Annotated in this window: 52 protein-coding genes (2 of these 52 cut by a window edge); 21 read left to right on the top strand and 31 right to left on the bottom strand. The window is 72.5% G+C overall.

The genetic code is table 11. The annotated features are described in order from the left end of the window. Positions 1 to 1124: the 3' portion of an acyl-CoA dehydrogenase family protein gene (locus SPOPO_RS0116145; protein ID WP_033385079.1), read on the top strand. Its footprint begins 7 nt before the window's first position; 1124 of the gene's 1131 nt are visible here — the last part of the coding sequence; its start codon lies off the left edge, out of view; its stop codon occupies positions 1122 to 1124. Positions 1125 to 1210: 86 nt separating this feature from the next. Here SPOPO_RS0116145 and SPOPO_RS0116140 read toward each other — a convergent pair whose 3' ends face one another. Next, a complete protein-coding gene (locus SPOPO_RS0116140; protein WP_019875914.1) occupies positions 1211 to 2371 on the bottom strand; it encodes an acyl-CoA dehydrogenase family protein in 1161 nt (386 codons plus the stop codon). 80 nt (positions 2372 to 2451) lie between these two features. Here SPOPO_RS0116140 and SPOPO_RS0116135 point away from each other — a divergent pair, with 80 nt between their 5' ends. The 5 genes from SPOPO_RS0116135 to SPOPO_RS0116115 are packed head-to-tail and all read left to right on the top strand — an operon-like array spanning position 2452 to position 8087. Then, positions 2452 to 3615: an acyl-CoA dehydrogenase family protein gene (locus SPOPO_RS0116135; RefSeq protein WP_019875913.1), complete on the top strand. Its 1164-nt coding sequence runs from the start codon at positions 2452 to 2454 to the stop codon at positions 3613 to 3615. A 4-nt stretch (positions 3616 to 3619) separates the two neighbouring features. Next, entirely contained in the window at positions 3620 to 4648 is a 1029-nt protein-coding gene (locus tag SPOPO_RS29980) for an acyl-CoA dehydrogenase family protein (RefSeq protein WP_019875912.1), read from the top strand. Positions 4649 to 4707: 59 nt separating this feature from the next. Next, complete coding sequence (locus tag SPOPO_RS0116125; RefSeq protein ID WP_169577208.1) at positions 4708 to 5475, top strand: SDR family NAD(P)-dependent oxidoreductase; 768 nt, start codon at positions 4708 to 4710, stop codon at positions 5473 to 5475. Between the two features lies 1 nt (position 5476). Next, positions 5477 to 7330, top strand: a complete 1854-nt coding sequence (locus SPOPO_RS32955) for a linalool dehydratase/isomerase domain-containing protein (protein WP_019875910.1) — start codon at positions 5477 to 5479, stop codon at positions 7328 to 7330. 7 nt (positions 7331 to 7337) lie between these two features. Further along, the gene (locus SPOPO_RS0116115; RefSeq protein WP_019875909.1) at positions 7338 to 8087 is read left to right on the top strand and encodes a cytochrome c oxidase assembly protein; all 750 of its coding nucleotides are present in this window, start codon (positions 7338 to 7340) and stop codon (positions 8085 to 8087) included. A gap of 4 nt (positions 8088 to 8091) precedes the next feature. Here SPOPO_RS0116115 and SPOPO_RS0116110 read toward each other — a convergent pair whose 3' ends face one another. The 4 genes from SPOPO_RS0116110 to SPOPO_RS0116095 are packed head-to-tail and all read right to left on the bottom strand — an operon-like array spanning position 8092 to position 12091. Further along, the gene (locus tag SPOPO_RS0116110; RefSeq protein WP_019875908.1) at positions 8092 to 9267 is read right to left on the bottom strand and encodes an amidohydrolase family protein; all 1176 of its coding nucleotides are present in this window, start codon (positions 9265 to 9267) and stop codon (positions 8092 to 8094) included. Positions 9268 to 9316: 49 nt separating this feature from the next. Beyond that, the gene (locus SPOPO_RS29970) at positions 9317 to 9946 is read right to left on the bottom strand and encodes an HAD family hydrolase (protein WP_019875907.1); all 630 of its coding nucleotides are present in this window, start codon (positions 9944 to 9946) and stop codon (positions 9317 to 9319) included. Continuing rightward, positions 9943 to 11127 carry an amidohydrolase family protein gene (locus SPOPO_RS0116100; protein ID WP_019875906.1) on the bottom strand — a complete coding sequence of 395 codons (1185 nt, stop codon included), beginning with the start codon at positions 11125 to 11127 and terminating at the stop codon, positions 9943 to 9945. The genes SPOPO_RS29970 and SPOPO_RS0116100 overlap by 4 nt, the downstream gene beginning before the upstream one ends. Before the next feature lie 40 nt (positions 11128 to 11167). After that, positions 11168 to 12091 (bottom strand): ferredoxin--NADP reductase domain-containing protein, encoded by a 924-nt coding sequence (locus SPOPO_RS0116095; RefSeq protein WP_156869937.1) that lies wholly within the window; start codon positions 12089 to 12091, stop codon positions 11168 to 11170. 41 nt (positions 12092 to 12132) lie between these two features. On the opposite strand from SPOPO_RS0116095, the gene SPOPO_RS0116090 reads away from it, so the two are divergent. Beyond that, the gene (locus SPOPO_RS0116090) at positions 12133 to 13617 is read left to right on the top strand and encodes an aldehyde dehydrogenase family protein (RefSeq protein ID WP_019875904.1); all 1485 of its coding nucleotides are present in this window, start codon (positions 12133 to 12135) and stop codon (positions 13615 to 13617) included. An 85-nt stretch (positions 13618 to 13702) separates the two neighbouring features. Here the strand turns inward: SPOPO_RS0116090 and SPOPO_RS0116085 are convergent, their stop codons facing one another. Genes SPOPO_RS0116085 through SPOPO_RS29960 form a run of 7 tightly spaced genes read right to left on the bottom strand, consistent with a single transcriptional unit; the run spans position 13703 to position 21593 of the window. After that, positions 13703 to 14791, bottom strand: a complete 1089-nt coding sequence (locus SPOPO_RS0116085) for an acyl-CoA dehydrogenase family protein (protein ID WP_028984834.1) — start codon at positions 14789 to 14791, stop codon at positions 13703 to 13705. Further along, the gene (locus SPOPO_RS0116080; RefSeq protein WP_019875900.1) at positions 14788 to 16188 is read right to left on the bottom strand and encodes an NAD-dependent epimerase/dehydratase family protein; all 1401 of its coding nucleotides are present in this window, start codon (positions 16186 to 16188) and stop codon (positions 14788 to 14790) included. The genes SPOPO_RS0116085 and SPOPO_RS0116080 overlap by 4 nt, the downstream gene beginning before the upstream one ends. Further along, positions 16185 to 17342, bottom strand: coding sequence for an ABC transporter substrate-binding protein (locus SPOPO_RS0116075; RefSeq protein WP_019875899.1), 1158 nt, complete (start codon positions 17340 to 17342; stop codon positions 16185 to 16187). The genes SPOPO_RS0116080 and SPOPO_RS0116075 overlap by 4 nt, the downstream gene beginning before the upstream one ends. Then, a complete protein-coding gene (locus SPOPO_RS0116070; protein WP_019875898.1) occupies positions 17339 to 18223 on the bottom strand; it encodes an SDR family oxidoreductase in 885 nt (294 codons plus the stop codon). Before SPOPO_RS0116070 ends, SPOPO_RS0116075 begins: the two co-directional genes overlap by 4 nt. Next, a complete protein-coding gene (locus SPOPO_RS29965) occupies positions 18220 to 19506 on the bottom strand; it encodes a cytochrome P450 (RefSeq protein WP_019875897.1) in 1287 nt (428 codons plus the stop codon). Before SPOPO_RS29965 ends, SPOPO_RS0116070 begins: the two co-directional genes overlap by 4 nt. Beyond that, positions 19506 to 20486 carry a hypothetical protein gene (locus SPOPO_RS0116060; RefSeq protein ID WP_019875896.1) on the bottom strand — a complete coding sequence of 327 codons (981 nt, stop codon included), beginning with the start codon at positions 20484 to 20486 and terminating at the stop codon, positions 19506 to 19508. The genes SPOPO_RS29965 and SPOPO_RS0116060 overlap by 1 nt, the downstream gene beginning before the upstream one ends. Next, positions 20487 to 21593: an NAD(P)H-dependent amine dehydrogenase family protein gene (locus SPOPO_RS29960; RefSeq protein WP_019875895.1), complete on the bottom strand. Its 1107-nt coding sequence runs from the start codon at positions 21591 to 21593 to the stop codon at positions 20487 to 20489. It abuts the gene before it with no gap. A gap of 82 nt (positions 21594 to 21675) precedes the next feature. Between SPOPO_RS29960 and SPOPO_RS0116050 the strand changes: the two genes are divergently transcribed. Then, positions 21676 to 23169 (top strand): ABC transporter substrate-binding protein, encoded by a 1494-nt coding sequence (locus SPOPO_RS0116050; protein ID WP_245541720.1) that lies wholly within the window; start codon positions 21676 to 21678, stop codon positions 23167 to 23169. A gap of 41 nt (positions 23170 to 23210) precedes the next feature. Continuing rightward, on the top strand, positions 23211 to 24065 hold the full coding sequence (locus SPOPO_RS0116045; RefSeq protein ID WP_033385077.1) for a mycofactocin-coupled SDR family oxidoreductase: 855 nt from the start codon (positions 23211 to 23213) through the stop codon (positions 24063 to 24065). A 7-nt stretch (positions 24066 to 24072) separates the two neighbouring features. On the opposite strand, the gene SPOPO_RS32950 is transcribed toward SPOPO_RS0116045, so the two are convergent. After that, positions 24073 to 24681: a TetR/AcrR family transcriptional regulator gene (locus SPOPO_RS32950; protein WP_169577207.1), complete on the bottom strand. Its 609-nt coding sequence runs from the start codon at positions 24679 to 24681 to the stop codon at positions 24073 to 24075. An 89-nt stretch (positions 24682 to 24770) separates the two neighbouring features. On the opposite strand from SPOPO_RS32950, the gene SPOPO_RS32945 reads away from it, so the two are divergent. Next, positions 24771 to 25736, top strand: a complete 966-nt coding sequence (locus tag SPOPO_RS32945) for a hypothetical protein (protein WP_019875891.1) — start codon at positions 24771 to 24773, stop codon at positions 25734 to 25736. Positions 25737 to 25975: 239 nt separating this feature from the next. Here SPOPO_RS32945 and SPOPO_RS0116030 read toward each other — a convergent pair whose 3' ends face one another. Together SPOPO_RS0116030 and SPOPO_RS0116025 are read right to left on the bottom strand one after the other, a co-directional pair. After that, positions 25976 to 26707: a FadR/GntR family transcriptional regulator gene (locus SPOPO_RS0116030; protein ID WP_019875890.1), complete on the bottom strand. Its 732-nt coding sequence runs from the start codon at positions 26705 to 26707 to the stop codon at positions 25976 to 25978. Between the two features lie 10 nt (positions 26708 to 26717). Next, on the bottom strand, positions 26718 to 27494 hold the full coding sequence (locus SPOPO_RS0116025; RefSeq protein ID WP_019875889.1) for a FadR/GntR family transcriptional regulator: 777 nt from the start codon (positions 27492 to 27494) through the stop codon (positions 26718 to 26720). Positions 27495 to 27576: 82 nt separating this feature from the next. Between SPOPO_RS0116025 and SPOPO_RS0116020 the strand changes: the two genes are divergently transcribed. From SPOPO_RS0116020 to SPOPO_RS0116010, 3 genes are read left to right on the top strand one after another with little or no spacing between them, the layout of a single operon-like run. After that, entirely contained in the window at positions 27577 to 28008 is a 432-nt protein-coding gene (locus SPOPO_RS0116020; RefSeq protein ID WP_019875888.1) for a Zn-ribbon domain-containing OB-fold protein, read from the top strand. Further along, entirely contained in the window at positions 28005 to 29186 is a 1182-nt protein-coding gene (locus tag SPOPO_RS0116015) for a thiolase family protein (RefSeq protein WP_019875887.1), read from the top strand. The genes SPOPO_RS0116020 and SPOPO_RS0116015 overlap by 4 nt, the downstream gene beginning before the upstream one ends. Before the next feature lie 28 nt (positions 29187 to 29214). Then, positions 29215 to 29991 carry an enoyl-CoA hydratase/isomerase family protein gene (locus tag SPOPO_RS0116010; protein WP_019875886.1) on the top strand — a complete coding sequence of 259 codons (777 nt, stop codon included), beginning with the start codon at positions 29215 to 29217 and terminating at the stop codon, positions 29989 to 29991. A gap of 68 nt (positions 29992 to 30059) precedes the next feature. Here SPOPO_RS0116010 and SPOPO_RS0116005 read toward each other — a convergent pair whose 3' ends face one another. Together SPOPO_RS0116005 and SPOPO_RS0116000 are read right to left on the bottom strand one after the other, a co-directional pair. Beyond that, positions 30060 to 30947, bottom strand: coding sequence for a phosphotransferase family protein (locus SPOPO_RS0116005; protein ID WP_281168194.1), 888 nt, complete (start codon positions 30945 to 30947; stop codon positions 30060 to 30062). 118 nt (positions 30948 to 31065) lie between these two features. Beyond that, on the bottom strand, positions 31066 to 32688 hold the full coding sequence (locus SPOPO_RS0116000) for an AMP-binding protein (protein WP_019875883.1): 1623 nt from the start codon (positions 32686 to 32688) through the stop codon (positions 31066 to 31068). Between the two features lie 219 nt (positions 32689 to 32907). Between SPOPO_RS0116000 and SPOPO_RS0115995 the strand changes: the two genes are divergently transcribed. From SPOPO_RS0115995 to SPOPO_RS29945, 5 genes are read left to right on the top strand one after another with little or no spacing between them, the layout of a single operon-like run. Beyond that, positions 32908 to 35565, top strand: a complete 2658-nt coding sequence (locus tag SPOPO_RS0115995; RefSeq protein WP_019875882.1) for an NAD-dependent epimerase/dehydratase family protein — start codon at positions 32908 to 32910, stop codon at positions 35563 to 35565. Then, complete coding sequence (locus SPOPO_RS0115990) at positions 35562 to 36773, top strand: cytochrome P450 (protein ID WP_019875881.1); 1212 nt, start codon at positions 35562 to 35564, stop codon at positions 36771 to 36773. The genes SPOPO_RS0115995 and SPOPO_RS0115990 overlap by 4 nt, the downstream gene beginning before the upstream one ends. Continuing rightward, positions 36773 to 37804 (top strand): LLM class flavin-dependent oxidoreductase, encoded by a 1032-nt coding sequence (locus SPOPO_RS0115985; RefSeq protein ID WP_245541788.1) that lies wholly within the window; start codon positions 36773 to 36775, stop codon positions 37802 to 37804. Before SPOPO_RS0115990 ends, SPOPO_RS0115985 begins: the two co-directional genes overlap by 1 nt. Continuing rightward, positions 37801 to 38589, top strand: coding sequence for a FadR/GntR family transcriptional regulator (locus SPOPO_RS0115980; protein ID WP_019875879.1), 789 nt, complete (start codon positions 37801 to 37803; stop codon positions 38587 to 38589). The genes SPOPO_RS0115985 and SPOPO_RS0115980 overlap by 4 nt, the downstream gene beginning before the upstream one ends. Further along, complete coding sequence (locus SPOPO_RS29945; RefSeq protein WP_019875878.1) at positions 38576 to 39274, top strand: HAD family hydrolase; 699 nt, start codon at positions 38576 to 38578, stop codon at positions 39272 to 39274. The genes SPOPO_RS0115980 and SPOPO_RS29945 overlap by 14 nt, the downstream gene beginning before the upstream one ends. On the opposite strand, the gene SPOPO_RS0115970 is transcribed toward SPOPO_RS29945, so the two are convergent. From SPOPO_RS0115970 to SPOPO_RS0115960, 3 genes are read right to left on the bottom strand one after another with little or no spacing between them, the layout of a single operon-like run. Further along, the gene (locus tag SPOPO_RS0115970; protein WP_028984829.1) at positions 39237 to 40394 is read right to left on the bottom strand and encodes an acyl-CoA dehydrogenase family protein; all 1158 of its coding nucleotides are present in this window, start codon (positions 40392 to 40394) and stop codon (positions 39237 to 39239) included. The genes SPOPO_RS29945 and SPOPO_RS0115970 overlap by 38 nt on opposite strands. Before the next feature lie 13 nt (positions 40395 to 40407). Continuing rightward, a complete protein-coding gene (locus tag SPOPO_RS0115965) occupies positions 40408 to 41916 on the bottom strand; it encodes a class I adenylate-forming enzyme family protein (protein WP_019875876.1) in 1509 nt (502 codons plus the stop codon). After that, positions 41913 to 43172 carry an FAS1-like dehydratase domain-containing protein gene (locus SPOPO_RS0115960; RefSeq protein WP_028984828.1) on the bottom strand — a complete coding sequence of 420 codons (1260 nt, stop codon included), beginning with the start codon at positions 43170 to 43172 and terminating at the stop codon, positions 41913 to 41915. Before SPOPO_RS0115960 ends, SPOPO_RS0115965 begins: the two co-directional genes overlap by 4 nt. Positions 43173 to 43236: 64 nt before the next feature. On the opposite strand from SPOPO_RS0115960, the gene SPOPO_RS0115955 reads away from it, so the two are divergent. Together SPOPO_RS0115955 and SPOPO_RS0115950 are read left to right on the top strand one after the other, a co-directional pair. Then, positions 43237 to 44190, top strand: a complete 954-nt coding sequence (locus tag SPOPO_RS0115955) for an acyl-CoA dehydrogenase family protein (protein ID WP_019875874.1) — start codon at positions 43237 to 43239, stop codon at positions 44188 to 44190. 1 nt (position 44191) lies between these two features. Then, entirely contained in the window at positions 44192 to 45382 is a 1191-nt protein-coding gene (locus SPOPO_RS0115950) for an acyl-CoA dehydrogenase family protein (RefSeq protein ID WP_019875873.1), read from the top strand. Between the two features lie 50 nt (positions 45383 to 45432). On the opposite strand, the gene SPOPO_RS34860 is transcribed toward SPOPO_RS0115950, so the two are convergent. Both SPOPO_RS34860 and SPOPO_RS0115940 read right to left on the bottom strand, forming a co-directional pair. Beyond that, on the bottom strand, positions 45433 to 46011 hold the full coding sequence (locus tag SPOPO_RS34860; RefSeq protein ID WP_019875872.1) for a TetR/AcrR family transcriptional regulator: 579 nt from the start codon (positions 46009 to 46011) through the stop codon (positions 45433 to 45435). Continuing rightward, entirely contained in the window at positions 46008 to 47024 is a 1017-nt protein-coding gene (locus SPOPO_RS0115940) for a hypothetical protein (RefSeq protein ID WP_019875871.1), read from the bottom strand. The genes SPOPO_RS34860 and SPOPO_RS0115940 overlap by 4 nt, the downstream gene beginning before the upstream one ends. 79 nt (positions 47025 to 47103) lie before the next feature. Between SPOPO_RS0115940 and SPOPO_RS0115935 the strand changes: the two genes are divergently transcribed. Further along, positions 47104 to 47994 carry an LLM class F420-dependent oxidoreductase gene (locus SPOPO_RS0115935; RefSeq protein ID WP_019875870.1) on the top strand — a complete coding sequence of 297 codons (891 nt, stop codon included), beginning with the start codon at positions 47104 to 47106 and terminating at the stop codon, positions 47992 to 47994. On the opposite strand, the gene SPOPO_RS29935 is transcribed toward SPOPO_RS0115935, so the two are convergent. The 9 genes from SPOPO_RS29935 to SPOPO_RS0115895 form a co-directional block, all read right to left on the bottom strand. Next, on the bottom strand, positions 47970 to 49049 hold the full coding sequence (locus SPOPO_RS29935; protein ID WP_019875869.1) for an NAD(P)H-dependent amine dehydrogenase family protein: 1080 nt from the start codon (positions 49047 to 49049) through the stop codon (positions 47970 to 47972). The genes SPOPO_RS0115935 and SPOPO_RS29935 overlap by 25 nt on opposite strands. Then, the gene (locus tag SPOPO_RS0115925; protein WP_019875868.1) at positions 49046 to 50059 is read right to left on the bottom strand and encodes a hypothetical protein; all 1014 of its coding nucleotides are present in this window, start codon (positions 50057 to 50059) and stop codon (positions 49046 to 49048) included. Before SPOPO_RS0115925 ends, SPOPO_RS29935 begins: the two co-directional genes overlap by 4 nt. A 171-nt stretch (positions 50060 to 50230) precedes the next feature. Further along, entirely contained in the window at positions 50231 to 50932 is a 702-nt protein-coding gene (locus SPOPO_RS0115920; RefSeq protein WP_019875867.1) for an ABC transporter ATP-binding protein, read from the bottom strand. Next, the gene (locus SPOPO_RS32935; RefSeq protein WP_051098385.1) at positions 50929 to 51702 is read right to left on the bottom strand and encodes an ABC transporter ATP-binding protein; all 774 of its coding nucleotides are present in this window, start codon (positions 51700 to 51702) and stop codon (positions 50929 to 50931) included. Before SPOPO_RS32935 ends, SPOPO_RS0115920 begins: the two co-directional genes overlap by 4 nt. After that, positions 51699 to 53660, bottom strand: a complete 1962-nt coding sequence (locus SPOPO_RS32025; RefSeq protein ID WP_051098383.1) for a branched-chain amino acid ABC transporter permease — start codon at positions 53658 to 53660, stop codon at positions 51699 to 51701. Before SPOPO_RS32025 ends, SPOPO_RS32935 begins: the two co-directional genes overlap by 4 nt. Continuing rightward, positions 53657 to 54130, bottom strand: a complete 474-nt coding sequence (locus SPOPO_RS0115910; RefSeq protein WP_019875866.1) for a hypothetical protein — start codon at positions 54128 to 54130, stop codon at positions 53657 to 53659. The genes SPOPO_RS32025 and SPOPO_RS0115910 overlap by 4 nt, the downstream gene beginning before the upstream one ends. Then, complete coding sequence (locus tag SPOPO_RS0115905; protein ID WP_019875865.1) at positions 54127 to 54408, bottom strand: hypothetical protein; 282 nt, start codon at positions 54406 to 54408, stop codon at positions 54127 to 54129. Before SPOPO_RS0115905 ends, SPOPO_RS0115910 begins: the two co-directional genes overlap by 4 nt. Further along, positions 54387 to 55664: a hypothetical protein gene (locus tag SPOPO_RS0115900; RefSeq protein ID WP_156869931.1), complete on the bottom strand. Its 1278-nt coding sequence runs from the start codon at positions 55662 to 55664 to the stop codon at positions 54387 to 54389. The genes SPOPO_RS0115905 and SPOPO_RS0115900 overlap by 22 nt, the downstream gene beginning before the upstream one ends. Positions 55665 to 55666: 2 nt before the next feature. After that, positions 55667 to 56384 carry the 3' portion of an ABC transporter substrate-binding protein gene (locus tag SPOPO_RS0115895; protein ID WP_084671170.1) on the bottom strand. It continues 752 nt past the right edge of the window, so only the last 718 of its 1470 coding nucleotides appear in the window; its start codon lies beyond the right edge, outside the window; the stop codon is at positions 55667 to 55669.

The raw sequence follows: 56384 nt of genomic DNA, 5'->3' as shown, positions 1-56384 counted from the left end.
CTGTGGAGGGCGAGAACGAGGACCGCACCGCGCTGCGCGAGGCCGTGCGCGACGTGCTGGCCGACCACGCGAGCCCCGAGCAGGTGCGGGCGGCGCTGGACTCCGGCCCGTCCGAGGCGCTGTGGTCCGCGTTGGTGAAGGTCGGGCTGCCGACGCTGCACGTCGGCGAGGAACTCGGCGGTCAGGGTGGATCGCCCGGTGACCTCGCGGCCGCGCTCGAGGAGTGCGGTGTCGCCCTCGCGCCGTCGCCGTTGCTGTCGGTGGGTGTCGCGGTCTCGTTGCTCGCGGCCACCGGTGCCCCGTCGGTTCCGGCGCTGCTCGCCGACGCGGCCGCGGGATCGGTCGTCACGGTCGCGCTCGCGGAGGGCTCCGCGGGCTGGCTCGCAGCCCCCGAGACGAGCGCGGTCCCGGCCGGCGACGGGTGGGAGCTCACCGGCGTCAAGTGCTACGTGACCGACCCGGTGGGCGCGCGGCTGGTCGTCAGCGCGACGACCCCCGACGGGCCGGGGCTGTTCGTGGTGGAGCCCGGCGTCGCCACCGTCGAGGTCCACGGCGGCCTCGACCTGCTGCGTCCGGTCGGGACCGTGACCCTGTCCTCCGCGCCCGCGACCCTGTTGCTCGAGGGCGTCCCCGCCGCCGAGGCGTTGCTGACCTGGTCGCGGACCGCGGCCGTCCTCCTCGCCGCCGAGCAGGTCGGCCTCGCGCAGGCGTGCCTCGACCTCGCCGTCGAGTACGCGAAGGTCCGCGTCCAGTTCGGCAAGCCGATCGGGTCGTTCCAGGCGATCAAGCACCTGTGCGCGGACATGCTCCTCGCCGTCGAGGGCTCACGCAGCCTGCTGTGGAGCGCCACCGGGATCCTCGACGACGGCCGCGGTGCCGACCCGACCGACGACGAGGCCGAGCTCGTCTGCGCCACGACCGCGGGCCACTGCGCCGACGCCGCCGTCAAGGTCGCCCAGGACTGCCTCCAGGTCCACGGCGGCATCGGCTTCACCTGGGAGCACGTCTGCCACCTCTACCTCCGGCGCGCGAAGGCCGACGAGGTCCTCTTCGGCTCTCCGTCCTACTGGCGCGAACGCGCCGTCTCCGTCCTCGAACGCCAGGTCGCCGCCGCTGCCTCCTGACCCCTCGCCCCTGCCTCGTCGCCCGCCCCTGCACTGGAGATGACATCTTCAGTGCACGTGCACAAGAGATGTCATCTCCATGGCGGTCAGTCGCGGGGGAGGCCGAGGACCTTCTCGGCGAGGGTGTTGCGCTGGATCTGGGAGGTCCCGGCGCCGATGGTGGAGGCCCGGGTCATCAGGTAGCCGTAGGCCCAGGCGCCGCGGTCGGGGGCGTCGGGGCCGGTGCCGAGGAGGGCGTCGGGGCCGAGGATCCGCAGCGCGAGCTCGTGCAGGCGCTGCTCGGACTCGGCGCGGCCGAGCCGGTTCAGGCTCGAGAGCGGCCCGGGGGCGCGGCCGGCGAGCGCGTCGGCGAGGGCACGGGCGTTGTGCTGACCGGAGATGCGGACGTCGGCCTCGGCGCGGGCGATCTCCTGCCGGATCAGCGGGTCGGTGAGCGCACCGGTCCGGGCGGCGACGCCGACGATCCGCTCGAGCAGCGCGCGGCTCTTCATCTCCCCCGCGGCGAACGCGGTCGAGCGCTCGAAGCCGAGGCTGGTGCGCGCGACCTGCCACCCCTCCCCCTCGGCGCCGACGCGGTTGGCGACCGGGACGCGGACCTCGTCGAGGAACACCTCGGCGAAGTGCGCGGTCCCGGTGATGTCGCGCAACGGCCGGACCTGCAGGCCCGGGGAGTCCATCGGCAGCAGCAGGTAGGTGATGCCCGCCCCGTTCGGGCCGGCCGGGCCGGTGCGCACGAGCGCGAACATCCAGTCGGCCTGCTGGGCACCGGTCGTCCAGACCTTCTGCCCGGTGAGGACGTAGTCGTCCCCGTCGCGGACGGCCCTGGTCGTGAGCGCGGTGAGGTCGCTGCCGGCGCCCGGTTCGCTGAAGCCCTGGCACCACAGCTCGTCCGCGCGCAGCAGGGGACGGAGGAAGCGTTCGCGCTGGGCCTCGGTTCCGACCGCGACCAGCGTCGGCCCGACGATGAACCCGATCGGCGCGGGGTGCGACGGCGCGCCCGCCTTCGCGAGCTCGTCGTGGTGGACGAGCTGCATCCGGACGGTCAGGCCCATGCCGCCCGCTTCGACCGGCCACGACGGGGCGGCGAGCCCCGCGTCGTACAGCGCCGCCTGGAAGCGTCGGGCCCAGGCGAGCCGCTCGGCCTTGTCCTTCGGCCGGGGCGGCAGGTGCGAGGCCACCAGGTCGCGCAGGCGCGCGCGCAGCTCGGTCTCCGCCTCCGCGTCGTCTCGCCCCGCCAGGTCAACCATGGCGCTAGGGTACCCGAACAGATAAAATCATCTTCACAGTTGGCGATCCTCCGCCGACGCCGCACCCCGACCGGAGCGCCGTGGATCTCACCCTCAACGCCTCCGAGCGCGCCTTCCGCGACGAGGTCGCGACCTGGCTCGCCGAGAACGCGCCCCGCGAGCGCCGCCCACCGGCCGGTCCGGCGATGGTCGAGTTCGACGTCGCCTGGCAGCGCCGGCAGTTCGACGCGGGGTGGGCCGGCATCTCCTGGCCGGCCGAGTACGGCGGCCGCGGGCTCTCGCTCGTGCAGCAGGTGATCTGGTACTCCGAGTACGCCCGCGCGGGGGCGCCGACCGAGACCGGGGTCTGCTTCGTCGGCAACGCGCACGCCGGCCCGACGCTGATCGCCTGCGCCGACGAGGAACTGAAGCAGCGTCACCTGCCGCGGATCCTCTCCGGCGAGGAGATCTGGTGCCAGGGCTTCAGCGAGCCCGGCGCGGGCAGCGACCTCGCCGGCCTCTCGACGCGCGCGGTGATCGACGGCGACCACCTCGTCGTCAACGGCCAGAAGATCTGGACGTCCTACGCCCACCACGCCCAGCAGCAGGAACTGCTCGTGCGCACGTCCACCGGCGCGCGCCGCCAGGACGGGATCACCTGGGTCGTGTGCCCGATGGACACCCCCGGCATCGAGGTCCGCCCGATCCGCACGATCACCGGGCACGACGACTTCTGCGAGGTCTTCTACGACGACGTCCGCATCCCGCTGACCAACGTCGTCGGCGCCGTCGACGACGGGTGGCGCGTCGCGATGTCGACGCTCTCCTTCGAGCGCGGCACCGGCTTCCTCCCCGAGCAGGTCGAGCTGGTCGCCCGGGTGGACGAGCTCGTCGACCTCGCCCGGACCCGGACCGACCGCGCCGGCCGGGCGCTGATCGAGGACTCCGGTCTCGCCGAGCGTCTCGCCACCGCCCGCGCCGAGGCGCACGCGGTGCTGGCGATGACCCTCGCCGTCATCAGCCGCAACGCCCGCAGCTCGCAGCCGGGGCCGGAGGCGTCGATGGTCCGGCTGCTCTTCTCGCAACTGCAGCAGCGGGTCGCGGCACTCGCCGTCGACCTGCGCGGGCTCGAGGGCCTGGCCGAGGGCAGCCCGTGGGTCCACGACTACCTCTACCTGTTCGCGACGACGATCGCGGCCGGCACCAAGGACGTCCAGCGCGGCATCGTCGCCGAACGCGTCCTCGGTCTGCCCCGGGGGCGGTGAGCCGATGCCTCTCGACCTCGTCCCCGACGACGTGCAGCGCGCGATCGTCGACGCCGCCGTCGACCTGCTCGACCCGGCGGCAGCCGCCGCGGCCCTCCGCGCCCGCGCCGACGGCCCCGTTCGCGACGCCGGCGTCTGGGAGAAGGCCGCCGCCCAGGGCTGGTTCGGCCTCGCCGTTCCCGAGGAGGCGGGCGGTCTCGGCCTCGGCGCCGGGGAGCTCGCCCTGCTCCACCGCGAGCTCGGCCGCACCCTGACCGCGGGGCCCTATCTCGGGACCACGGTCGCCGCGACCCTGTTCCCGTCCGCCGAGCTGATCGGCGGCCTGCCCGTCGGCGTCCTCGTTGCCGACGGGGTTGCTGACGCACCGTCAGCACTTGGTCCCCGCGTCACCGGGACCTTCCGCACCGACGACCGCGAGGACGCCGCGGCCTGGCTCGTCCTCTCCCCCACCGGGGCGGCGCTCGTCGAGGCGGCCGTGACGGTCGAGCCGACGCCCGACTCGATGGACCCCGGCGCCCGCCCGGCCCGGGTCGCCGTCGACGCCGCGGCCCGGTACGCCGAGGGCCCGGCGGCCTGGACGCTCGCGACCGTCCTCGTCGCCGCCTACCTGGCCGGCCTCGCCCAGGCCTCGGTCGCGGCCAGCGTCGCTCACACCGCGGTCCGCGAGCAGTTCGGCCGCCCGATCGGGTCGTTCCAGATGGTCCAGCAACGCTGCGCCGACATGGCCACCCGCGCCGACGCCGCGACCCAGCTGGCCCTCCTCGCCGCGCTCGCCGCTGTGGAAAACCCCGACGAAAGGGTGACACCCCCTGGGGGTGCGGGGCAGCTGGCGGCGAGCGCGCTGCTGGTCGCGAGCGACGCGGCGGTGACGAACGCCCGCGACGACATCCAGAACCACGGCGGCATGGGCTTCACCTGGGAGGTCGACGCGCACCTGCGGCTCCGGCGGGCGCACGGACTGCGGGCCCGGCTGGGTGACGCCGCCGACGTGCGCGCCGCGGTCCTCGACGGACCCGCCGCTCGGGCCTGGTGAAACACCCGCCCAGCACCTACGATTGATCTGGAACCAGCCGGTACCAGATGGAGGTCCAGATGGCTCAGCCGATCGCTCTCGTGACGGGCGGCGCCAGCGGGATCGGCCTCGCGGCCACGCGCCGACTCGTCCAGCGCGGGTACCGGGTCGCGGTCATCGACGTCGCGAAGCAGAACCTCGACGCGGTCGTCGAGCAGTTCGGGACCGCCGTGATGCCCTGGAACACCGACGTCGGCGACCGGGCCGCCCTCGCCGAGACGGTCCGTCAGATCGAGGCGGTCGGGCCGATCGAGCACGTCCTGGGCAGCGCCGGCATCGCGCGCGTCGGTCCGACGCTCGAGGTTTCCCAGGCCGACGTCGAACTCATGGTGCGGGTGAACTTCTTCGGCGTCGTGAACCTCGTCGACACCGTGTTCCCGCTGATGCTCGCGCGCGGCCGTGGCGAGTTCGCGATCCTCGCCTCCGCGACCGGCCTCGTCCCGCCGAAGAAGATGGCCGCCTACGGCGCGACGAAGGCCGCCGTCATCAACTACCTCGTCAGCCTGCACCACGAGCACGGCCACCAGGGCGTGACGATCGGCATCGTCTGCCCGGCCGCGGTCGCGACACCCATGGCGAAGGACTTCTTCGCCGACCCCAAGAAGCGCAAGCGCTCGATGGCCACGACGCCGGAGAAGATCGTCGCCGGGATCGAGAAGGGCCTCGCACGCAAGAAGCTGATGATCGTGCCGGGCGCCGTCGCGAAGGGCGGCGCGATCGCGGAACGGATCAGCCCGGCCATCATGCGCAAGGTCCAGAACACCCGCCTCGCCGACCTCGTGGACTGACATGACGGCTGTCGCCGAACGTCCCCTGCCCCTGCTGGACCCGGAAGCCCCGGCGCGGGGACCGAACACGGCGCGGATCGTCCGCCGGGCGCTGCTGTCCTTCCTCGCCCTCGAAGGTCTCGCGCTGGCCCTGATCGCGCTCGGCAACGACCGCGTCGCCGCGATCGGCGCCGGCCTGGCCCTCCCCGGCGCAGGGCTGCTGATGGGCGAGCTCTGGTGGCTCGCCCCCGTCGCGGCCGGGTTGTTCCTCGCCGCGCTGTTCGGCTGGCTGCTCGTCGGAATCGTGCTCGGTCCCCCGTTGGTCTGGGCGACGGCCGCCCTGCTCGGCGCCGTCGCCGCGGACGGCCGTGCGGACGAGACGCGCTTCGCGGTCCCGGTCACCGTGGTCCTGCTGGTCGCCCTCGCCGCGGTGGCGGACCGGGCGAAGCAGAGCGTGGCCCGGCGCCGCGGGCGCGAACTCAACGAGGTCCTGACGAACCGTTCGTGGGCCGTCCCCACGCCGCCGGCCCCGGAGCCGTTCACCGACGCCGACCTCGACGCGCTGCGCCCGCTGACCGATCTCGCGCTGCAGCCGCTGGACAGCTTCGAGGGCTTCACGACCATCGACCAGTTCCGCGAAGCCGCCTGGCGGTACCAGCTCACGACCGCAGGGTGGGCACTCTCGCTCGCCCACGCCGGCCGGTACCCCGCGTTCGACGGGTGGCTCGGCGAGGCGCAGCGGAACCTCATCGTCAAGCACCTCGCGCCGAAGGTGTGGACGTACTGGCGGTACGAGAACCTCGTCGGCAACCTGCGCTGGGACCCCGATCCCATCCACCGCGAGAACGTCATGCTCAGCGGGTATCTCCTGCTGTCGATCGGGCTCTACGAGGCCGCGACCGGCGACCAGCGATTCCGCTCCCCCGGCGCGCTCACCTTCGACGACGGCCGGCACCGGTACGCCTACGACGCGGACACGATCGCCGAGCAGGTCGCGCGCCAGATGGCCGAGTCCTACGTCTGCGCGTACCCGTGCGAGCCGAACTGGACGTACCTGATCTGCAACGTCATCGCGCTCTCCGGTCTCACCGCCCACGATTCCGCGACCGGCACGCAGTACAGCGCGGACCTGCGCCCTCGCTTCCGCGAGACGCTCGAGCGCGAGTTCACGCTGCGGGACGGCTCACTCAAGGTCGTGCGGAGCAAACACCTCGGTGCCTTCCTCCCCGGCACCGCGCGGGCCTCGGACCTGTACGTGACGTTTCTGCTCCACGGCCTCTACCCCGACATCGCCGCGCGGCAGTGGGCGATCTACCGGCATCAGTTCGTCCGGATCGGGGACGACGGCCTCGTCCGCCTCACGACGACGCCGCTCGACAACCTCGACCCCGGCAACTACCGCCGCAACACCGCCGCCGCGCACTCGGTGCTGGCCGCCGCGGCCCGCGAGATGGGTGACGTCGACATCGCCGACGACGCGATCCGAACCATCGATCGCACCTGGCCGGCCGACGCCGCCGGGAACCGCGCGGGGCTGTCCAGCATGACGCGGAACATGACGGCGATGGGCCGCCTCGGCGTTCCCGGTGGGCTGCACGCCGCCCTGACCGGCCGCAGCCGGTACGACGGGCCGCGCCTGGCGGCGGTGTCGCGCTCGGACGTCGTGCTGCGGGCCGCGTACCCGACCCCGGACGGGGCGTCGTTCGTCCTCGACGTCGCGGGCCAGGCGACCGACACCGACCTCGCGTTCGACCGGCTGCGCCCCGGTGCGACGTACCGGCTCGCGGGCGAGTCCTTCGCCGCCGACGCGGACGGGCGCGCGCAGCACCGCGTGCGGCTGACCGGCCCGACCACCCTCGACCTGCGGGCCGGGTAGGGCCACCGTGGCCTGCTGCCTGCTCGTGGCGATGATGATCGCCCGGTTGCGGCGGCTGCTCGGGCTGGGCGACGGCGCGCGGTCGCGGGGGCCGAGTCTCGGCCTGCTGCTCGGCGTCGCCGTCGTGGAGCTCGGGACGGCGTGGGCGATCGCGCGGAGCCTGACCGCTCCCGTGACGGGGCATCAGCACGACGGCACCGGCTCGCACCTCGTGCTGATGACGCAACTCGTCGCGCTCGGCGTCCTGGTGCCTTTGGTGCTCGCGCTGACGCTGCCGGCGAACGATCCGCGGCCGCGTCCCGGCGCTCGGCGGCTGCTGTTCGCCGCCACCCTCGCCGCTCCCGCGGTGATGTGGTTCTGGCACCTGCCCGACGTCCACGGCGCGGTCGAGGAGACGACGTGGGAGATCGTGCGCGCGATCAGCGTCCTCGCGACCGGCTACCTGTTCTGGCGATGCGTTCTCGGGACCGGGCACCGCGTCGCTCCACCGGCCGCACGGCAGATCGCGCTCGTCCTCGCCGGACAGGCGAACGCGCTCCTCGGCCTCGCGCTGCTCCTCACGACCGACCCGATGCACGGCGGCACGGACGGACTCGGCGGGCTCTCCGTCGTCGCCGACCAGCGCCTCGCCGGCCTGCTGATGCTCGTCGTCGACCTCGGGGTGATGATCCCGCTGCTGGCCCGCCTCGACGCCGCCCGCCGCACGACTCCCGCTCCCCCGGTCCGGCTCCGGATGCCGCCCGCGGTCCAGCCCTGAGGCGCTAGACCCAGGGCCGCCAGCGCAGCAGCTCGCAGGCGTTGAGCTCGGCGATCCGGTGGGCCTCGTCGTCGGGGACGTCGGTCAGCGCCTCGGCGAGGTGCTTGCGCGAGTGTGGCCACAGGCTGTCGGAGTGCGGGTAGTCGCTCTCGTACAGCAGGCGGTCGACGCCGATGCGGTGGCGGAGGTCGATGCCGGCCTGGTCGGTGATGAAGCAGCCCCACATGTTCCGGGCGAACAGGGTGGAGGGCCGGGTCTCGACGTCGACGCCGGAGTACCAGCGGTGGCGCTCCCACACCGAGTCGATGCGCTCGAGCAGGTACGGGATCCAGCCCGTCCCGCCCTCCGCGAGGGCGACCTGAAGCCGGGGAAACTTGTGGAACGTGGGCGAGAGAAGAAGGTCGGCCGTCGCCGACATGCTGTTCAAGCCCATCTGCGACACCACGACCGGGGCCGGGGCGTCAGGGCTGACGAAGGGCGTCCGGCCCGAGGTGCCGAAGTGCATCATCAGCGGCATCCCGGCCTCCTCGGCGCGGGCGAAAACCGGGTCCCAGTGGTCGGTGTGGAAGGACGGCAGCCCGAGCGGCGAGCAGTTCTCCGGGAACGAGATGCAGCGCGCCCCGAGGTCGATCGCGCGCCGCAGTTCGGTCACGCACGCGTCGAGATCCCACAGCGGCAGCACGCAGACGGGGATGTACCGGTCCGGCGCGACGCCGCACCAGTACTCCAGCATCCAGTCGTTCCAGGCGCGGATGCAGTCGAGCGCCAGGGCGCGGTCCTCACCTTCGAGGAAACGCGTCCCGGCGAAGCGCGGGAAGCTCGGGAAGCACAGCTGGGCCCACACCCCGTCGGCGTCCATGTCCGCGAGCCGCGCGACCGGGTCGTAGCAACCCGGCCGCATGTCGTCGAACCGGGCCGGCTCGACGTCCCAGGTTCGCGGGTCCTTGCCCGCGACCGCGTTCAGCCCGATCGAGGGATAGGTCTTCCCGGCGTAGACCCACGTCTGCACCCGGCCGTGCGCCGTCGCGTTCAGTTGCAGCCGGACGGTGTCGACCTCCACCTCCTCCACGTGCGGGATCGCGTCCCCGTACTTCGCGGGGACGCGGGAGGTCCAGACGTCCGCGGTCTCGATCGCGTGGTCGTCGACGGAGACCAGCTTCATGAAGTCCTGCAGCGGCATGGGACCGCTCCTCGGTGAGCCGATCGGCCGTTCCTACCGTACCTCGGCGTCAGAGCGCGAGGGAGACGCCGAACCAGGCGGAGAGCTGACGGAGCGTCGCATCGACGTCGGTGTGAAGGATCGTGCGGATCCCGAGGGCCGAGGCCCCGGCGGTGTTCACCTCGAAGTCGTCGACGAGGACACACTGATCCGGTTCGACGCCGAGTTGCTTCGCGGTGAGCTCGAAGATGTCCGCGTCGGGCTTGCGCAACCCGACCTCGCCGGAGAGGACCACGACGTCGAAGCGCGCCAGCACCTCCGGCGGGTAGGCGTTGTCCCAGCTGTTGCTGACGAGTGCCGTCGGGATCCCCGCGGCGCGGAGCCGCTCGACGGCCGCGTTCATGCCCGGCTCGGGCTGGATCAGCTCGGCCATCCGGTCGAGGAACCGCTCGCCGTCGAGGCCGCCGAGCGACTCGGTCAGCTGGACGTGGAACTGCTCCAGGAACTCGGTACGGACGACCTCACCGCACTCGATGCGCTCGACGGGGTCGTCGACGTCGCGCAGCGCACGCAGGGTCGCACGGAAGTGCGGGTAGTCGACGCCGAACTCCCGGCAGACCTGCTGGGCGGCGCCGTACATCGAGGTCGTCAGGACACCGGCGTAGTCGCACAACAGCGCGACCGGCGCCGCCGGCGTCATGCCGACTCGGCCCAGGGCCGCCAGCCGAGGAGCTCACACGCGTTGAGCTCGACGATGCGGTGCGCCTCCTCGTCGGGGACGTCGATCAGCGCCTCGGCCAGGTGCTTGCGCGAGTGCGGCCACAGGCTGTCCGAGTGCGGGTAGTCGCTCTCGTAGGTGATGCGGTCGACGCCGATGCGGTGGCGGAAGTCGATGCCGGCCTGGTCGGAGATGAAGCAGCCCCAGACGTTGCGGGCGAACAGGGTTGAGGGCCGGGTCTCGACGTCCACACCGGAGTACCAGCGGTGGCGCTCCCAGACCGAGTCGATGCGCTCGAGCATGTAGGGGATCCAGCCCGTGCCGCCCTCGGCGAAGGCGACCTTGAGCGCCGGGAACTGGTGGAACGTCCGCGACAGCAGCAGATCCGCCATCGCCGACATGCTGTTCAGGCCCATCTGAGTGATCGTCACGGGCGTGGGCGCGTCCGGGCTGACGAACGGCGTCCGGCCCGAGGTGCCGAAGTGCATCATCAGCGGCATCCCGGCCTCCTCGGCGCGGGCGAAAACCGGGTCCCAGTGGTCGGTGTGGAACGACGGGAGGCCGAGCGGCGAGCAGTTCTCCGGGAACGAGATGCAGCGCGCCCCGAGGTCGATCGCGCGGCGGAGCTCGGTGACGCACGCGTCGACGTCCCACAGCGGCAGGACGCAGACCGGCACGTAGCGGTCCGGGGCGGCGCCGCACCAGTACTCCAGCATCCAGTCGTTCCAGGCGCGGATGCAGTCGAGCGCGAGGGCGCGGTCGTCGCCCTCGAGGAAGCGGGTGCCGGCGAACCGCGCGAAGCTCGGGAAGCAGAGCTGGGCCCAGACGCCGTCGGCGTCCATGTCCGCGAGCCGGGCGACCGGGTCGTAGCAGCCGGGGCGCATGTCGTCGTAGCGGGCGGGCTCGACGTCCCAGGTCCGCGGGTCCTTGCCCGCGACGGCGTTCAGCCCGATCTGCGGGTACTGCTTGCCCGCGTAGACCCACGTCTGCACGCGCCCGTGCGCCGTGGCGCCGAGCTGGAGGCGGGCCGCGTCGACCTCAACCTCCTCGACGTGCGGGATCGCGTCCCCGTACTTCGCCGGGACCCGCGAGGTCCAGACGTCGGCGGTCTCGATCGCGTGGTCGTCGACCGACACGAGCTTCATCCAGTCCTGCAGAGGCATGCGCAACAGTGTAAATGATTCGCGCAGTTTGTGCAGAGGATCAGTCGTCGTCCGCATCCGCGAGCAGGGCGTCGTAGTCGGCGAGCGGCCGCGTCCCCTCCACCGCGAACCGGGCGAGCAGCGTCTCCACCTCGGTGATCGGGTCCCAGGCCCCGAGCCCGGTGCCGAGTTCGGGGAGCCCGGTGGCCGGCGTGGTGGCGGCGATCACCGCCTCGACGACCGCGCCGGCGTCCTCCCGGTGCGAGCCGCCGACGACCGGGTCGCGGCCGACCCACCCGGCGCGGAGAACGTCGGCGGGCGGGGCGTCGGCGGCGCGCGGGTCGTGGGGACGCAGGACCAGCTGGGCGCGGTGGTCGCGGATGCGCAGGCGGCCGTCGGGGCCGCGCTCGGCGACGCGGATCGCGCGGGCCCGGTTGCGCCCGACAATGCCGACCAGCTCGACGCCGGCAAGCAGCTCGACGCGCGGGACCCCGGCGAGCAGGTCCGTCACGTCCGCTGCCGTGGGCTCGAGGGCGACGGCGGCGTCGACGACCGGGTCGATCGCCGGCGTGTACGTGTCCGCACTCCCCGCGCGGGCGGCGCGCAGGTAGGTGAGCGTCCCGACGCCGACCGCGTCCGCGCCGGGGATGCGCAGCGCCCGGTCGGCCGGGGCCCCGGTGGCGGCGACGACAGCGGTGCAGCGGTCGCGCACCTCGTCCCAGGAGAGGTCGGTTCCGACCGAGACGTTCCCGCGGAAGCGCACGCGCGGGTCGGCGAGGACGGCCGCGAGGCGGCGGGCGACGCCGCGGAGCACCTCCGCGCCGGAGGCCGGACCGTGGCGGAGCATCGCGTCGGGGCGCGGGGACCGCTCGAGCCATTCGACGGCGAGTGCGGAGTTCGCCCGGGCGAGCAGGGCCTCGACAACGGCCAGCCCCGCGGGGCCCGCACCGATCACCGCAACGAGTCGTTCTGCAGGTGCAGGCACGGGTTACAGTGTAAATGATTAGCGGACTTCGAGGAGGACCGATGGCGGCTGCGGCCCCGGACCTGCGCGTCTTCGACGGGCTCTACGTCGACGGGCGCTGGGTGCCCACCGCGGCGAGCGAACCGGTGCTGAACCCCGCGACGGAGGCCGCCATCGCGTCGGCTCCGGTCGGCGGTACGGTCGAGACCGACCTCGCCCTCGCCGCCGCCCGCCGCGCCTTCGACACCGGGCCGTGGCCCCAGCTGACGCCCCGTCAGCGAGGCGCGGCGCTGGAGCGGCTGCTCGGCGTCTTCACCGACTGGGCCGACGCGATCGCCGACGTCGTCATCGACGAGGTCGGCACCTCGGCCATGACCGCCCGGCGCGCGCAGGTGGACACCCCGCTGCGGCACCTCGAGTGGTTCGTCGAGCACCTGCACGGTTGGCGGCCGGAGACCCCGCTCCCCGCGACGACCATCACCGGCCGGCACGGCCGCGTCCTCGGATCCGGCGTGCTGCGCCGCGAGCCGATCGGGGTGGTCTCCGCGATCACGCCGTTCAACGCCCCGTTCTTCCTCAACGTCATGAAGCTCGCGCCGGCGCTGGCTGCCGGCTGCACGCTGGTGCTCAAACCCTCGCCGTACACGCCGCTGGAGGCGCTGCTGATCGCGCGGGCCGCCGAGGAGGCCGAGCTTCCGCCCGGTGTGCTCAACGTCGTCACCGGTGGGCTGGAGGTCGCGCAGCAGCTGACGACCGACCCCCGCGTCGACGCCGTGACGTTCACGGGATCGGATGCGGTCGGCGAGCAGATCCTCGTCCAGGCCGCGCCGACGATGAAGCGCGTGCTCCTGGAGCTCGGCGGCAAGTCCGCGATGATCGTGCTGCCGGAGGCCGACCTCGCGCAGGCCGTCGCCGGCGGCGTCGCGCAGGCCGCGACGTTCTCCGGGCAGGGCTGTGCGTTGTGGACGCGGCACCTCGTCCACCGCAGCCGCTTCGACGAGTACGTCGGCATGCTCGCCGGCGGGCTCGACAAGGTGACCGTCGGCGACCCCCGCGACCCGTCGACGGTGATGGGCCCGCTGATCCGCGAGTCCCAGCGCGCGCGGGTCGAGTCCTACGTCGAGCTCGCGCGCTCCGGCGGCGGCGAGGTCGTCGCCGGCGGCACGCGCCCCGAGGGCCTCGACCGCGGCTTCTACTACCGGCCGACGCTCGTCACCGGCCTCGACAACTCCAGCCCCGTCGCCCAGGACGAGATCTTCGGCCCGGTGCTCCTCGCGATCCCGTTCGACACCGACGACGAGGCCGTCGCGATCGCCAACGACTCGCAGTACGGCCTGTCCGGGGCGGTCTTCGGCGACCCCGCCCACGCCTACGACCTCGCCTGCCGCCTCCGGACCGGCAACGTCTCGATCAACGGCGGCACCGGCGGCATGAGCCCCTGGGCCCCCTTCGGCGGCTGGCGCCGCAGCGGCCTCGGCCGCGAACTCGGCGAGGGCGCCCTCGACGAGTTCACCGAGCAGAAGACGATCCAGTGGCACGCCGGCTGACCACCCTCGCCGCCCCTGTGAAAAAAGGGTGACACCCCTTACTGCGCAGTAAGGGGTGTCACCCTTTCTTCGCATCGAAGGCGGGTCAGCGGCGGGGGAGGCCGAGGACGCGGTCGGCGAGGAGGTCCTTGACGATCTCGGTGGTCCCGGCGGCGATGGTGGCGGCGCGGCCGTAGAGGTACTCGGACGACGCGTGGTTCGCGAGCAGGCCGGCGGGGCCGGAGAGGTCCTGGACCGTCTCAGTCATCCGCCGCCGGGCGAGGCTCCACGCGAGCTTCACCACCGACTGGGCCGGGCCGGGACGTTCGGCGAGCAGGGCCCGCTCCCCCAACAGCCCGGCGACGCGGGCCTCGGCGAGCCGGCGGCCGACGAGGTCGCGCTCGATCGGGTCGAGCGGACGGTTCAGCAGGCCCAGCGCGCGGCGCAAATCCGCCTCGACGGCCTGCGCGAGCGCGACCTGGCCCGAACGCTCGTGGGCGAGCGTCGTCATCGTGACGCGCCACCCGTCGTTCTCCGCACCGAGCAGCGCCGACGCCGGGACGCGGACGCCGTCGAAGAAGACCTCCGCGAACTCGGTCGCTCCGTTGGCCTGGCGCAACGGCCGGGCCGTGACGCCGGGGGTGTCCATCGGCACCAGCAGCGCCGAGATCCCTCTGTGCGCGGGCGCGTCCGGGTCGGTGCGGACCAGTAGCTGACAGTGCGTCGCCTCGACGCCCTGCGAGGTCCAGACCTTCTGACCGTCAATCACATATGCGTCGCCGTCGCGGCGGGCGCGGGTGCGCAGCGAGGCGAGGTCGCTCCCCGCCTCGGGCTCGCTGAAGCCTTGGCACCAGATCTCGGCGGCGTCGAGGATCGCCGGCAGGTGCGCGACCTGCTCCGGCGTCCCGAACGCCATCAGCGCGGGCGCGACGTTGTTGATCCCGAGGACGCCCGCGACCATCGGCGCCCCGGCCCGCGCGAGGACCGCCTCGACGGCGACCCGCTCCGCCGCCCCGAGACCGCGGCCACCGTGCTCGACCGGCCACCCCGGCGCCGCCCAGCCGTGCGCGTGCAGCCGTCGTTGCCACGCGACCCGCGAGGCCCACGACTCGTCGGGGTGCTCGCGCCGGTGTGCTGGGAGCTCCTGCGCCACCAACGCGGCGAACTCCTCCACGATGCTCGTTGCCGTGCTCACCGCCACGCCGTCGGCCCGGTCCGGACGGCGGAGACGAGCTCGCCCAGCGGAGCCGCCCACGGCTCACGGTCGACCGCGGACGCGAGCGGCGGCACCGCCCGCTCCAGCGCCTCGGCGACGGTCCGGACCTGCGGCAGCACCGCCGGTTCGTCCGTCGCCAGGGCGACGAGATCGACGAGCAGGTCGCTGAGCTGATGAACCCGGCCGACCGCCACCTGCGGGTCGTCCGCGCCCGGCCGCGGCCCGAGCAGCAACGCGGTCTCGCGCTGCGCCCACACCGCGACGTGCCGCCGGTCGTGACTCCGCCGCTGGACCCAGCCCCCGGCCGCGCGGGCCAGCAGGTCGTCGCGGAACGGCGAGGCGGGCAGGATGTCGGAGACCGTCCGCACCACCGCCGGCGCAAGACTCGCCACCGAGCCGAGGGCGCCACCCACCGGCGGCAGCACCGGAGCGTCGCGGCGGCGAACCGACTTCGTCCCCAGCACGTTGACGCCCGCGATCGCGCGCCGGGTGTCGCGCAGGGCGTCCTCCATCGACCAGGTCGTCCGGAACCCCCACTGCTCGCGCAGCGCGGTGGTGTCCGCGACCGGGAACTCCTGAAGCATGTCGAGCGCGACGCTGTCGACGTCGGACAGGCCGAGCCGGAACATTGCGTCCATGCTGCGGCCGAGCATCCCGGCGGGGAATCGCACCACACGCCGGCCGAGGATCTCGCCGACGCGTTCGAGGCTCGCGGTCCCGGAGTCGGCGAGGTTGACCAGCCCGGTCCGCTCCCCTGTCGTCACCGCGTACAGGAAGCGCATCACGTCGTCCTGGTGGACGAACTGGAACGGGTTCTCCTCGCCGCGGACGCCGACGAGCACCGGCGTCGCGAGGACGGCCACGGACATCGAGGACACGCTGCGGCCGATCACGATGTTCGGCCGCACCATCGCGAGCGGGACACCGCTGGCGAGCAACTCGTCCTCGACGACCATCTTGTGGTGGGCGTACTGCAGCTCCGGGTCGGGTCGGCGCTCGTCGTCCTCTCGGTACGGCCCGTGACCCGGCGTCACCCCGTAGGCGGTCACCGACGAGGAGAAGATCAGCTTCTCGGTCCCGTGCCGGCGCGCCGCGGCGATGACGTTGCGCGTGCCGTCCAGGTTGATCCGTTCGGCCGCCTCCCGGTCCTTCGCCACGCCCATGAACCACGCGAGGTGCACGACGCGGTCGGCCTTGGCGACCGCGGCGTCGACGGCGTTCGCGTCCCGGATGTCGCCGGGAACGAACTCGGCGCCCGCCGGGAAGTTGGCCGGCCGGCGACGGGCCATGCCGAGCACCTCGACCCCGCCGGCGACGAGGGCCTCGCACAACGGCGCTCCGAACGCGCCGGTCGCCCCGGTGACGAGGACTCTCATGACGGCTGGTTCCAGCCCGACACCGGCGCGGTCCCCTCCAGGACACTCCGCCCGTCAACCGACCGACGAAGGATCAGAAAATCGGGGCCCTTGAGCCCGCGATGATCCTCGGGCCCGAAGGTGATCGACGTCCCCGGCCCACCGGTGCACGCCGGCAGGCGGCGGATCGTCTCCAGACCGTCCCGCAGACCCCAGGGACTTGCCGTCCGCATCCGCCCCAGGCCCACCGCGAAGCAGTGCCCGATGTCGTACCCGCACGTCCCGCCGCTGTTCGCCGGCCGGTAGCCGTACCGCGCCTCGAACCGGTCGAGCACGGCGGCGTAGACCTGGTTCTCCTCGGAGTACTGGTCGACCCCGACCCAGCCCTCGATGCGCCGCGCCCGCTCCTCGCTGTACCCGGCGGACACGTACGCGGTGGTCTGGATCCGCGGCGGATCCCAGCCGATCTTCTCCAGCGCCGGGCGGACGGTCTGGTTGATGCCGCCGAGGCCGAGGTACACGAGCGCATCGGGATCGGCGGCGCGGCACTCCTCGAGCACCGTCGCGAGCTCCTCGACGTGGATCGACGGGTACACCGGCGGCTCGGCGACCACGGCGATGCCGTACTGCGCGATCGCCCGACGGAAGTGCTCGGCGTACTCCTCGCCAATCTGCGTCCGCTCGCGGAGCACGGCCACCCGACGGTGGGAGTGCTGCGCGAGCCACGACGCCATCACGTACGGCTCGTCGGCCAGGCCGCCGTTGGCGATCACGAACGCGAACGGCCCGCGCCAGTGGAGCGTGCCGCAGATCGAGATCGTCGGCAGCCGCAGCTCCTCGGTGAGGTCGAGCACCGCGAGCGAGTTGTCGGTCGTGAACGGCCCGAGAACGCCGAGGACGTCCTGCTCGGCGAGCTCGCGGTAGACGCGGCGCAGCGCGTGGGAGTTCGTCCACGGCTGGCCGTACACCTCGCGGACGACGAGCTCGACGGGCCGCTCGACGATGCCGCGCGCGTGCGCCTCGTCGAGGGCGAACTGGGCCATGTCCGGGAACGCGTCGGACAGACCCGGGTGCTCGGGCAGGTCGACGATCACGCCGAGCCGGTAGGGCTCGATCGGCCGGCCGTGGTACAGCCGCTGCGGGGGCGTGCCGGGCAGGGGCGGACGTTCGCTCACGAGCGGTCCTTCGCGTCGGACGGCGGCGGGAACTGGTCCCGCACCGGCAGGAAGTCGGGCATGCGAAGGCCGCGGCGGAGCCAGTTCCCGCCGTCGAGCACGAGCGTGTGCCCGGTCAGGTAGGCGGCGTACGGCGAGCACAAGAACGTCGCCGCCCAGCCGAGTTCGTGGGGCTGCCCGACCCGACCGGCCGGCACCGTCCGGGCCAGCGACGCCAGGCCCTCCGGCGTGTCCGCCCGCATCTGCGGCGGCACGTCCTCGTGCGGGAACAGGCCGGGCGCGAGGCCGTTGACGCGGATCCCGTCCGGTGCCCACTCGACCGCCAGAGACTGCGTCAGATTCACGACGCCGGCCTTGGCGGCAGCGGAGTGCGCGGTGCCGGGCCCGCCGGTCCAGGCGTAGGTCGCGGCGATGTTCAGGATCGCGCCGGGCCGCGCCGACGTCTGGCAGCGGCGCGCGAACTCCGTACTGGCGAAGAACGTCCCGTCGAGCACGATGTCGGTGACGGCCCGCCAGCCGCGCGGGCTGATGTCCTCCGCCGGCTGCGGGAAGTTGCCGGCCGCGTTGTTCACGAGCACGTCGACGGGTCCGAGCGCGGCCTCGACCTCGTCGAACGCGGCGGCGATCGCCTCGGGGTCGCGGACGTCGACGGCGAACGCGCCGGCTTTCGCCCCGACCGCCTCGATCGCCGCGACGCCCTTCGCATGGTGCTCGGGCTTGCGGGAGAGCACCGCGACCGCGGCACCGAGGCGCGCGAACTCGACCGCGATCGCCTTGCCCAGCCCGGTCCCACCGCCCGTGACCGCGACAACCTGCCCGGCGAACGTCCCCGCCGGGAGCATCGCGGTCCCCAGCGGCGGGGGCACCGGCAGGCCGCTCATGACGCCTCGAACAGAGCGGGCAACGTGCGCGGCGACCGGAACCCGAGGCCGAGCGCCTCGGGCACGGCGGCGTCGGGGTCGAGTCGCAGCCCCGGCAGCCGGCGCAGCAACGTCGTCAGCGCGACGCGCGACTCGGCCCGGGCCAGGTGCACGCCGAGGCAGTGGTGCGGCCCGGCCGCGAAGGCAAGGTGCTGCGCCGCCGGTCGCGTGATGTCGAAGCGGTCGGGGTCCGGCCACACCGCGGGGTCCCGGTTCGCGCCGCTCATGTTGCACTCGACGATCGCGCCCGCGGGGATCCGCACCCCCGCGACCTCGGTCTCCTGCGTGCTGATCCGGTTGACCGACGTCAGCGGCGGCTCCCACCGCAGCGCCTCCTCGATCGCGCGCTCGGCCACCGCCGTCGACCCGGCCGCGACGTCGGCGCGGACCATCTCCAGCTGGTCCGGGTGCGTGAGCAGACCGAGGAGCAGGCTGCCGGTCGACCGCGCCGTCGTCTCCGCGCCGGCGGGCAGCAGGATCCGGCAGAAGTTGACGATCTCCTGATTGGTCAGGCGCTGACCCTCGATCTCGGCCTCGATCAGCAGGCTGATCAGGTCGTCGCCCGGGGCCGTGCGGCGCTCGGAGATCGCCGCGTCCAGGTAGGTCTGCAGCGCCGCGGAGGCGGCGAGCGCGGTCCGCGGGTCGAAGAAGATCGTGATCGTGTCCGCCGCCCACGACGTGAACTTCGGGACGTCGGCGCGCGGGAGACCGAGCATCTCCGCGACGACGTAGACCGGGAACAGCAGCGTGAACTCGCCGATCAGGTCGGCGCGGCCCCGGGCGGCGAACCGGTCGATCAGCCCTTCGACGATCGGCACGACCGCGTCGCGCTCCCAGCGGTCGAGCACCGACTTGCGGAACGCCGACGCGATCGTGTTGCGGTACCTGCGGTGCTGCTCACCGTCCATGCCGAGCAACGTCTCGCCCCACACCTGCGCGATGGTCTCGTTGTGGATCGAGGACGAGAACACCTCGGTGTCCATGAACCCACGCTTGGTCTCGCCGTGGCCGATCAGCGCGAACACCGGCCGCTCGGAGAACACCGACATCGCCTTGCGGTAGTCCTCGAAACCCACGAGCGTCGACTGGCTGTGCGGCTGCACGGGGCAGCGCGCGCGGGCCTCCGCGATCGGCCGGTGGAACTCGGCCACCTGCGCCCGCGGCGAGGCCTCCTCCGCCTTCGCGAGGTGCTCGCTGTAGGCGCGGTCGTCCGCGTCGCGGATCCAGGTGCGCAGATCGCTCACTACGAACGTCCGTCGTTGAAGGCGTCGAGGAAGCCCGCGGAACAGACGACCTTGCGGGTCTCGCCGCGGCGGGTGGTCGTGCCGTCACACGGACGGTAGGTCGGATCCTTCGCGTAGTACGGCATGATCCCGTCCGGCGAGGCGACCCAGTCCCACTCCTCGCCGTCGATCAGGTACTCGACCTTCCGCGGGAACTCGTCGTCGCCGAAGGTGATCTTCGACGTGACGTCCGTGGTCAGCTTGAACGGCCCGTCCGAATTGAGCATCACGGCGAAGCCCCAGTCCTTGCCGCCGTGGCAGATCTGACCGACCTCGATGGTCCCGTCGTCGTACTCGGTCGTCATCGTGTGCCAGGCGATCTCGAGCTCGTTGAAGTACGGCGCGGTGCGCCAGATCGTGCCCGGCCGCAGGTGCTGCTGGTCGAAGCCGAAGAACCCCTCGACGGGCTCGCCGAGGATGTGACCGCTCGCGCGGATCATGTAGGAGCAGTAGAGGTTCCCGCCGTCGCGCATCGGGTCGTACATCGCCGCGCCGGCGTTGCCGACGATGAAGCCCTCCAGGTGGAGGATGTCGCCCTCGTCCCAGACGACCTGATCCTGCGCCGGTTCCTTCCTCACCTCGAGCAGGAACGGCTCCCCCGGCGAGCGGGCCATCCCGACGTGCATGCGGAAGTGGTCGTCGTCGGCGGTGAAGCGCACCGACCCGCCGCGGAAGGCGTCGGGCTGCCGCGGCGAGGTCTGCAGCGCCGTCCCGTCGCTGACGTTGAGCACGAGCCCGTAGGACAGTTCACTCGCGACCTTGCGCAACAGCGTGTGCAGCTTGCCCTCGGGGGTGCGGAACGACCCGTACAGGTAGAGCCCGTCCTGGATCAGCGGCCCGTACGTCCACGTCGGGAGCATCTCGCGGAAGTTGACCTCGATCGCGGACACCACCGTCTGGTGATTGAAGTCGCCGCGACGCTGCGGAACCAGGGTGACCATTCAGTGCGCTCCAGTCGTTCGGGTCTCGCCGCGGCGGATGCGTTCGCTCAGGCCCCAGCCGGCCGGCCGGTGCTCGCCACCGACGGTGGCGCCGCGGAGAATCGGGAGGTCGAGGACGGTCACGAGGCCGGGCGCCGCGGCAGCGACCGCGGGAACGGCGTTGACCATGTACATCGCCGTGCCCCACAACGCCGGACGCGGCTGGACACCGTCGGGGTCCTCCAGGTCGAGGTGCAGGTGGTAGCGCGGCGAGCCCTCGACGTGGACGCCGTACCCCTGCCGCACCATCCACTCCGGGGCGAGGTCGCGCCGCAGCCGGTTGACGTGCTCGATGCGGATCCGCTCGACGCCGCCGATCATCCCGCGCAGACCGAACCGGACCGCCGCGATCGTGCCCTTCGGGATCGGCATCGCGGGGACCTCGAAGTCCTCCGGCGCCGGCGCGGTCTCGGAGAACTCCTCGATGCCGTCGAGCTCCTGACCGAGCGCCTCGGCGATCAGCCGCAGCGGCGCCTCCCACGTCCCGCGGATGCCGCCGGGGGTGAAGAAGCGCGCGCCGTCGGTGGTCTCGCGGCCGAAGTTGAAGTAGTCGAGCTGATGCAGCGGCAGCGGGTCGTAGTCGCGGACCTCGTAGGACGTCAGCAGCTCGATGCGCTCGCAGATCGCGGACAACGTGATCGGCAACGTATGCGCCGCGAAGCCGGGGTCGATGCCGCCGTAGAACAGCGTCGATCCCCCGGCGGCGCAGGCCGCGGCGAGCGGGTCGCGCAGTTCCGGCGGCGCCGAGGCCGGGTGCGCGAGGCGCGCCGATCCGAGCGTGATGACGTCGACGCCGGCTGCGAGGAACTCCGGCAGCCCGTCGACGTTGCGCGAGGGTCCGCAGTGGATCAGCACGTCCGCGCGGGCGGCGAGGATCTCCGCGGTCGACGTGGTCGCGCGGACGCCGGTCGCGTCCCAACCGAGAAAGTCGCCGGCGTCGCGGCCGGCCTTCTCCGGGTTCCAGACCCGCAGGCCGACGAGCTCGAGGTCGGGCCGCTGGAGGACACCCCGCAGGACGAAGTGCCCGACGTCCCCGGTGCCCCACACCGCGACCCGATGCGTGTCCATGCCGCGTACCGTAGCCCAGAAGAGCGCAAATCATCTACAGTTTCTCTTCCGTTCGACGCCCGCGTGGCGCTACGGTCGCGCTGTGAGTCGTGAAGCCGGTTCACGCTCGTCGTCCGGGGTGCGGCGGCACCCCGTCCTCCCGGCCGTGCTGGCACTGGCGCTGCTCGCCGGGTGCGGTTCCCGGCTGTCCCAGGACGAACTGATCGCCCGGAACGCCGGCACCGCCACTGTCGTCGTCCCGGATGCGCCGGCCGCGGACCCGGGGGACGTCGTCGCCGCTCCGGTCCCCTCGCCCGGGGCCGTCCCGGCCGTCGATCCGGGTGGTGCCGCCCCCGCGAATTCGGCGGCCCCGACCGGCGGCCCGAGCGAGGGCGCGGCGCCAATCACCACGGCCGGGACCGGCGGGGCGAAGAAGTCCGACCGAACCGCGTCGGCGGCACCGAAGACCGACAACCAGCCGATCACCATCTGCTCGGTCTCCGAGATGGGCGGCCCGGCGGGCGCGGCGATCGCCCAGGGCGTGAACGGCCTGCAGGCCTGGGTGGGCGACGTGAACAGCCGCGGCGGGGTCCACGGGCACCGGATCCGGCTGATCGTCCGCGACTCCAACTCGGATCCCAACGTCGCGCTGGCGCACGTGCGCGCCTGCGTCGAGAACGACGGCGCCGTCGCGCTGGTCGGCGGGATGGCAACGCTCACCGCCGCGGGCTACCGGTCCTACCTGGAGAGCAAACGCGTGCCGTCGATCGGCGGCGACTGCGGGACGTACGTGTACAACTCCTCCCCGGTGTTCTTCAACCAGTGCGCGGCACCGGAGACCAGCGTCTGGGCCATCGCCCAGGAGGCGGCGAAGGCGGGGACGGCGAACAAGAAGTTCGCCTTCCTGTACTGCCAGGAGGCGTCCGCGTGCGCCAACGGCCGCAAGTGGATGGTCGACGACCGGTTCGTCGAGCGGAACGGCCTCGAGCTCGCCTACGCCAAGCAGTTCAGCCTGACGCAGCTCGACTTCACCAGCGAGTGCACGGCGATGAAGGCCGCCGGCGTGACCGTGGTGTCGGCGATCGTCGACCCGTCCGGTCTGCAGCGGATGGGCCAGTCCTGCACCCGACAGGGGTTCAACCCGGTCTGGGTGCAGCTGTACGCGAGCGTGTACTCGGACACCGCGACGAAGCCGGGGCTCGGGAACATCCGGCTGCAGATGCCGACCATGCCGTTCTGCTGCCTGACCGGCAAGGACGCGCAAAACACCGCCTTTCAGCGCTACCTGACGGCGTTCGAGCGCTTCGGCGGCCTGCGCGCGCCCGGGCCGGCCGTGCCGCTGGGCTGGACGTCGGGAGTGCTCTTCGAGCGGTTCCTCGACGAGGTCGCGAAGGTCTCGCCGTCCGTCACCTCGGCCGTCCTGCTTCGGGCCGCGGACGGGATTCGGAACGAGACCCTCGGTGGACTCGTGCCCGCCATCAATCTGACGGCGGGTGAGAAAACGCCGGACTCCGGCTGCTGGTTCGTCATGGAGGCCCGCAACGGTGGTCCGTTCGGAGCGCCCGACGGACTGGGACTGACCTGTCGGCCGCGGTAGGCGCTGGTCGGCAGAAGCGCAAATCATCTACAGTTCTGCCCATGACGAATCGCTTCGCGGGAACCGTGGTCCTGATCTCCGGCGTCGCGCGCGGGCAGGGGCGCAGTCACGCCGTCCGGCTCGCCGCCGAGGGCGCGGACATCATCGGCTTCGACATCTGCGCCGACATCGCGACCAACGAGTACCCCCTGGCGACGCTCGACGACCTCGAGGAGACGCGCAAGCTCATCGAGTCCCGCGACCGGCGCGCGGTGCTGGTGCCGGCGGACGCCCGCGACCGCAACGCGGTGCGCGACGTCGTCGCGCGAGGCGTCGCCGACCTCGGCGGTCTCACGCACGTCGTCGCCCAGGCCGGCATCTGCCCGCTCGGCAACGAGGACCCGCAGGCGTTCGTCGATGTGGTCGACACCAACCTCGGTGGCGTGCTCAACACCGTCGGCGCGGCGATCCCGCACCTGAAGGCCGGCAGCGCGATCGTGTGCACCGGCTCGCTGGCCGGGCTGATCTCCGGCGGCACCTCGCGCAACGCCGGCGGCGGGCTCGGCTACAGCTGGTCGAAGGTGACGATCGCGAGCTACGTCCACGACCTGGCGAAGGTGCTGGCGCCGAAGAGCATCCGCGTCAACGCGGTGCACCCGACCAACACCGACACCCCGATGCTGCAGAGCCCGCCGATGTACCGGGCGTTCCGCCCGGATCTGGAGAACCCCACCGCGGAGGACGCCCGCCTCTCGTTCCCCGCGCTGAACGCGATGCCGACGCCCTGGGTGGAGCCCGGCGACGTCAGCGACGCCGTGCTGTTCCTGCTCTCCGAGCAGGCGCGGTGGATCACCGGCGCCCAGCTCCCCGTCGACGCCGGCGCTTACGTGAAGGCGAGCTCGCGGCCGGCTCGCTGACTCTGCGTCAGGACCGGCGCAGCTCCCCGCGGACCAGCAGGCGCAAGGCGTTCGCCGCCCGCTCGTAGCGATCGGGGTCGACGCGGGCGCTCATGCGCATCTGACCGTAGACGATCGCCTGGAACATCAACGCCACGTCCGCTTGCGGGGCGGCCAGGTCGTCGTCGGCGTCGCACATCGAGGCGAACAGGGCGGGGATCCGGGCAGCCTGGTCGGCCAGGTCGGCGAGCTCGGGGTGATGGGCCAGCTCGTCGTCGAGCCCGCTGACCAGGCGGGCCAGCGTGGGGTCGGTGCGCATGAACTCGATGCCGACGTCGATGGTCGCCTCGAAGCGGTCGAGCACGCGGCGTTCGGGCAGTACGCGGCGTTCGAGCTCGGCCACGATCTCGTCGATCGCCGCGGTGACCGCTGCGGCGTAGAGCCCAGCCTTGTTGCCGAAGTGGTGGTACAGCGCGGGTTTCGTGACCCCGGCGGCCGCGACGACATCACCGACGTTGGTGGCCGCGTAACCGGACTCGGCGAAGCAGCGCCGGGCGACGCGCAGGATCTCAGCGCGGGCGGACGGGGCGTCGCCCGCGGGCCGGCCTGCCGTGCGGCGCGGAGTCGCTCTCGCCATCTGCACACCCTTGCCGTCGTCGGGACCGCTCTCTAATATACCCGCAGGTATATTACTGACCTGGCGATCCGTCATCGGAGGCGTTGTCCATGGGCCGGCAGAACTCCCCCGTCCGTCCGAGCGGCCGTTTCGGCTTCCAGCCCGTCGGCGGGATGGTGGAGCCCGACGGCCACAGCCAGTGGGGGCCGATCCTCGGCCTGCCGATGAACATGGCCTACGCGTACGGGACCCTGCGCGCCGAGGACGGCACGTACTGGTGGCCGATCCGCGGGGCGTACGAGTCCGTGAGTCGGCGGATGCACCTGTCGGAAGCGCGCGACGCGGTGGACTTCGTCTGGGCGCCGGAGGGCGAGGCGTGCGACGTCGGGCCGGTCGAGACCGAGAAGCGCGACGGCTGGACCGGGACCTGGCGCGCGGACGGCTCCCCCGTCCTCGCGACGAACGGGCCGGAGTTCCGCTGGACCGAGCCCGGGTTCCTCGACGTCCACGGTGAACTCGTCGGCCCCGCGATCCAGTTCTTCATGCCGGACGCCGCCGAGCCGCTCGTCTACACCTCACGACTGTTCCGCGGGACCGGGACGATCAAGGGCCAGCCGGTGCGCGGGCTGTTCTTCCACGACTCGATGCACATGCCGGCGGACCAGGACTTCATCCGCAGCGCGTACATCACCGACCTGCAGGCCGCGTGGGTCGCGTTCGCGACCGAGTTCGAGGACGGCACCGTCCACGCCGGGCATCTGGTCTGGGGCACCGAGGGTTTCGACATCCTCCTGATCCACCGGACCGACGGGGAGCCGATCGTGCTGCGCGACATCGACGTGGCGGTGCGCATCGTCGACGACTACCCGGTCGAGGTCCGTTACTCCGGCGGCGGCGAGACCTGGATCTGGACCGCCCACCCTCAGTGCTACCGCGACCCGATCCGCGCCGACCTCCCCGAGGGCCACCGCCGCATCCAGGGCTGGGTCGTCCGCGCGGGCGAGACCCGTCGCCCCGTCGCCACCGAGGCCCTCATGGAGACCTACAACGGCCGCCTCACCGACGTCCTGATGTAGCAGCACCCCCGCCCCCGCCCCCGCCCGTGGCGGCGACGGCGCCCGCTGCTCATGCATGAGCAGGAGGTCGAAAATCGGACACCCGACGCCCGAAAATCGACACCCCGCTCATGCATGAGTAGCGGACACGGCCGCATCCTGCTCATGCATGAGCGGGAGGTCGAAAATCGGACACCCGACGCCCGAAAATCGACACTCCGCTCATGCATGAGCGGAGTGTCAGGGCGGCCGGCGGGCCGCTACTCGAAGAGAGGCGCGGTGCGGGCCTTGCCGCCCTTGAGGAGGCGGGTCTCGATCTCCTCGACGTGGGCGCGCCAGACCTCCTCCGCGCCGTCGGCGTCACCGGCGCGGACCTTCTCCAGCAGCTCCTCGTGGGCCCGGTGGGCGCGGCCGTTGCGGCGGGGCTCGGCGGCGAGCTGGGCCTCGTACAGATGAGAGGTCGCGCCGGTGAGCAGGTCCATCGCGAGGGCGAGGGACGTCGAGCCCGAGAGGGCGGCCACCTCGGCGTGGAAGGTCAGCGCCGCACGGGCGCCAAGAACGCCGTCGGCCTTCTCCGCCTCGATCGCGGCTTCGAGGGCGGCGACGACGTCCACGCCGGCGCCGTTCGCCGCGCGCTCGGCGACCATACGGGCCAGCGGCGGCTCCAGCGCGACACGCGCGGCCTGGTAGTCCGCGACCGACGCCGAGCGCGACTGGAGAATCAGGCCGAAGTAGCGGGCGGCGGTGCCGATGTCGGGCTGGGTCACCTCGATGCCGCCGCGGGCGCCGCGGTGCACCTTGATCAGGCCCTCGGACTCCAGCACGACGAGCGCCGCACGCAGCGTCGCGCGCGAAGCGCCGAAGCGCTCGCGGAGTTCGGGCTCGGGCGGGAGGCGCTCGCCGACGGTCAGCTCGCCCGTGACGATCTGGCGGCGCAGCTGCGAGGCGAGCCGGTCCGCGCCGGTCGAGTGCAGAGGGACGATCTCAGTCATTGACGGTCCCTCAGAACAGGTCCACGACGCCGCGCGGATCGGTGTCGGAGCCCAGTGCGTGACTGACCGCCTCGACGTGCGTGCGCCACAGCGCCGTCGCGGCGGCGACGTCCTCGGCCTCGACGTGCTCGACGAACCGCACGTGCGCGCGGTGACCTTTCATCAGCGCGGCCCGGTCGGTCGCGGCCGGCGAGACCTGGGTCTCCTCCGCGACGCGGACGTCGGTGTGCCGCTGCACCACGTCACCGAGGACACCGAAGACGGCGTGCAGCGTCACGTTCCCCGAGAGCTCGACGACGAGGTCGTGGAAGGCGAAGCTCGCATGGCTGAACGCGGCCGGGTCGTCGAGGGAGTCGCGCTCGCGCTGCAGAGCCTCCTGCAGGGCCTTGCGGACCTCGGGGTCGCCACCACGGGCCGCGAGCATCCCCGCGGCCGGGGGCTCGACGACCGCGCGCGCCCGCTCGACGTCGAGCAGCGTCGTCCCGCGCATCTGCAGGTGGACGCCGGCATACCGGCCGGCGACCTTGATCGACGGCTGGCGGACGAACGCGTCGTGCCCGCCGCGGCCGACCTCGACCAGGTTCTCGGACTCCAGGATCCGGTAGGCCTCGCGCAGCGTGGGGCGGGAGACGCCGTAGGCCTGCATGAGCACGGTGCCCGGCGGAAGCTCGCCGGACTCGGCGAACGCGCCCGACGCAATGCGCCGGCGCAGGTCCTGGGCGACCAGCTCCGCTACCTTGGGGACACGCATCGGGTCGGCGCCGAGGTCAGGGAAGTCCTGACTCACCGCTCACCTCCCTGACGGCGCCCAGCGCGGCCGCGCCTCCAGCGTAGCGGCCAATCTCCGAAAATCATCTACCATCTTGGGCATGGCTTCCCCGCCGCCGGACGGCCCCGGCCATCCCCCGCTGCCGGAGCTGGAACTCGACAACCGAGCGTTCTGGACCGGCGGCGAGACCGGCGAGCTCCGCATCAGCCGGTGCGGCGGGTGCCGCCGGTGGCTGCACCCGCCGGTCCCGGTCTGCCGACACTGCCTGTCCACCGACGTCGTCCCCGCGGTCGCGGCCGGCACCGGCACGGTGTTCTCCTTCACGGTCAACCACCAGCCCTGGATGCCGGGGATGGCGGTGCCGTTCGTGGTGGCCGTCGTCGAGCTCGACGACGAGCCCGGCCTGCGCCTCGTGACCCGGCTGACCGGCGTCGAGCCCGCCGACGTGCGGGTCGGCCTGCCGGTGCGGGTCGTCTTCTCCCAGCACGAGGACGTGTGGCTCCCGCTCTTCACTCCGCAGGAGCCGGCATGACGACCAATGCCGTTCTCACCGGTGTCGGGCAGTCGGAGGTCGGCCGCCGGCTCGGCCGCTCGGGGATGTCGCTGACCAGCGAGGCCGTCCTCGCGGCCCTCGCCGACGCCGGGCTCGACCGCGCCGACATCGACGGCGTCAGCACCTGGCCCGGGGCCCACTCCCCCGCGCCGGGCTTCTCCGGCGCCGGTGTGTTCGACGTCGTCGACGCCTTCGGCCTGAACGTGCGCTGGTTCTCCGGCGGGTCCGAGACCGCGGGGCAGCTCGGGGCCGTGATGAACGCGGTCGCCGCCGTCGAGGCCGGGCTCGCGCGGCACGTCCTCGTCTTCCGGACCGTGTGGGAGTCGACGGCGACGACGCTGGCGCAGGGCCGGCGGGCGTCGGTCGTCGGTTCCGGTTCGGCCCGCGTCAGCGGCTGGACCTCCTACCTCGTCCCGTTCGGCGCGATGTCCGCCGCGACGTGGGCCGCCCTGTACGCGACCCGGCACATGCACGACTTCGGGACGACCCGCGAGCAACTCGGTTGGCTCGCCGTCATCCAGCGGCAGTACGCCGGCCTGAACCCGAAGGCCGTGTACACCGACCCGCTGACGCTCGAGGACTACCTCGCGGCCCGCCCGATCGCCGAACCCCTCGGGCTGTACGACTGCGACGTCCCCGTCGACGGATCGACCGCGTTCATCGTGTCCCGGGCTGACGCCACGTCAGGACTGAACGCGCCGGGCGTCCGCATCGAGGCGTTGAGCAGCGCACTCGGCGGCCGGCCGGACTGGTTCTCCTACGGCGACGGCGCCGAGATGATGGCCACCGAGGTCGGCCGCGACCTGTGGACCCGCACCGACCTGCAGCCCTCCGACGTCGACTGCGCCCAGCTCTACGACGGCTTCACGATCTTCACGCTGATGTGGCTGGAGGCTCTCGGCCTCGTACCGCGCGGTGAGGCCGGCCCGTTCGTCGAGGGCGGGACGCGCATCGACGTCGGCGGTGACCTACCGGTGAACACGTCAGGCGGGCAGCTCTCGGCCGGCCGCCTCCACGGCTTCGGCCACCTGCACGAGGCGTGCCTGCAGCTCCGCGGTGAGGCCGGCCACCGGCAGGTCTTCGCCGCCGAGGTCGCCGTCGTCGCCGCCGGTGGCGGTCCGCTCGCCGGCGCCCTGCTCCTCACCCGCGAACGCTGACGTCGAAGAAAGTCGAAGGACACTGCGCATGAGCTACGAGACGATCCTGTTCGACGTCGGCACCGACCACGTCGCGACGATCACGTTGAACCGGCCGGAGAAGCTGAACGCGTTCAACGAGGCGATGCTCGCGGACTTCGTCGCCGCATGGGAGCGCGTGCGCCTCGACGACGACATCCACACCGTCGTCCTGCGCGCGGCCGGCGACCGCGCGTTCTGCACCGGCGTCGACGTTCAGGAGGGCCTCGACTTCCCGGAGAACCCGTGGAGCCAGCGCGACCCCGGTACCGCGCTCGGGCCGAAGGCCAACCTGGTGTGGAAACCGGTGATCGCGGCCTGCCACGGGATGACCGCCGGCGGCGCCTTCTACTGGCTGAACGAGGCGGATCTCATCCTGTGCGCCGAGGACACGCAGTTCTTCGATCCGCACGTCTCGTACGGGCTGACCGCGGCGCTGGAGCCGATCGGCCTCGCCCGCCGGATCAACCTCGGCGACACCCTGCGCATCGCGCTGCTCGGCCTCGACGAGCGCATGTCCGCCGAGCGGGCGCTGCAGATCGGGCTCGTCACCGAGGTCGTCCCGCGCGAGCAGCTCTGGGAGCGGGCGCACGCCCTCGCCGCCGCGATCGCCGCCAAGCCCCCCGCCGCCGTCCAGGGCACCGTCCGCGCGGTGTGGGAGTCCCTCGACCTCGCCCGTTCCGTCGCCCAGGCCCACGGCCTCGCCTACACCCAGATCGGCAACCCGATCGCCACGGCCCAGGTCGATCGCGCGACCTTCACCAAGCCCACGTGGACCCTGCGCTGACCCCGCCTGTGGAAAAGAAAGGGTGACACCCCTTACTCGTCAGTAAGGGGTGTCACCCTTTCTTGTCGTCAGAGGCGGGCGACGGCGGCGGCGGTGTCGAGGTCCTCGACGGCGGCGGAGGAGCGGCGCCAGCTGGCCTTGACGTTCTCGGGGGCCTGGAGTCCGGGCCAGGCGACGGTCATCGCGGCGGCGTCCCAGGCCTCGCCGGCGAAGAGGCGGTAGCGGGAGAAGGCGCGGTCCAGGGAGTCGACGTCCCGGACGCCGTGGGAGCGCAGGCCCTCGAGGTACCGCTCGAGCAGGGCGCGCTCGTGGGTCGAACGCAGGTCCGCCTCCAGCCCGGTGACGCAGAAGTACGTGACCTCGCGCAGGCCCGGGCCCTGCCAGACGACCTGCCAGTCGAGCAGGCCGCCGCGGCCGTCGGGCATGCGGAACGTGTTGCCGAGGTGCGAGTCGCCGTGCAGCAGCGTCAGCGGGCCGACCTCGAACTCCCGGTACTGCGTCGACTTGGAGTTCAGAACGTCGACCAGACGGCGCACCGCGGGCGTGACGTTCTCGCCCTTCTTCAGCGCGCCCGCGCGGCCCTGCTTGTAGAACGTCTTGAGGACCCCGTAGCCGGGGCGCCGGGACCACGTGCGGGCCCAGGGCCACGCGGTGCCGAGGCGCGGGTCCGCCCAGTGCGTCGCGTGGAGCTTGGCGAAGCAGTCCATCATCGCCTCGGCGTGGGCGAGGTCGCAGTCCGACCCCAGCGCCATCGGAACGCACTGACGAGCCGTCAGGTCCTCCAGCACGAGCAGGTGCCGCGCGCCGTTGCCGGCCCAGGTCCAGTACGCCGCCGGCACCAGGTCCCCGAGCTGCGGCGCCACCTCGCGGTAGAAGTGCACCTCGTTGACCGCCATGTCGAGCGAGGCGACCATCGTGCGGTTCTTCGCCGAGAGCGGCGTGCTCTTGACGTACAGCGAGGCCGGCAGACCGGCGGCGACGCCGGCGTCGTTCCAGATGACGCCGAGCCGCCGCCGGTCCGTGGTGCCGGAGCTGCCGTCGAACGGGCGGCGGAACGCAGGGATTCGAGGTTCATCAGCGCTTGCTCAGGACGATGTCGGAGGCGTTCCGGTCCCAGGTCGTCGCGGTGACGCCCTCGTCGCGGAGCTGGTACTTGAGCACCTTGTTCGTCGGGTTGCGCGGGAGGTCGTCGCGGAACTCGATGTACCGCGGGACCGCGAAGTACGGCAGCTGGTCCAGCGACCAGCGGCACAGCTCAGCCGGGTCGAGGGTCTGACCCTCCCTCAGGACGACGGTGATCTTCAGCTCGTCCTCGGACAGGTCGCTCGGCACCGCGTGCGCGGCGACGTCCGCGACCGCCGGGTGCTTGCGGAACGTGCCCTCGACCTCCATCGAGGAGATGTTCTCCCCGCCGCGGCGTAGGTAGTCCTTCTTGCGGTCGACGAACCACAACCACCCGTTCTCGTCGAACCGACCCAGGTCGCCGGTGTGGAACCACATGTTCCGCATGACGGCCTGCGTCGCCTCGGGCCGGCGCCAGTACCCGGAGAACATGACGTAAGGCCGCAGCGGCCGCGCGACGATCTCCCCCACCTCACCGACGGGCAGTTCGTTGTCGTTGTCGTCGAAGATGCGGACGTCGAAGTCGTCGTTGTACGTGCCCGCCGAGCCCCACGGGTGCTTCACGCCCTCGGGCGTCCAGGTCAGGAACGTGGTCTCGGTCAGGCCGAACACCGAGCTGCCGACGTGCTGCGCGCCGAAACGCTCGTGCCAGATCTGCGCGGTCTCCGGGGTGTACGGCGCCCCGCCCGCGACGCGGATCTGCCCCTTGCAGGCCAGCAGTTCCGGGGTGTCGTCCATCTTGGCGATCAGCGGGATCATCATTCCGAGCAGCGTCACGACGGTCGCGCCGGTGCGGTGGATCTCGGGCCAGAAGTTCGACAGCGAGAACCGCGGGAAGATCGCCGCGGTGTTGCCGAGCATCGCGGAGGCGAGCACGGTCGTCGCCGCTGCGTTGAGGTGGAACAGCGGCAGCGGGGACCAGAGCACGTCGCTGGCGACGCGGTTGCGCATCGACCCACGCGCCACGTTGCAGACGTAGTTGTGGCTGAGCATGCAGCCTTTGGACGGCCCCGTCGTCCCGGAGGTGTAGATCAACAGCGCCAGGTCACCCGGGGCGGGACGAAGCGCCTCCGCTGCGGGCAGCGCATCCGCCTGCGTCAGCGCCTCGATCGGCTCGATCCGCACGGACGACCCCGCCGGGATCTCCCCGCCCCGTTGGACGAGCACGCGCAGCTCGGGCAGCTCGTCGGCGACGGCGAGGACGCGATCGGCGTGGTCCGGCTCCGCGACGACGACGCCGGCCCCGCTGTCGGCGAGCTGGTGGCGCAGGTACTCACCCTTGTAGGCGGTGTTGACCGGGACCCAGATCGCCCCGAGCGCGTTGGCCCCGAACCAGACCGCGACGGCGTCGACGGAGGTGTCGAGCACCGCGGCGACGGTGTCGCCGGGGCCGACGCCGAGCTCGCGGAGCCCGCGCGCGACGCGCAGCGACCGCTCCCAGACCTCGGTGAACGAGTGCGCCACCCCGGAGAGCTCCAGCCACGTGCGGTTCCCGAACCGCTGCGCGGCGTTCGCGACGACGTCCACCACGTTGGTCTGCGGCCCGACCGTCCAACCGCCCTCGATGCGTCCCATGCCACCGCCTTCTACGTGTGCCCGAGTACATCGCGAAACCCGGGTAGTGGAGATATCGCCCTGGTCACCGTTACTCCGTGAACCTAGTAAACCAGGTGAGATTTCTGGGTACACTCCTTCCTGTGACGCAGCTCGCTCTTCGCCGGATGAGATCCGGCGCCGCCCTGGTGGCCGACGCCCGGCTGGGCAGCAAGGCCCAGTGCAACGGGAGCTAGTGACGTGCGAATTCTGATCACCGGGGTCAGTGGCCTCGTCGGCCTCGCCACGGCCCGGCGCCTCGTCGGCGCGGGGCACGACGTGCTCGGCGTCAGCCGGTCCGCGCCGCTCGAGCTCCCCCGCGGGGCGCGGCACCGCTCGCTCGACGTCCGGGACGCGGACGGCCTGCGCGAGGCCGCCGCGGGCGTCGACGCGATCCTGCACTGCGCGTTCATGCTCGACGACCGGGCCGGGGCCGACGCGATGACGGCGGTCAACCTCACCGGGACCGCGAACGTCCTCGCGGCCGCGGAGGCCACGGGCGCGCGCCGCGTGGTGTTCCTGTCGTCCTCCACGGTGTACGGCGGGCACCCGGACCGCTACCGGCGCACGCTGCGCGAGGCCGACGGGCCGCACCCGCACCCCGATCACCCCTACGCGCACCAGAAGATCCGGTGCGAGCAACTGCTGGCGGAGGCGACCGAGCGCGGGCTGGAGACGCTCGCCGTGCGCTCCGGCGTCATCCTCGGACGCGGGACGGACAACCGGTTGCAGGAGGCCCTCGCCGCCCCGGCGCAGGTCGCGCCGCCGGGCGCCCTGCCGTGGCAGCTGATCCACCACGACGATCTCGCGCGGTTCCTCGTCGGCGCGCTCGAGCCGGGCGCGCCGACCGGGGTCGTCAACGTCGTCGCGCCGGACGGCGTCCCGCTGCGCGACCTCGCCGCGGCCCTCGGCCGCCCGGCCGTCCCGGTGCCCACGTCGGTGCTGCGGAAGGCGACGAAGCTCCCCGGGGTGCGGATCGCCGCCGGTGAGCTGGAGTTCGCCTTCGGCATGCCGCAGCTCGACACCACCCGCCTGACCGAGGAGTTCGGCTTCACCCCGGCGTGGTCGTCCGCGGAGACCGCGGAGGACACCCGCCTCGCCGTGATGGGCCGTTCGACCTTCCGCGGCCGGGTGCGTGCCCTGCCGGGCCGGACGGGCTACGACCACCAGGTCGTCCCCGACTCGGTCGGTCCCGCCGACGGTGCGCCGCTGGCCTGGGCCGCCGACAACGCGACGCGGGGTCAGTTCGACACCCCCGTCGACCCCCGCTTCCCGGTCTACTCGCAGACGAATCTCTCCGAGGCACTGCCGGGCCCGTGCACGCCGCTGACGATCGACGTCCAGGGCCGCGGTCTGCGCGGCACCACGACCGCCGTCGCGCGGTTGCTCGGCCTGCCCGAGCCGCTGCGGACCGAGGCGTGCGCGCGCCTGCAGGCCGTGCACGGCCACTGCTTTTACATCAACGCCAGCGGCACCTGGCAGCTCGCGGCGCAGATGCCCGGCACCTCCCCCGACGCGCTCGCCGACCAGTGGGTGGGCCGGCACGTCGCCGCGCTGCCCGGCGGCAAGGCCGCGATCCCAGGCACCTGGAAGGCACCCGCGGTCGGGGCGCTGCAGCGCGTTCGCTCCGTCGCCGGGGCCGGCGTCGCGATGCTGGCGCTCGCCGCGTCGGTTCAGCGCGACGTCGCCGAACTGCGCCGGCAGGTCGCGCGGCTGACCGCCCTCGCCGACCGGGCGGACGACCTGCCCCCGGAGCGGCTCGCGCTGGGCACGTTGCTCGCCACCGACGTCCTCGCCTGGGCGTGGACGGTGCAGGGGCAGCTCAACCTGGTCTCCGGCGCCGTCCTGGACCGCGCCGGGTCCGCGGACGGGCCGGGCGGCGCCGAGCTGCCCAGCGCCGCGACGCTGCGCGGCGTCACCGAGCTCGCGCGCACCGCGGCCCGGACGCCCGGACTACTCGATGTCCTCACCGACGTCTCTCCCGGCCGAGCCGAGCGCGTGCGGCAGCAGTTCCCGGCGTTCTGGGCCGAGGTCACGCGCGCGCTGCAGGCCTTCGGCCACCGCGGCCCGGGCGAGGCCGAGCTCTCCTCCCGCCGCTTCGGCGACGACGTCGACCGCCTGCTTGCGACCGTGGGCCGCGCGGCCCGCTCGGTGTCGGCAGAGGCGCCGCACACCACCCCAGGACGCCGTTCGCCGCTGCGCCGGTACGCGGACCACCTGCTGCACCTGCGCGAGGACAACCGCGATCTGACGGTCCGTGTGATGTCGGCGCTGCGCCGGCTCGCCCTCGCCCAGGGCGCGCGCATGACCGCCGCGGGCCGGCTCGCCGACCCGGAGGACGTGTTCTACCTGCTGCGCGACGAGCTCGCCGACCCGCCCGCCGACGCGATCGAACGCGTCCGGGCCCGGCGGGCCGAGCGCGACCGGCTGGCCGCGCTCGGGATGCCCGCGGTGTTCGCCGGCACCTGGGCCGCGCGGCCGGTCACCACGCCGCTGGGGGCCGGTGAGAGCCTCGCCGGCATCGGCATCGGGGGCGGCAAGGTCCGCGGCCGGGTCCGCGTCGTGGGCCCGGACACGGTCGAGGAGTTCGAGCCCGACGAGGTGCTCGTCGCCCACGTCACCGACATCGGCTACACCGCCCTGTTCGGCTACGCCGCCGCGGTCGTCACCGACCTCGGCGGGCTGATGTCGCACGCGGCGCTGGTCGCCCGCGAGTACGGCGTCCCCTGCGTCGTCGACACGCAGGAGGCCAGCGAACGACTGGTCACCGGTGCCCTGGTCGAGGTGGACGCCGATGCCGGCACGGTGACGATGCTCGAGTCGGCGACCGCGGCCGACGGAACGGAGGTCACGGCATGACGGAGTCCTCGACGGCAGCCGCCCGCGGGTGCCCGGTGGTCCACGACGAGACCAAGCCGGAGCCCGCGCCCTTCCCCGGTCTGTTCGCGCGCTTCGACGGCTACCGCGACCACAACTCCTCGGTGCTGTGGTCCACCGACGCCCAGGGCTACTGGATCTTCACCGACCACACGACGATCCTCGAAGGGCTGCGGCAGACCGACCTGTGGTCGTCGAAGGTGATCACGGTGACCGACCCCGAGCCGCGGATGCTCTGGATCCCCGTCATGCTCGACGCCCCGGAGCACGTGCGCTGGCGCAACCTGCTTGCCGCCTGGTTCACCCCGCGCCGGGTGAAGTCGATGGCCGACGAGCACCGCCGGCTGGCCGTTGACGTGGTCGCCGGGATCGCCGACCGCGGCCGGTGTGACGTGGTGTCAGACTTCGCTCGCGTCTACCCGTCGACGATCTTCCTCTCGCTGATGGGGATGCCGCAGTCGATGCTCGGGCAGTTCTACGAGTGGGAGCACGACCTGCTCCACCTGACCCCCGCCGAGGACCCCGGCAACGAGCGCCGCAACGCGGCCGGGGGCCGGATCCAGAAGTACTTCCGCGAGCTCCTCGCCGAGCGGCGGGCCGAGGCCGACGCCGAGGCGGCCGACATCGTCCGTGCGGCGCTGTCGTGGGAGTTCGACGGCCGGCCCGTCGACGACGCGGACCTGCTGAACTGTCTGCTGCTGCTGTTCATGGCTGGGCTCGACACCGTCGCGAACGAGCTCGCGTTCGCCCTGCACCACCTCGCCACGCACCCGGCGGACCGGGAGCGCTGCGTCGCGAACCCCGAACTCTGGCCGGTACTGGTCGAGGAGGTGCTGCGGGTCTACCCGTCCGTGCAGACCGCGCGCAAGGCGACCCGGGACGCCGAGTTCGCCGGTGTGCAGGTGCGCAAGGGCGACATGGCGCTGTTCCCCCTCGCCGCTGCCGGTCGCGACCCGAAGGTGTTCGCCGACTCGCTCCGCGTCGACCTCGACCGCCCCGCCTCCGAGGGTCGGCACCTGACGTTCGGCTCCGGCCCGCACCACTGCCTCGGCGCGCACCTCGCGCGGCAGGAGATGGTGCTCGCGCTTCAGGAGTGGCACCGCCGCATCCCGACCTACCGACTGCACGAGACGCCGCTGCTCGAGGGCGCGCAGGTGTGGGGCCTGACCGGGCTGGAGCTCCAGTGGTGATGCAGCCGATGCGCGAGTGGGGCCTGCCCTGGCCTGGTTCCGAGACGGCCGCCGCGGCCGAGGCGGCCGGCGCGGCCGCGTTCTGCGCCGGGGAGTTCGCCGACCACGACTCCTACGTCGCCTCCGCCCTGATGGCCGCGAGCACGTCGAGGGCGAGGTTCGGCCCGGGCATCGCGTACGCGTTCACCCGCTCCCCGTTCTCGCACGCCTCGGCGGTGCGCCACCTCGCGAACGTCGCCCCTGGCCGCGTCTTCCTCGGCCTCGGCAGCGGAACGCCGCGCATGAACGGCGACTGGTTCTCGGTCGAGGCGTCCCGGCCGGCGGCGCGGATGGCCGACCTGGTGCAGGCGATCCGCGCGTACCTGACCGCCGAGAACGGCGAGAAGATCCAGCACTCCGGCGAGTTCTACTCGATCGACGCGGCGATTCAGGCGCCGGTGCTGGGCAGGCTCGACGTGCCGATCGTGCTCGGTGCGTTCAACCCCGTCATGCTGCGCACGTGCGGCCGCGTCGCCGACGGCGTCCTCGGTCACGGGCTGTTTACCGACCGCTGGTGGGCCGAGACCGTCAATCCCGCGCTGGCCGCGGGTGCGGCCGACGCCGGCCGCGACCCGGCGACCCTGCTGCGCTGGGGCTGGGTGATCACCGCCGTCGACGACGCCGACCCCGAGCGGGCCGTGCTCGACGCGCGTCGGCAGGTGGCGTTCTACCTGACCGTGAGAACCTACGACCGGCTGGTCGAGCTGCACGGCTGGCAGGAACAGGTGGGGGCGATCCGGGCCGCGTTCCGGAGCGGCGACACGGAGGGGATGGCGCGAGCGGTGGACGACGAGATGCTCGCCGCGATCACCGTGTGCGGCAGTACCGCCCAGGCCCGCGAGGCCCTTGCCGCCCGCACGCATCTCCCCGAGCTCGGCTTCCTCGCGCCGCCGTCGTTCCTCGTCGGCCGTCGTCGCAAGGCCGGCTACGAGGCCGCCGCGATCGAGCTCGGCCGCACGCACTGCGCACCGGCCGACGGAACGGGAGGGTGACCATGTCGACGAACTCGTTGGCCCCGCTGATGACCGCGGGCACCGGACGGTTGCTGCGGTCGCCCAAGACGGCGGAGCTGGTCGCCGCGACGCTGCGCCGCATGATCGTCACCGGCCAGTTGGGCGAGGGCGACTTCCTGCCCCACGAGGCCGAGCTGATGGCGCACTTCGGGGTCTCGCGGCCGACGCTGCGCGAGGCCGTGCGGGTGCTGGAGTCCGAGCGCCTGGTCGAGGTGCGCCGCGGCAGCCGGACCGGCGCGAAGGTCTGCGTCCCCGGCCCGGAGATCGTGGCCCGCCCCGCCGGGCTGCTGCTCGAGCTGGCCGGCGCCACCGTCGCCGACGTCTACGCGGCGCGGATGGAGATCGAGCCCGCGGCCGCGCGGCTGCTCGCCGAGCGCGGCGGCGCGGCCGCCGCGACCGAGCTCGAGGCCTTGATTCCCGACTCCCCCGCCTACCGCGACGATCCCGCCGCGCTGGCCCGCGCCACCGCAATCTTCCACCGCCGGATGGTCGAGCTCTCCGGCAACACGACGCTCGGCATCGTCGCCGGGATGCTCGACGAGATCACCGAGCGCGCGACGCGAGCCGCGGTGATCGAGGAGACCGAGGGCCTGTCCGAGACGGCGTTCCGCAAGCTCGTGCGCTCCTACGCGAAGCTCGTCGAGCTCGTCCGCGACGGCGACGGCCCCGGCGCCGAGGCCCACTGGCGGCGGCACATGCGCGGCGCGGGCGAGGCCCTGCTCGCCGGCCGCGCCGACACCCCGGTGCTCGATGTCCTCGACTGATCCCGCGCCACTGTCCGGGAAGGTCCCGCCGGTCGTCGTCTTCGACGTCGGAGGCGTGCTGGCCGTCGACCCGATCGGTCCGCTCGACGCGTACTGCGCGAGCGTCGGCATCGCGTCGTCGATGGAGCCCTACTTCCGCGGGGACGCCGACTTCGCCGCCCTCGAGGTGGGCGAGCTCGGTCTGCGTGAGTGGTTCGGCGGGTTCCTGCGCCGGGTCGAGGCCGAGCACGGCGTCCGGCTCGACGTCCAGGCCGTCGCCGAGGCGCTGCGGGAGGCCCGGGCGCTGCGGCCGGAGATGATCGAGCTGGTCGCCGAACTGATGCAGCATCACCGCATCGCGGTGCTGACCAACAACACCGCCGCCAACGACGACTTCCTCGTCGACATGTTCCAGCGCGGCGCCCCGGGCGGGCTCCCGGCGGGAGCCGTCGACCTGATCTGCAACAGTGCCGCGCTGAAGCTGCGCAAGCCCGACCCGGGCATATACGCCGAGCTGCTGCGCCGCCTGGACTGCCCGGCCGCCGACGTGGTGTTCGTGGACGACTTCGCCGAGAACCTGCCGCCGGCGCAGGAGCTGGGGATCCGGACGATCCACTTCTCCGACCCGGCGCAGTGCCGCCGGGAGCTCGCCGCGCTGGGGGCGCGCGTCAGCGCGGATCCCCCAGCCCGAGCGAACGCCCGATGATCTCCTTCATGATCTCGGTCGACCCGCCGTAGATCGTCTGCGCCCGCGCGTCCGCGTAGGCCTTGGAGACCGGGTACTCGAGCATGAACCCGTAGCCGCCGTGCAGCTGCAGGCAGCGGTCGATGACCTTGTTCTGCAGCTCGGTGGTCCAGTACTTGGCGCGCGCGGCCTCGACCTCGGAGAGCTTCCCGGCGACGAGCTCGGACACGCAGCGGTCGAGGTAGACCTGCGCGATGCCGACCTCGGTGTCGAGCTCGGCGAGGACGAAGCGGCTGTTCTGGAACGTGCCGATCGGACGACCGAACGCGGTGCGGGTCTTCACGTACTCCAGCGTCTGGTCGAGGATCTCGCGCGCACTCGCGACCGCGTGCACCGCGATCGAGAGCCGCTCCTCGGGCAGGTTCGCCATCAGCACCGCGAAGGCGCCGTTGACCTCACCGACAACGTTCGCCGCGGGGACGCGGACCTCGTCGAAGTTGAGCTCGGCGGTGTCCTGCGCGCGCAGCCCGAGCTTCTCCAGCTTGCGGCCGCGGGTGAATCCCGGCATGTCGCGCTCGACGGCGAGCAGCGACATGCCCCGGTGCGCGGGGGCGTCCGGGTCGGTGCGGGCGACGACCAGCACGAGGTCAGCGTGGATGCCGGAGGAGATGAAGATCTTGTTGCCCGTCAAAATCCAGTCGTCGCCGTCCCGGACGGCGCGGGTCTGGATGCCCTGCAGGTCGCTGCCGGTGTTGGGCTCGCTCATCGCGACGGCGACGATCAGCTCGCCCCGCGCCGCGGCCGGGAGCCAACGGGCCTTCTGCTCGTCGGTGGTCTGGCGGACGAGGTAGGGCGCGATGATGTCCGACTGCAGCGAGATCGCCGGGCCGCTCGCGCCGGCGCGCACGGCCTCTTCGTTCGCGACGACGTTGAAGCGGAAGTCGTCCACTCCCCCGCCGCCGAACTCCTCGGGCAGGTTGAAGCCGAGCACGCCCTGCTTCGCGGCCTGGACGTAGACCCCCCGGTCGACGATGCCGTTGGCCTCCCACTCGGCGTGATGAGGCGTCACGTGCCGGGCCAGGAACTCACGGCAGGTCTGACGGAACTGCTCGTGCTCAGGCTCGAACAGGGTGCGTGGCAGCACGGGAATCTCCTCAGGCGGGGGCGGGCGCGCCCGCGACCAGCGCCGCCTCCACCATCGCGGTGAGGGCGGTGCGGTCGACCTTCATCGACGCGCTGCGCGGGAGCGCGGGCAGGATCACGACGGCGGTCGGGACCTCGTAGGCGGTCAGGTGGGCGCGGCAGAACTCGCGCAGGTCCTCGGGGTCGGGTGCCTCGACGTCCAGCTCGAGCTCGACGGCCGCGACCGGCACCTGGCCGAGCCGGGAGTCGGGCAGCCCGAGGACCGAGGCCTCGCGGACCGCATGGTGCTTCGTGAGCGCGGCCGCGACCACGACCGGCGAGATCTTGAACCCACCGCGGATGATGACGTCGTCCGCGCGGCCGACGATCCAGACGAAGCCGTCGTCGTCGATGCGCGCCAGGTCGTTGGTGCGGACCCAGTCGGTGCGCCCGGCCTGCGGGGTGCGGACCTCGAGCTGCCCGACCTCGCCGGTGGCGGTGGGGGCGCCGTCGGACGTGACCGTGCGGAGGCTGACGCCGGGGAACGCGCGCCCGACGCTGCCCTTCTTCGCGGTGGCGTACTGGCGGTGGTCGGCGATCGACCAGCCGGCGACCGCACCGGAGAACTCGGTGGCGCCGTAGACCGAGAGGATCGGGATGCCGAACCGCGCGGTGAACTCCTCCGACAGGGCGGGGTCGAGCGGCGCGGTGCCGGAGTTCAGCGCGCGGAGGCTGGAGAGCTGTTCACGCGGGACGTCGGCGTCGAGCACGGCGCGGATCGCCGCGGGCGGCAGACCCGTCACCGGCGGCCGGTGCTTCGCCACCGCCGCCACCCAGGCGTCGACCGTGAAGCGCGGAAGCAGGACGAACGGCCGCGCCTCGCACAGGCCCTGGAGCACGCCCCAGAGGCCGCTGATGTGCACCAGGGGCAGTGCCACCAGGCCGGGGCGGCCGGAGAGCAGCGGCTGGTCGGCGGCGGTGCCGCGGGTGTGCGCGAGCGCGCTGGCGAGCGAGACCTCGAGCTGACGGAACGTCAGGGCGATGCGCTTCGGGCTGCCCGTCGTGCCGCTGGTGAAGATCTCGACCGCGACGTCGCCGGGCTTCGCGTCGATGCCCGCGCCGGGTTGGGCCGGCGCAGTGTCGGGGTCGGCGGCGTCGGAAAGCGGGAGGAGCGGCACCCCGGCCAGCGGAGCGGTGAACTCGGGGTCGGCCAGCAGGGCCGGCGGGGCGAGGACGAGGTCAGGCTTCGCGGCGACCGCCGCAGCGGCGACGCGCGGCGCCGGCTGCATGGGGTTGAGCGTGAGAATCGGTCGGCCCGAGCCGAGCGTCGCCAGCAGCGCCGCGACCGAGGCGGGCCGGTTGCCGAGGACAACGGCGACGCGGACGTGCTCGCCGGCGGTCGCCGCCTCGATCCGCGCCTCGAGCTGGGCCGCGTGGCGCGAGACCTCGCCCCACGTCCACCACCGGCCCTCGTACTCGACGAGCGGGGCGTCGGCGGGGGCGTCACGCAGCCGGCGCAGCGCCTCGACGAGAGCTGTCATGCGCTCGTCGAGTTCCGGGCGACGATGCGTGCGGCCCGGCGGCGGAGGTCGTCGTCGGCCTTCGGGAGCACGACCGGCCCGTTCGCGCGCGACGGCAGGACCACCCGGGCCGTGCCCGTCACGGTGTCCTCGCCGCGCTGGTTGGTGCATCTCACGTCGAGGCGGACCTCGCCGGTGGCGGGGTCGGTGGCGGTCACCGTACCCCGGCAGGTCTGCACGTCGCCGTGGAAGTTGAAGCTGCGGACGCGGATGTCGAGCTCGGCGGCGAAGCCGTCGTCGCCGACCCAGTCGGTGAGCAGGTGCGCGAGCCAGGCGGTGCGCATCTGGCCGTAGTCGTAGGGGGCCGGGATGCCGATCTCCTTGGCCCAGTCCTCGTCCCAGTGCAGGCGCTGCACGACGTTCGGGACGCCGTAGCGGTCCTTGCTGAAGAACGCGGGCATGCGCTGGCGCAGCTGGTGCGCGTACCGCAGCGGACCGCCGCCGTAGCCGACCCAGCCGAACGCCTGGTGGAAGCAGATGATGTCGACGACGGTGAGCGGACCCTTGGTCAGCGGCAGCAGTTCTTCACCTACCGTCACGTCCTCGACGAAGCGGGGGTTCGCGCCCCGGCGTTCCTCGGCGGCGTACGCGGCCTCGACCTCGGCGAGCGACTCGTCGTCCCAGCGCTGGCGCTCCCAGTCCGAGAGCTTGCCGGACTTCTTCGAGCCACCGCGCTCGGCGCTGATGTAGGTCTCGTCGCGCGTCGCGAGCGGTCCGCCGTCGGCGTCGACGTAGAGGGTGCGGTAGGTCTCCAGCACCGAGCGGCCGCCGGAGAAGCTCGACTGCTTCTCGACGACGTCCTCGGTCCACGTCGCGCAGAAGACGGGCGCGTCCGGGCGGACCGGCGCGTACCAGGTCCACTTGACGCCGGAGAAGTACTTGCCGACGCCCCGGAACAGACCGCGGAACAGTTCCTTGGTCTCGGGGTCCGTCGGCTTCGGCGTCTCGTCGATGCCGGTGCTGATCAGGTAGGTGGGCGGCGCGATCAGCCCGCGCCAGCGCGTGTGCCGCCCGTAGTCGGGGTCGTGGAACAGCGGGTTGTCGTCGCCGATGCCGAACGCGAAATGACTGATCGACGAGGCGTCGGGAATCTTGTTCCACGGCACGTCACGCTGATAGGCCGGGATGCCGATCTGCCGCCGGGCCCGCTCCACGTCCTCGTCAGTGATCCGCGCGGAGACAGCAGCATCGGGTTCGGTCACGGCAGACGAATCCATACCCTTAAAGTAGGCTCACTTGTCTTACTACGTCAACTAACTCGACGGCCTCCCGGGAGGGTGCATGGCGGGCGACGAACGGACCGAGGAGGGCCAGGCCCTGGCCGAGATGGTTCGGTCCTGGCTGACCCGGGCCGACCCGGTCCCGGCCATGCGCGCCCGCCTGGACGCGGGGACGTCGGCGTTCGAGCGCGCCGACCTCCGTCCCGCCGCCGAGGCGGGCCTGCTCGGCCTGCTGCTGACCGACGCCGGGGGCACGCTCGCCGATCTCGCCGTCGTGGTCGAGGAGGCCGGCCGCGGCCTGTCCCCGTTGCCGCTCGCCGAGCTCGCGATCGCGGCGCGGTTGCTCGAGGACTTCGGCGACGACCGGGCCGCCGCGGTCGCGGACGGGTCGCTGGTCGTGGTCCCGGTGGTGTCCGCCGAGCCGGTGTGCGGGCTGCCCGAGGCGGACGCGGTCGTGCTGGTCGGGTCCGAGCCGGCGGTCCGGCCGGCCACCGAGCTCGACATCGTCCGGCGCTCGCTGCTCGACCTGAGCCGGTCGTGGGGGTCGGTGTCGTTCCCCGGTCCGCCCACCGGCCCGTCGACCGGGCCGGTCGTCGACGCGCTCGCGCTGCTGCGGGTCGTCGACGCCGTCGGGGCCGCGGACCGACTGCTGGAGATGACGGTGCGTTACGTCAGCGAGCGGGAGCAGTTCGGCCGTCCCGTCGGGAGCTTCCAGGCCGTGAAGCACCAGGCGGCGGACATGGGGTTGCAGGTCGCGGCGGCGCAGGCGATCACCCGCGAGGCCGCGGTGGCGTTCTCCTGGACGTCGCCGGCGGAGCACGTCCGTGCGGTGGCGGCGGCGTGCGCGTACGCCGGGGCGGCCGCGGCACGGGTCGCGTCGACGGCGCTGCAGCTGCACGGCGGCATGGGCTTCACCTGGGAGCACGACGTGCACCTGCTGCTGCGGCGCGCGAAGACCGACGAGCTGCTCGACGGCACCCCCGGCGCCCACGCCCGGCGACTGGTGGAGGTCTGACGTGGCTGACTCCTCGAACGCGGGCCTGGAGCAGTTCCGTGCCCGGGTGCGCGAGGTCATCGCGAAGCACGCGCCGGACGTCCCGCCGCGGGCGGGGATCCGCAGCGCCGAGGACGAACGCGAACTGGCCGAGCTGCGGGCCTGGAACCGCGCGCTGTTCGACCACGGCCTGATCGGCGCGGACTGGCCGGCCGGGTACGGCGGGCGCGACGACCACGAGCCGATGCAGGACGTCGTGGTCGTCGAGGAGATCGCACGGGCGCGCCTGCCGCGTCCGTTCAGCGGGGCGACGCTCGCCTCCCGGGCGTTGCTCGACCACGGGTCGGAGGAGCAGCGCGCGCGGTACCTGCCGGGGATCCGGTCGGCGACCGAGCTGTGGTGCCAGCTGTTCAGCGAACCGGGCGCAGGGAGCGACCTCGCGTCGCTGCGGACCAAGGCCGTCCCCCAGCCCGACGGCAGCTGGCGCGTCACCGGGCAGAAGGTCTGGACCACCGACGGGCACTGGGCCGACTTCGGGTACCTGCTCGCCCGGACCGACCCCGACGCCCCGAAGCACAAGGGGATCTCGGCGTTCGTGCTCGACATGCGCGCGCCGGGTGTGACGGTCCGTCCGCTTCGCGAGCTGACCGGGACCGCCGACTTCAACGAGGTGTTCCTCGACGACGTCCCCGTCCCCGCCGACGCGATGATCGGGGCACCCGGCCAGGGCTGGCTGATCGCGAACTCGACCCTCGCGCACGAGCGCGCCGCCGTCGGTGCCGCGGTCGTCGGGCTGCAGCAGGGCGTCGAGGCGCTGACGGCGCTGGCCCGCACCGTGATCCGCGACGGTCGCCCCGCGATCGAGGACGGCGCGGTGGTCGAGACCCTCGGCACCCTCGCCGCCGAGGTCGAGGCCCTCGCGGCCCTTGTCCGCGGCGGCCTCGCCCGCTGGGTCGCCGGCACCAGCCGGATCACCGACGCCCCCTACGCGAAGCTGATGTTCAGCGAGCTCAACCTGCGGATCGCGGAGTTCGGGCTCGAGCTCCTCGGCCCCACCGGCCCCGCCCTCGCCGACGACCCCGCCGCCGTCGAGGCCGGCCGCTGGCAGGACGAGTGGCTCTACGCCCGCGCCTACACCATCGCCGGTGGGAGCAGCGAAATTCTGCGCACCCTGATCGCCGAACGAGGCCTCGGCCTCCCCCGCTCCCCCTGACCCCAGCAGCAACAGTGGGGGTGACACCCTTGATGGCGCCAGAAAGGGTGTCACCCCTTACTGCGCAGTAAGGGGTGACACCCTTTCTTCACATCCGGCAGGGCAAGGGCGGCGAGGGCGCGTTTGAGCTCTCGGGCGGTGGCGCGGAGCCGGGCGGCGGGGAGGGTCTCGTCGCCGAGGCCGAGGAGGCCCTCGACGATCGCGCGGACCGCGAGAACCTGGGCCGGGGTGGCGCGGGCGAGCAGGGTCGACCAGAACTCGCTCAGGGTGTCCTGGACGCCGGAGAGCTCGGCGAGCTCGGGGTGCCGGCGGACGTCCTGCTCGATCACCGCGAAGAACCGGGCGACGCGGGGGTGCTCGCGGCGCAGGACGCAGACGGCGTCGAGGATCGAACCGAGGCGGCCGTCCATCGTCTCGGCCGTCTCGGCGGCGGCGCGGAAGCGGCCGACGACCTCGGCGTAGGCGGTCTCGGCGACGGCGATGTACAGCCCGGCCTTGTTCTCGAAGTGGTGGTAGAGCGCCGGGGCGGTCACGCCCGCGTCGGTGAGGATCGCGCGGACGCTCGCCCCGGCGTACCCGGCGGCGCTGAAGTGGTCGGCGCCGGCACGCAACAGCGCGTCGCGGCTCACCTGCGCCCACGGGTGTCGAGACCCTGGGCGCGGATCCGCTCGGGGAAGAACTCGATCCAGCAGAAGCCACTGTCGAGCGGACGTTCGTCCCCGACGCGGCGGACGATCACCGACTGGGACTGGTACCCCGCCCAGCGCGCCTCGGCGAAGCTGGTGAACCGTCCGCCGTCGGCGCCAACCATCGAGTACTTCACGCCGTCGATGTCGTACTCGGCGTCGACGATGAAGCCGTCGGAGTCGAGCTCGAACTCCACGCCGACGCGGTCGGTCTTCGCGACCAGCTCCCCGTCCGCGAACGTGGCTGCACCCGACCAGCCCTGACGGCCCTTCACCAGGACGCCGTACTCGATGGTCCCGTCGCCGAGCTTGTTGGCGAACACGCCCCAGGCGAGCTCGAGGTCGGTGAAGTACCGGTACTCCTTCCACTCCTGGCCGGCGGCGAAGTACCCGTGGTCGAGGCCGATGAAGCCCTCGCACGCCTTGCCGTCGATGACGCCGGTGACCCAGTAGATCTGCGTCGTGTAGAACAGCGGCTCGTCGCGCGCGGGCATGTAGTGCTGGAAGCCCGGACCCTGCAGCGGCCCGGAGAGCTCGAACAGCTCGCCCTCGTTCCAGACCAGGTGCTCGTCGTCCAGCTCGATCGACATCGGGTGGCTGGTGATCCCGAACTGCGGCGCGAGCTTGTGCATCAGGTGGTTCGTCCAGCGGCGGCGGTCCGGCTCGATCAGCCGCAGCGCCTCACCGCGCGAGGCGTTGAGCGCCTGCGGGTGCAGCGCGATGTGTCCGCTCTCGTTCGACATCATCCAGAGTCCACCGGTCATGGGCCCGCAGAACTTGCGCTCGAGCATCCAGGTCTTGCCGTCGGAGTCACGCAGACCGCCGTACAGGTACTGGCTCTGCAGCGTCAGGCCGTGGCGCAGGTCGCCGGGGTGCAGGTCGCGGAGTTTGGGGTCGTAGGTGTCGACCACCGCCTGGAACGAGAAGTCGCCGTAGCGGGGGTGGGAGCCGGACATCGCGCCTCCAGGGAACACGGGACGTGTTATAACGATCGTTATATTGCTCCGGACGTCCTCCAGGATCAAGGCTTCGCGGATGAGATTCACCGTCGACTACCCCGTCTCCGCCCCGGGCTACGACCCCGCGATCCTCCGTCCGGAGGGAATGGCGACGATCGCGCGCACCGCCGACGAGCTCGGCTACGGGGCGCTCGCCTTCACGGACCACCCCGCCCCGTCGCAGAAGTGGATGGACGCCGGCGGGCACGAGTCGCTCGACATCTTCAGCGCCCTCGGTTTCTGCGCCGCGCACACGACGCGCATCAAACTGATGACGTACCTGCTCGTGCTCCCCTACCGGAACCCGTTCCTCACCGCGAAAGGGCTGATCACGCTCGACCTGCTCTCGGAGGGCCGCGTGATCGCCGGGGTCGGGACGGGCTACCTCCGCTCGGAGTTCCGGGCCCTCGGGGCGGACTTCGCGGCGCGGAACGCGCTCTTCGACGAGGCGCTGGCGGTGATCCGCGGCGTCTTCCGGCAGTCGCCGTTCAGTTTCGCGGGCGAGCACGTGCAGGCGGCCGACGTCGCCGCCCTCCCCCGGCCCGTGCAGCCGGGCGGGCCGCCGCTGATCGTCGGCGGCGCGAGCCGCGTCGCCCGCGAGCGCGCGGCCCGGCTCGACGGCTGGACGCCACTGATCACCACACCCGAGGAGGCGGCGTCGATCCGCTCACCCCAGATCTCGACGGTCGAGGAGCTCGGCGCCCAGATCGCCGAGGTGCGCGAGGCCGCGGGCCGGGACCTGTTCCTCCAGACCCACACCCCGCAGACGGCCTACCTCAGCGGCGGCTTCTCGGTCGAGGAGCACCGCGACCACCTCGGCCGCCTCGCCGAGGCGGGGGTCGGCCACTTCGTGGTTCGCCCGACGGGCGCGAGCGTCGAGGCCGTGGTCGACGAACTCCACACCTACGCGGACACGTTCTTCGGCTGACGCGGCATCTGACTCGGCGTCGGAAGGTCGATGTTCGTCCGCAGACCCGGCCCCGCGGCCACTACGAGCGGAATCGCGTGCACCGCCCGCATCGCGGTGCCGAGGACGCCCTGGCCCGTGGGGTCGAGCCCGTCGCCGCCGAGGGACATGGTCACGTCCACCTCGGGGGTGCCGTCGATCCGGATCCGGGTGGTGCGTCGACCGGGGTCGACCGGCTGGGTCCACTCCGGCCCGACGTCGTCGAGCAGCCGGTACGTGTGCTCGACGACCAGACGCGGCTTGCCGTCGACGATGCCCTGCACCTCGAAGTGCAGCGCGGCGATGTCGTCCGGGCCGTAACGTCCGGCGGCGACCTCGAACTCCCGGCCCGCGGCCGCGACGTGCCGCACCTCCCGGACGTCGTCGAGCTCCAGGCCCAGACCGTCGGCGAGCAGTCGCATCGTCCCGGCCCAGCCCCGCACGATGTGACCAGGCCGGTAGGTCTCCCCGTCGGTGCGGATGTCGTTGCCGAGACCGGAGCGCCACGTGGTCCGGTAACTCGCGACGTTCATCGCCTCCGAGACGCGCACCGACCGCACGTCCCGGCACAGGCTCGCGAACTGCAGCACGAGGACGTCCGCCGTGAAACCCGGCTCGATCCCGGTGCAGAGGAACGACGCGCCTCCGGCGGCGCACGCCTCGTCCAACCGGGCTCGGACCTCCGGCCCCGCCCCGTAGGGATGGACGAGCATCGGCATCGTCGTCGCAACCACATTGACGCCGCGGCTCAGCAGGGCGCAGAGGTCGTCGATCACCTGCGGGCCACGGTCCCGGTCGTGGTCCATGTACAGGACGCAGTCGGGACGGGCCGCGAGCACGACGCCGGGGTCGGTGGTCGCGAGCACGCCCGTCGGACCGGTGCCGACAGGACGCTTCGCCAGCTCGGCCGCGTCCCGGCCGACGTTCTCCGGACGGCCGACCTTGAGGGCGACCAGCTCCAGCGTCGGGTCGTCGAGAATCGCGCCGAGGGCGAGGGACCCGACGTTGCCGGTCCCCCACTGCGCGACGCGGATCATCGCCGGCGGTCGAGCCCGTTGAGCGGCATCGTCTCGATCCAGGCGGTCGAGGAGACCGGCGTCCGGGTGTCCCCGACGCGACGGACCGACCCGGCCTGCCCGTGGTACGCATCTCCGCGAGCCTTGGCCATCGAGCGCATCTGCCCGCGCTCGACGGCGGTGAACTCCCACTCGGTGTCCTCGACGAAGTAACGCGCGACCTTCACGTAGCCGTCGGCGTCGAGGTGAACCTCCGCGTCGGCGCGGTTGGACTCGACGATCGGCCCGTCCTGGTCGGAGACGACGCCGAAGCCCCAGTGCTCCTTGCCGATGCAGAGCCCGCCGGTCTCGTACGAGCCGTCGTCGTAGAAGTTCACGAACGCGACCCACGCCTGCTCGACGGCGTTGAAGATCGGTCCGTTGTTGTACACCTGCCCGATCGGGCCGTAGAAGCTGTCCATCGACATGTAGCCGCGAACGGACCGACCCTGCACCGTGCCGGTCGCCTCGAACGACTGCGCCGCATAGAAGTTGCCGCCGCGCTCGTCGATGTTCGGGGTGTACCACTGGTAGCCGAGGCGCAGCCGGCGGCCCTCGATGCTGAGCAGGTCGCCCTCGGTCCAGCTGAACCCGTCGTCGCGGATCTCGATCCGGAACGGCCGGCTGTACGGGGTCTCGGCGGCCGCGATGACGAACGACTTCTCGTCCTCGGCCAGGTTCCACTTCACGCCGACGCCGCGGTGCGAGGCGAGGAACGCCTCGGGCGCGATCTCCATGTTCTCCTCGCCCACGTTGGACGAGAGCTGGAGACCGCCGGACAACTCGGTGACGACCTTGCGGATCGGGGCGACGAAGTTCCCCTCGGTGTCGTTCAGGCAGGCGAAGAAGTACGTTCCCATCGGCGAGAGCCCGAAGTACTCCCGGTCGAGGTACGCGTCCCGGGCCGCGAACTCGTACGTGCATGCCAGCGCGCGGAAGTTGAAGTTCCCCCGCCGCTTCGACGGCCACCGCCACGTCTGCTGCGCGCCCACCTGTGCTCCTGTCCTCGGCCGAGTCTGCAAATTATCTCCACAGTTGGTCGAGGGCAAGGGGCCGTAGGCAGATCCCGAAGCTCCGTGGAGATGTCATCTCTTATGCAGGTGCACAAGAGATGTCATCTCCAGTGCAGGGGGATGCACTAGAGATGTCATCTCCAGTGCAGGTCAGGCCGGGGCGCCGAGGTAGCTGGAGGCGAGGGCGTCGGCGTCGAGCTCGTCGGGTTCGCCGCAGAAGACGATGCGGCCGCGGTCGAGCATGTAGACGTGGTCGGCGATGGCGAGGGCCTTGGTGACGTACTGCTCGACGAGCAGGAGGCTGGTGGAGCCGTCGGCGACGAGGCGGTCGAGGAAGGCGAAGATCTCGTCGACGACGATCGGGGCGAGGCCCATCGAGACCTCGTCCAGCAGCACCACCGACGCGCGGGACACGTACGCGCGGGCGAGGGCGAGCATCTGCTGCTCGCCACCGGACATCGTCCCGGCGATCTGCGCCAGCCGCTCCCCCAGCCGTGGGAAGGCGTCGACGGCACGGTCGAGGGCCTCGCGCTCCTCGCCCGGCCGCGCGAACATCCGCAGGTTCTCGCGGACGGTCAGCGACGGGAACACACTGCGCCCCTCGGTCACGTGGCACAGCCCGGCCTGGGTGAGCTCGGCGCTGCTGAAACCGGTGACGTCACGGTCGTCGACGAGTAGCCGGCCCGAGCGCGGCGCGAGCAGACCGGACGCGACGCGCAGCAACGTCGTCTTGCCGGCGCCGTTCGGTCCGAGCAGCGCGACGACCAGACCCGACGGGACGACCAGCGACGCCTCCCGCAGCGCGACGGTCTCGCCGTACCCGGCGGTGACGGAGTGGAGCTCGAACCTCATGGCGTGCCCGCCGTCTCGACCTCGCCGAGGTACGCGCGACGCACGATCTCACTGGCCTGCGTCTCGGCCGGGGTGCCGGCGAAGATCATCTGACCGAAGTCGAGGACGTGGATGTGGTCGCAGATCGACATCACCAGCGGCATGTCGTGCTCGACGATGAGGATCCCGACTCCGCGCTCCTCGACCGCCTGGCGCAGGATCTGCCCGAACCGCTCGGTCTCGGACTCGTCGAGGCCGGAGGATGGTTCGTCGAGCAGCAGCAGGCGGAACTCCCCCGCCAGGACCCGGGCGAGCTCCAGCAGCCGGCGCTGCCCCGTGGACAGCAGCGCCGCGCGGGTGTCGGCGAGACCGGAGATCCCGCACGCCGCGAGCGCCTCCTCGGTCCGGCGCCGGACCTCTCGCTGCTGCCCGGCCCCGGCGAGGAACTGGCGCACCGGGTTGCGTCCGATCAGCCGCACCTCGGCACCCAGCGCCACGTTCTCACGCACCGTCAGGTTCGCGCAGACCTGTACCTGCTGGAACGTCCGCCCCAGGCCGGCCCGCGCGCGGGCGGCAGCCGACTCGCGGGTGACGTCGCGACCGAAGAGGTGCACCGTCCCGGAGACGGGGCGCAGCAATCCGTTGACGGCGTTGAACGTCGTCGTCTTGCCCGCGCCGTTCGGCCCGATCAGCCCGGTGACCCGGCCGAGCGGCGCGCGGAACGTCGCGTCGGCGACGGCGACGTTCCCGCCGTAGGCGATGCGCAGCCGATCGACCTCCAGTCCGCTCACGACCGCCGCCCTCCGACCAGCTCGCGCTCCTGGGACGACCGGGCCGCGCTCGGCCACGGCGGGGTCCAGTTGCCCCGGGCGGCGGCGGGCCCGTGCGAAACCCGCGGCGCCCGCTCGGCGGCCTCGCGCCGGAGCCAGGCCGACAGGCGGTCCCGGTTCGCGATCGTCAGACCCGCGACGACGGCCAGCACACCGAACACCAGCGTCTGCGCCTCGGCGTCGAACGAGGTGGCGTACCCGGGCACGATCGAGAAGAACACCGCGGCCAGGACCGTCGTGAGGATCAGGCGGGTGCCGGCGATCGCGCAGATGCCGAGCACCGCGACCAGCAGCAGCGACTGGATCGGGTTGAAGCTCGTCGCCGAGACCGTGTACTGACTGCTCATCAGCGCGCCACCGACACCGGCGAAGAACGCCGAGACGCAGAACAGCAGCAGCCGGGTGACGTTGACGTCGAGCCCGAGCGTCCCGAGCATCGTGGGGCTCTCCGCCAGGCCGCGGAGCAGGCGGCCGAACCGACTGCGGTTGACCGCGACCAGCGCGGCGACGGTGAGCACGGCGACCGTGAGCGCGACGTAGTAGTGCCACTTCTCGCTGGTCTGCGCCTCGATCGGCCCGACCTGCATGCGCTCGGCGGAGGCGGAGAGGTCCTGCCCGAACATCCAGGACGTCGGGTACACGACGTACCGCATGAAGACGCCGAAGCCGAAGGTCACCAGCGCGAGGTAGATGCCGGAGAAGCGGATCGCCGGGATCGCGATGATCGCGCCGATCGGCACCGTGAACAGGCCGGCGAGCAGCAGCGCGAGCACCCACGGGACGCCGTTGCCGGTGAGGTGGGCCATCGTCGTCGCGCCGAGGGCCGCGAAGGTGATCTGGCACAGCGACATCTGGCCCGACGTCCAGATCAGCAGCGCGAGCGAGCCGAAGAGGCAGACCGAGCTCATCGCGTCGATCCACACCGGCAGCCGGGAGCCGACCAGCGCCGGCACCAGCAGCAGGAACACCAGGCCCGCGATCCCGAGACCGGCGGACATTCGCGGGTTCAGCGGCCGCGCGGCCGAGGCGAGCGGCTGCGGCAGCGTGCGCGTCCCCGGCAGCATCCGCACCGGCACGACGAGCAGCACCGCCATGAGGATCAGGAACGGCACCGCCGGCGGGATCTGGTTCAGCGGGAACGAGGTGAGGAACCGCGTCGCCAGCGCGGCCGCGACGCCGACGACGAGACCACCGACGTAGGTCATCGGCAGGCTCTTGAACAGCCCGATCGCGCAGCCGCCGAACGCCTGCACGACGAGCAGTGTCAGCAGCGTCGCGTCGAGCCCGAGCACCGGCGCGAGGAGGATGCCGGAGAGCGCCGCGAAGCCGGACCCGATCATCCACGCGACGCGACGGACCCGCGCCGGCGTCTGTCCGGTGAGCCCGACCAGCGACGGGTTGTCGACCACCGCGCGCATCGCGACCCCGAGACGGCTGGTGCGCAGGAACAGAAACAGTCCCACCGCACCGGCGAGCGCGATGCCCGCGGTGATCATCTGGCCGTAACTGATGACGACGCCCGACACGGCCGGCCCGTCCTCGGGGAGGAACTGGTCCGCCTGCCGGATCGTCGCACCGTAGATCTGGTTCAGCACACCGGTGACGGCGAGGAACAGACCCACCGTCACGATGACGCCGATCGCCGCCGGCGCGGCGCCGAGCGACCGCGTCAGCAGTTCGAGCAGCGGGCCCCCGACCAGCGCGAACGCGGCGACGGTGAGGACCATCGCCGGCGGCCACGGCATCCCGTGCGTGGTGTGCAGCGTGTAGAAGCAGAAGGCGCCACCGGCGGCGATCGCGCCGTGGCCGAAGTTGAAGACGCCCGAGGTCCGGTAGGTCAGCACCAGGCCGAGGCCGGCGAGGGCGTAGAGCGACCCGGTCACCAGACCGGTGATGAGGAACGGCAGGACGCTGCTCATCCGGCGACCCCCGGCCGGCAGAGCTCACACGGAATCAGCTCGCCCGCTGCCGCGACAGCCTCGACGGGCTTGCCCGCCACCATCGGGCAGGCCGGCCGGTGGACGCGCCGGCTGCCCGGCCGTGCGACGAGAGCGACCTCGTCCTCGACGACGACCGCTCGGCGGTCCCGCGGCACGCCGAGCACCGCGCGGCGCGCAAGGCCGACCGCGCGGCGGCCGCGCAGCAGGAACAGCCCGTTGCACACGCCGGCGAAGATGACGCCGACGATTCCGACCTTCAGCCAGTCGACGCCGGCGTTCAGCGTCAGGGCGTCGCTCGACCCGAGCCACCCGGTGACGATCAGCACGAGCCCGACGGCGTTGGCGCCGACGACGAGGGCCAGGTCGGTCCGCGCCCACAACCCGCCCACGGGTGCGGCGTCGGCGGCCCGCCGGACGGCGGCCCGGGTGCCCACGGCGACCGTCGTCATTCGCACTTGGCGCGCAGGTCGGCCCGGATGTCCGCGTGGATGTCCTCCAGCTTGCGCCACTCGTCACGCAGGTCGGCCGAGATCCACAGCGTCCCGGCGACGCCGAGGGCGAAGATGCCGAACAGGCCGCCGGAGGCGACGTAGGGGATCTGCTCGGTGGGCAGCGTCGCGTCGGAGACACCGGCCCAGCCGAGGATCAGCGACACCAGTCCGATCAGCGCGCACGCGACCGCGGCCGCGCGATCCCACTGGGTCCTCAGCCACCGGACGAGGTCCATGGCGCCCTCACTCCTCTCAGCCGAACTCCCTGGGCGACCACGAACGCAGACAGGCCCGCGACCACGAGGAACACGTAGAGACCACCGATGTCGAACGCGCCTTCCCACCCGGCGAGCAGGGCGGCGACGTCGGCGTCGGACATCCCCACCGCACCGACGGGCACGAGCGGGACGGTCGGGACGCCGCCGCCAGGTACCGCACCCGGGACGGCTCCGGGCACTGCACCCGGGGCGCCGCCGAGGTCGGGCGTCAGACCGTCCGTGCTGGGGAGCTGACCCGGCGTCACGCCGCTGCCCGGTGTCTGGCCGGCGCCGGGTGCGTAGGCCGGCGCGGCCGCGCCGAGCAGCCGCGCGGTGGACTGTCCGAGGATCAGGTTGTAGGTGCCGTTGCCCGCCGACGGATTCGCCGGATCAACCGGGAAGCTGCCGGTGATCATCAGCGCGGGCGCGACGACGGTGTCGCCGACCTCCTGCGCGGCCATCGTCATGAGCGAAATGCCGAGCGGCTTGAGCACCGGGTCCACGGCCGGGCCGAGCGAGAACGGCGAGGTCCCCTCGCCCGGCGCCCCGGTTGGCGAGGTGACCGCCGTCCCGGCGACGCTGACGTTGGTGACCGACAGGTCCGAGTCGGAGACGAGCTTGCCGGCCGCGGTCAGGGTGCGCGTCGCGGTCGAGGTGATGCGCCCGATCGTGACGGGGCCGAGCGTCAGGCCCTCGACGATCGAGGTCGCGGTGGAGACGACCGACCCGTCCTCGCGTCGGGAGACCGAGGCGTCGGACTTCACCAGGACCCCGCGCAGCGCGGTCGCGTCACGGCCAACCCCGACGGCGGCGGAGGAGGTCGCGGCGTTCTCGCCGACCCGGGCACGGATCGCGTACCCGTCGGCGGAGAGCTCCTTCTCCGGGTCGGTGGTGCTCGCCTGCACCGCGAGCGGGTACTCGGGCAGCTCCTGGTTGATCTGCCCGAGTCCGGCGACGAGGCCGGGGACGCCGACGAGGAACTGGCCCGGGTCCGGCAGGGCCGCGTAGCCCGTGCCGCCGCCCAGCGAGGTGAAGGCCGCCTGCGCCGTCGGGCCGCCGCCGTCGAGGACGGTGTCCGCGCCCGGGGCGCCGGGGATGGACTCGTTGACCCGCAACCCGTACGCCGAGGAACTGCCGTCGAAGGAGGCCGTGGCCGCGGCCGCCGTCGGCAGCAGTTGCGTCCCGACGCCGACGAGGAGGCCACCGGCGAGCAGGGCTCCAGCCAGCCGACGCACCGTCACTTCTTGCACGTCCACTTCGACGCGGTGGCCCACGCGCCGTTGCGGATCGTGGTGCTGGCCCAGCACACGAACGGCTTGGCGTTCTCCCCCTGCGTGTAGGTCAGGGGCGCTGTCATCCCGCCGGCGGTGAAGTTCTTCACCCTGTACATGGAGGCGAGGACGTCCGCGCTCGTCAAGGAATCCTTGGCCGGGAAGAACTGCGACGCGTGCTCGACGAGCTTGGCCGACACCCAGCCGACCGCGGTCTGGCCGGAGTGGTCGAGACCCGGCGCGAACCGCGTCAGGACCGACTTCATCTCCTTCACGCCCGGGATCGACGGGTCGGTGAACGGCGCGACCATCAGCGACTGGAAGAAGCCCTCGAGGTTGGGGTCCCCGGTCATCGACGGCGTCACGCCCGTACCCGGCGTGATGATCTGCGGCTTGTACTGCACGGACGTGCACGAGCGGGCGAACCGGTGGACGCTGTTGGCGTCGAGGATGACGAACAGGCCTTTGACCCCGGCGTTCTTCGCGGCGACACAGACCGACGTGTAGTCCGGCTGCGTGATCGACACGCGCCCGCTGTACTTCAGCGTCAGGCCGAACAAGTCGGCGAGGCTCTTCGCGTTGTCGGCGAGGTAGGTGCAGGCCGCGATCTCCTGGCAGGAGAGCACCCCGAAGTTGGCCTTCGCCTCCGGGCTGAAGCTCGTCGACGCCGCCCCGATCGAGGCC

This window comes from Sporichthya polymorpha DSM 43042, from assembly GCF_000384115.1.
Taxonomy (GTDB): domain Bacteria; phylum Actinomycetota; class Actinomycetes; order Sporichthyales; family Sporichthyaceae; genus Sporichthya; species Sporichthya polymorpha.
This window is presented reverse-complemented; position numbering and strand designations above follow the sequence as displayed.

Coding starts and splice junctions, on each gene's coding strand:
- SPOPO_RS0116140 (WP_019875914.1), bottom strand. CDS start 2,371: ATGGTTGACCTGGCGGGGCGAGACGACGCGGAGGCGGAGACCGAGCTG.
- SPOPO_RS29980 (WP_019875912.1), top strand. CDS start 3,620: ATGCCTCTCGACCTCGTCCCCGACGACGTGCAGCGCGCGATCGTCGAC.
- SPOPO_RS0116125 (WP_169577208.1), top strand. CDS start 4,708: ATGGCTCAGCCGATCGCTCTCGTGACGGGCGGCGCCAGCGGGATCGGC.
- SPOPO_RS32955 (WP_019875910.1), top strand. CDS start 5,477: ATGACGGCTGTCGCCGAACGTCCCCTGCCCCTGCTGGACCCGGAAGCC.
- SPOPO_RS0116110 (WP_019875908.1), bottom strand. CDS start 9,267: ATGCCGCTGCAGGACTTCATGAAGCTGGTCTCCGTCGACGACCACGCG.
- SPOPO_RS29970 (WP_019875907.1), bottom strand. CDS start 9,946: ATGACGCCGGCGGCGCCGGTCGCGCTGTTGTGCGACTACGCCGGTGTC.
- SPOPO_RS0116100 (WP_019875906.1), bottom strand. CDS start 11,127: ATGCCTCTGCAGGACTGGATGAAGCTCGTGTCGGTCGACGACCACGCG.
- SPOPO_RS0116090 (WP_019875904.1), top strand. CDS start 12,133: ATGGCGGCTGCGGCCCCGGACCTGCGCGTCTTCGACGGGCTCTACGTC.
- SPOPO_RS0116080 (WP_019875900.1), bottom strand. CDS start 16,188: ATGAGAGTCCTCGTCACCGGGGCGACCGGCGCGTTCGGAGCGCCGTTG.
- SPOPO_RS0116070 (WP_019875898.1), bottom strand. CDS start 18,223: ATGAGCGGCCTGCCGGTGCCCCCGCCGCTGGGGACCGCGATGCTCCCG.
- SPOPO_RS0116060 (WP_019875896.1), bottom strand. CDS start 20,486: ATGGTCACCCTGGTTCCGCAGCGTCGCGGCGACTTCAATCACCAGACG.
- SPOPO_RS29960 (WP_019875895.1), bottom strand. CDS start 21,593: ATGGACACGCATCGGGTCGCGGTGTGGGGCACCGGGGACGTCGGGCAC.
- SPOPO_RS0116045 (WP_033385077.1), top strand. CDS start 23,211: ATGACGAATCGCTTCGCGGGAACCGTGGTCCTGATCTCCGGCGTCGCG.
- SPOPO_RS32950 (WP_169577207.1), bottom strand. CDS start 24,681: ATGGCGAGAGCGACTCCGCGCCGCACGGCAGGCCGGCCCGCGGGCGAC.
- SPOPO_RS32945 (WP_019875891.1), top strand. CDS start 24,771: ATGGGCCGGCAGAACTCCCCCGTCCGTCCGAGCGGCCGTTTCGGCTTC.
- SPOPO_RS0116030 (WP_019875890.1), bottom strand. CDS start 26,707: ATGACTGAGATCGTCCCTCTGCACTCGACCGGCGCGGACCGGCTCGCC.
- SPOPO_RS0116020 (WP_019875888.1), top strand. CDS start 27,577: ATGGCTTCCCCGCCGCCGGACGGCCCCGGCCATCCCCCGCTGCCGGAG.
- SPOPO_RS0116015 (WP_019875887.1), top strand. CDS start 28,005: ATGACGACCAATGCCGTTCTCACCGGTGTCGGGCAGTCGGAGGTCGGC.
- SPOPO_RS0116010 (WP_019875886.1), top strand. CDS start 29,215: ATGAGCTACGAGACGATCCTGTTCGACGTCGGCACCGACCACGTCGCG.
- SPOPO_RS0116000 (WP_019875883.1), bottom strand. CDS start 32,688: ATGGGACGCATCGAGGGCGGTTGGACGGTCGGGCCGCAGACCAACGTG.
- SPOPO_RS0115990 (WP_019875881.1), top strand. CDS start 35,562: ATGACGGAGTCCTCGACGGCAGCCGCCCGCGGGTGCCCGGTGGTCCAC.
- SPOPO_RS0115985 (WP_245541788.1), top strand. CDS start 36,773: ATGCAGCCGATGCGCGAGTGGGGCCTGCCCTGGCCTGGTTCCGAGACG.
- SPOPO_RS29945 (WP_019875878.1), top strand. CDS start 38,576: ATGTCCTCGACTGATCCCGCGCCACTGTCCGGGAAGGTCCCGCCGGTC.
- SPOPO_RS0115965 (WP_019875876.1), bottom strand. CDS start 41,916: ATGACAGCTCTCGTCGAGGCGCTGCGCCGGCTGCGTGACGCCCCCGCC.
- SPOPO_RS0115960 (WP_028984828.1), bottom strand. CDS start 43,172: ATGGATTCGTCTGCCGTGACCGAACCCGATGCTGCTGTCTCCGCGCGG.
- SPOPO_RS0115955 (WP_019875874.1), top strand. CDS start 43,237: ATGGCGGGCGACGAACGGACCGAGGAGGGCCAGGCCCTGGCCGAGATG.
- SPOPO_RS0115940 (WP_019875871.1), bottom strand. CDS start 47,024: ATGTCCGGCTCCCACCCCCGCTACGGCGACTTCTCGTTCCAGGCGGTG.
- SPOPO_RS0115935 (WP_019875870.1), top strand. CDS start 47,104: ATGAGATTCACCGTCGACTACCCCGTCTCCGCCCCGGGCTACGACCCC.
- SPOPO_RS29935 (WP_019875869.1), bottom strand. CDS start 49,049: ATGATCCGCGTCGCGCAGTGGGGGACCGGCAACGTCGGGTCCCTCGCC.
- SPOPO_RS0115920 (WP_019875867.1), bottom strand. CDS start 50,932: ATGAGGTTCGAGCTCCACTCCGTCACCGCCGGGTACGGCGAGACCGTC.
- SPOPO_RS32025 (WP_051098383.1), bottom strand. CDS start 53,660: ATGAGCAGCGTCCTGCCGTTCCTCATCACCGGTCTGGTGACCGGGTCG.
- SPOPO_RS0115910 (WP_019875866.1), bottom strand. CDS start 54,130: ATGACGACGGTCGCCGTGGGCACCCGGGCCGCCGTCCGGCGGGCCGCC.
- SPOPO_RS0115905 (WP_019875865.1), bottom strand. CDS start 54,408: ATGGACCTCGTCCGGTGGCTGAGGACCCAGTGGGATCGCGCGGCCGCG.